This window comes from uncultured Rothia sp., from assembly GCF_963507905.1.
Taxonomy (GTDB): domain Bacteria; phylum Actinomycetota; class Actinomycetes; order Actinomycetales; family Micrococcaceae; genus Rothia.
The window spans coordinates 115343-173013 of the sequence record NZ_CAUOUU010000005.1 but is presented as its reverse complement, the minus strand read 5'-3'; the positions used below and the strand labels follow the sequence as shown (position 1 = coordinate 173013).

Here is a 57671-nt window from a genome sequence, read left to right as displayed (position 1 = left end):
CCTGGGACACCAAGCAGGCTGCTGACACCAACTACAAGCGCGTTCTGGACTACGCACTGCGCCCCGAGCACGTGAAGAACGTCCGCCTCGGTATTGCAGGCCACAACCTCTTCGACGTTGCTTTCGCACTGCTGCTGTCCGAGGACCGCGGCGTGAAGGATCGCGTCGAGTTCGAGATGCTGATTGGTATGGCTGAGCAGCAGGCAGAGATCATCCGCCGCCGCGTTGGCCACCTGCTGCTGTACGTGCCTGTCGTGAACCCCAAGGAATTCGACGTTGCTATCGCATACCTGATCCGTCGTCTCGAGGAGAATGCTTCCTCCGAGAACTTCATGTCCGGTATCTTCGACCTGGCAACCGACGAGTCCATCTTCAAGCGCGAAGAGGACCGCTTCATGCGTGCACTGAACTCCGTCACCGACGAGGTTCCCGCTTCCAAGCGCACCCAGAACCGTCTGACCGAGAACGAGGACAACGTCTTCGTGCCGGCCGGCCGCTTCGAGAACACCCCCGACACCGACCCCGCACTCTCCGGTAACCGCGAGTGGGGCCGCGCAATCCTCGAGCGTTCCAAGACCACCAAGCTGGGCATCGACACCCTCAAGGCTAACGAGCTGACCAGCGAGGCTGAGGCTGAGAAGCTGATCAAGGAAACTGAGGAAGCTGGTAAGGCATGGGGCAAGCTCTCCGGCCACGAGCGTGCAGAGATTCTGCGCAAGGTCGGTAAGGCTATCGCACTGCGCCGCGGTGACCTGCTGGAGGTTATGGCAGCTGAGGCTGGCAAGACCCTGGAGCAGGGCGACACCGAGGTCTCCGAGGCAATCGACTTCGCATACTACTACGCAATGCTGGCTGAGGACCTCGAGAAGATTGACGGCGCAAAGCCCAAGTCCGTTGACCTGACCCTGGTTGTTCCCCCGTGGAACTTCCCGACCGCTATCCCCGCCGGTGGTGTTCTGGCTGGTCTGGCTGCAGGTTCTGCTGTCATCTTCAAGCCCGCAACCATCACCGCTCGCACCGGTGCCCTGATCGCAGAGATCATGTGGGATGCAGGCGTTCCCAAGGAAGTTCTGAAGCTCGTCAAGGTTGTTGACCGCGCTGCAGGCAAGCTGCTCATCTCGCACCCCGAGGTTGACCGCCTGATCCTGACCGGTGGTTACGAGACCGCTGAGCTCTTCCGCTCCTGGCGTGATGACCTGCCCCTGTTCGGTGAGACCTCGGGTAAGAACTCCATCATCGTCACCCCGAACGCTGACATCGACCTCGCCGTCAAGGACGTCGTCTACTCGGCATTCGGCCACGCAGGTCAGAAGTGCTCCGCTGGCTCCACCGTCATCCTGGTTGGCTCCGTGGCACAGTCCGAGCGTTTCCGCCGTCAGCTGCTTGACTCCGTCAGCTCCCTGCACGTGGCACACCCGCAGGACATCGAGTCCGAGATGGGCCCCGTTGTTCAGAAGCCGGAAGAGAAGCTGCTGCGCGGTCTGACCACCCTCGGCCCGGGCGAGCGCTGGCTCGTTCAGCCCAAGGAGCTGGACGAGACCGGTCGCCTGTGGAGCCCCGGTGTTCGCGAAGGCGTCAAGCCCGGTTCCGAGTACCACATGACCGAGTACTTCGGCCCCATCCTGGGCATCATGACCGCTGACACCCTGGAAGAGGCAATCGAGCTGCAGAACGCACCCGATTACGGTCTGACCGCAGGTCTGCACTCGCTGGATGCTGACGAGCTCGAGCTGTGGCTCTCCAAGGTCCAGGCAGGTAACCTGTACGTCAACCGTGCAATTACCGGTGCAATCGTTCAGCGTCAGCCCTTCGGTGGTTGGAAGAAGTCCACCGTTGGCTCCGGTACCAAGGCTGGTGGCCCCAGCTACCTGATCGCTCTGTCCGATTGGGAGCCGGCACAGGCAACCGCAACCGCTGTCACCCAGTCCGTGACCGTCCGCGAGACCCTGGCTACCATCGAGAACTCCGAGCTGGGCAAGCGCGAGGACTTCGCATTCATCAAGCGCGGTGTCTCCTCTGACGCACACGCTTGGGACACCGAGTTCGGCTTCGGTCACGATCCCTCGAAGCTGGGCGTGGAGCGCAACATCCTGCGCTACGTACCCACCCAGGTTCTGGTTCGTGCAGACGAGTCCGCATCCGCAGCAGAGACCCTGCGCGTTGTGCTCGCCGGTCTGGCAGCTAACGCACCGGTTGCTCTGTCCGTCGGTAAGGACCTGCCGGTCGACGTCCGTGGCGTCCTCGAGAACAAGGGCATCAAGTACGAAGTCAAGTCGGACGCTCAGTTCCGCGAGTACCTGGCTTCGAACGCTAAGACCCCGGTTCGCGCACTGGCTGGTACCCCGCTGGAAGGCACCCGTATCCGCTACATCGGTAACGATGAGAAGTCCATCTACTCGGCACTGGGCGGTCGCCCGGACGTTGCAGTGTACTTCGCACCCGTCACCGAGGCTGGCCGTATCGAGATGCTGCCCTTCCTCCGCGAGCAGGCTGTTTCGATTACCGCACACCGTTTCGGTAACCCGAACCGCTTCTCCGAGCGCGTCATTTCTTCCCGCTAAGGCGCTGTGAGAGTTTAGCTCTCTAGCCTAAGGCTTAGGGCCCTGCACCATCATGGTGTGGGGCCCTGAGCCTTTTGGTGTGTCTGATGGTTGTCTGCTGGAGGTGAGTAATAGGGGCGCTTCTAGGGCCTTGGGAAGGGGAGATTGTTGAGCGGCTAGATAGGATAAGGAAAATATAGTGTCTTAGAAGTGGTACGGGGGTGTTTGGACGTGCCCCGCGTTACTTCTTATGTGATAATTGGTGTAGGACGTTCCGTCATCCCACATACGGAACGACACCGTGCGCGGGACGGTCCGCGCTACGCAAGAACACACTGAAAGGACACCGCTGCTATGAGCAACGTTCCCGCAGAACTCTCGTACACTTCTGAGCACGAGTGGGTTTCCGCTCTCACCGCCGAGGGCACCGTACGTGTTGGTATTACTGACCACGCTCAGGATGCACTGGGTGACGTCGTCTACGTCGACCTTCCCTCTGTCGGCGACTCTGTAGCTGCTGAGGATAGCTTCGGTGAGATTGAGTCCACCAAGTCTGTCTCTGATCTTTTCGCTCCCATTGCGGGCGAGATTGTTGCAGTGAACGAGGGCCTGGAGGATGACCCCGCACTGGTTAACTCCGATCCCTACGGCGAGGGCTGGATCATTGAGATTCGCCCCGAGAACGCTGATGATCTGGCGAACCTGCTGGATGCAGAGGCGTACAAGGCGGAGCTGGACAAGCTCTAAGTCGATAGACTCTAAGACCTTCTATAGGCCTCGGATAAGAGGTATGTAGTGGTGAGACGGCGAGACCGATTGGTCTCGCCGTTTTTCTTTTAAAATGCACACAAACGCAAATAGTTGGGCGTATTTAAGGTTCATCTTGAGGGTCTCTGAAGCTATCTGAGGGGCTTGAAAGATAGCTAAACCCCTAGTGGGAGCCTCTTTCAAGTTAAATGTGATGAAAACTTCAACTATCGCGAGAAGATAAAATTTTCCTCGTAAAGCAGTCCAATGTGAGATGCATGTGTTTGAAGTATTGGAATTTTGCTAAAATTGGTATTGTCTCTACTAGATAGTGTTTGATTGTGTGGCTATTTTTGGGTTCAAAAAGCCTCTGAAAAGGGCGAACTAAATAGCAAAATGCCTTGTGAGGCTATAAGATTGTCTCGAAGGTTTGCGGTTTATCATTTCGTGATAAACAACTAAACTTATCTATCACACTCTCAACACTAAGCAAAGATGTTCGGCACGAAGCGAGACCCCCGACCGGGGGAACGAGCCACTCACTCAAATTTCGGCTCGTATCGACATCGGCTGAACAAGTACCCGAAAGACATAGATGACCTCACGCATCGATGAAGACCTCACTAAGGCTGAGGTTCAACTAGAGGACGTGGAGAACGGCGACTCTGACCGTAACCCGCGTGACGTTAAGAGCCGGACCATCGGTCAGGTTCTTAGTCAGCTCGACCTGGAGTTCCCCGGAATTAGCGCATCCAAGATTCGCTTCCTGGAGGAGCGCGGCCTGGTGCACCCCAGTCGCACCGAAACCGGTTACCGCAAGTACTCCCAGACCGATATTGAGCGCCTGCGCTACATCCTCACTATGCAGCGCGATCACTACATGCCGCTCAAGGTAATCCGTCAGCATCTGGAGGATCTGGAAGCCGGTCGCGTGCTGAACTCCATGCCCGCCACCGTAAGTGAAGACGTCCTGGATACCGTCCTCGGACCGGACGAGCAGGAAGGCCGCACCTACACCCTCCGTGAGCTGGCAGAATATGCTAACACCACTCCCGACCTGATCCGTGAGCTGATTGACTTTGGACTGCTCGAAGACGGCTCGGATGTGGAGTACACCGATTACGACGTGCTGATCGCCCGCGTGAGCGCAGAGCTGACCCAGCACGGCATTCAGCCCCGTCACCTGCGCGCATTCAAGTCTGCGGCAGACCGTGAAATTTCCCTCGTGGAAATTGCGGTGGCTCCGCTGGCATCGCGCCGCGACGCAGCCTCCCAGGCTCAGGCGCAGGAACGAGCCGACAAGATCCGCAAGTTGTGCCTGCAGTTGCACGCAACCCTCGTCGAATCGGCAATGCCTACCTACGAGTAGGCGACGAAGACGCAGACTACCGGACAGTCTGCCGCTCGTAAACCCTGAGCGGTTCTACCGCTCTCCCCAAACGGGGATTTCCTATCGGGAAACACCGCTGACCACGGTGATTCCCTCTATAGTCCCTACTCGCACCAACGGGTAGCGGCCTCTAGACTTGGACGAAGCCGACGCTGGCACGCTCGGAATTTCTACCCCTTCGTCCAACACGAAGAGCTTTCTAACCAGGGGGCTCCCGGCCTGCCAAGGCTATTCACTCAACTCAGCTGTAAATGCGTACGGACTACCTATCCGTACGCATTTACTTTTTAAACTCCCGCCACGCAGCGGAGATGGGGGGGAAAGCGAATCGAATGGCGGGGGAGGGGCGCGCCTCATACGGTGTTAATGCAGGAGAATGAATCTGAAAAGATCATTCGCTCCGGTGGGTTCAATTTTAAGTAGAGCCCTCTATCAGTTAAAATAGATTGAACAACCGCGCCTATCGCGCATCGGTCGCACTATCGAGACGTGTTCCGCGAATCGTATTGTCGAACCAATGTGTAGCATTGAAAACCGCGCCGGAACCGCGCGAATCATAGACACAGATTCTAAGGCTCACCCCTAGAATCTCACCCCGACAACCGGGGCTACACCGGAACGATAACGACCGCATTTGATAGGGCGCGGTGAAGCACTTAAAAGGGTTTAACGAAAAGGAGGGACCGTGCTAGAGCAGCAGGTAGCCGAAAATGCAGGCGAGGCCGCAACCACGCACGCACCCCAGGGCTTTGACCAGCCCCTGGACGGCTTCGATACCCTCTTCCCCGTAGCACCGCCTCCGCGCGGTGAACAGGGCGTACTCTTCACCGACCCTGTCTCCGTGGTCGAGGAGAACCTCGGTTACCGTGGCGCCGTCGCCTGCAAGGCAGCCGGCATCACCTACCGTCAGCTCGACTACTGGGCACGTACCGACCTGGTTGTACCCACCGTGCGTGGCGCATCCGGCTCCGGCACCCAGCGCCTCTACAGCTTCCGCGACGTGCTCGTACTCAAGATCGTGAAGCGACTGCTGGACACCGGCGTTTCCCTGCAGCAGATTCGCACCTCCATTGAGCACCTGCGTACCCGCGGCATTGACGACCTCGCGAACATCACCCTGATGAGTGACGGCACCACCGTCTACGAGTGCACCTCCCCGAGCGAAGTTATTGACCTGGTTCAGGCGGGTCAGGGTGTCTTTGGTATCGCTATCGGTCGCGTCTGGCGTGAAATCGAAATGAACCTCAACGGTCAGCCCGGCGAAGAAATGCACGAAAACTTCGAGGGCGACGAACTCGCCGCCCGCCGTGCCCGCCGCGCACAGGCATAAAACATAAAACGTAGATCAGCCCGCGTTTACCACCTGTCAGGTGGCGAGCGCGGGCTGAAGCTTTAAGCCCGAGGGAATATTCAATGCCCACTTGAGAAAAAACTCAAGATACACCCCTGTCAGAGCCGGAAGAAAAGCGAAGATTCGCTAAAATAAAGGGGCATTACACCTCACTCATAAAAGGGACCTGCATGCCCCGCATCGTCAGTATCAGCAGCCTCAAAGGTGGCGTCGGCAAAACGTCCATCACTTTGGGGCTTGCCTCCGCGGCATTACACAGCGGACTCTCCACACTCGTTATTGACCTCGACCCCCACGGCGACGCCAGCACCGGCCTGGCAGTGGATGAAACCATCCCCGACGTCGCCTCCCTAATCGCCAGCTCCAATGAGCGCGCCTTCGCGGAGGAAGCCGGTAGCTCCTCTTGGAACGCGCTCGTCGGCAAACCCACCCTGCTGACCAATAACCCCGTGACCACCGGTAGCGTGAAGGTGGCGCGCGGTTCGGCTCGTTCCACCCTCGTGGACCGTCAGGAAGCGGCGCCGTTCATCCGCCGATTCAAGCGCATGGTGGAGGCGGCAGCGGACGCCTACGACGTCATCCTGATTGACTGCCCGCCGTTCCTCGGAACCCTGTCTTCGATGGGCTGGGCGGTGAGTGAGCGCATCCTCTCGGTCGCTGAACCCTCTCTCTTCTCCGTGGCGGGTACCGAACGAACCCTGCGCGCCATCGTGCGTTTTCAGCAGGAAAGCGGCATCAGCATTGACGGTGCGGGAGTAGTTATCAACAAGATGCGCCCCAACGACAGCGAACACCGCTACCGACGCGACGAAATGCGTTCCCTCTTCGGCGAGCTCGTGGCAGAACCAGTGCTCGCTGAAAGCCCTGTGCTACAGCGCGCCCAGGGTGCCGCGTACCCGATTCATTTTTGGCCCGACGAAGAGTCGGTTGATCCCGCCATTGACTTCACCCGCCTGCTGGCTGGGCTCATGGCCGATCTCTAAGCGCTGATTTCTAAGCGGCAGACATCTAGGCCTTACTAATCCGCGGGCTCGCATAGTTTCAACGCTTGAGTGCGTCTTCTCAAAGAACCGCTGTTTTTTCAGCGCTGTGCTCTCAGTGCTGTGTTCTTTGGGACGGCGCACTTTCGCGTATCAGCAGGTAAAGAGATGAGATAGCGGGAATAGCGTGCCGCCCGTACACGTTATAGTGGCAATAACAGGAATAAGCCCGTCATCGAGGGGCACGCTGGGAACGAGCCCAGCCTCAACACCATCAACGAGAGGACCACATGAGCATCGAGAACGTAGAACGCATTGACGGCGTAGCACAGTACGACCTCATCGTCATCGGCTCCGGATCCGGAAACACCCTCATCGGCCCCGAATGGGACGACAAGAAGGTCGCCCTCATCGACGGCGGTATCTTCGGCGGCACCTGCCTGAACGTTGGCTGCATCCCCACCAAGATGTACGTCTACCCGGCGACCATCGCGCAGAAGACCCGCGAGGTCAAGCACCTGGGCGTTGACGCACATGTAGACGCCGTGCACTGGGCGCAGATTCGTGACCGTATCTTTGCCTCCCGCATCGACCAGATCTCTGAAGGCGGCCGCGACTGGCGTGCCGCTCTGCCCAACGTCGATTTCTACGACCAGTATGCGCACTTCGTCGGCTCCCACACCGTCGAGCTGACCGACGGCACCCGCCTGCAGGGCCGCCAGATTGTCATTGCGGCAGGTTCGCGCGCCGTGCTGCCTCCCGTGCCCGGTATCGACTCCGCTAAGGTCTACACCAACGACAACGTCATGCGCATGGACGAGCTGCCCGCCCGCATGGTCGTCATCGGCGGCGGCGTGATTGCGGCAGAATTCTCCCATGTTTTCTCCGCATTCGGCACCGAAGTAACCCAGCTGAACCGCTCCTCCCGCCTGCTGCGCGGTGTGGACGAAGAGATCGTGGCGCGTTTTGAAGAAGCCGCAAGCAAGCAGTGGAACATTGTCAAGAACGCGTCCCTCTCCGAAATCCGTGAGAACGCCGACGGCAGCGTGACCGTCGTAGCTAAGCGCACCTCCGAGAATGGTGAAGAACTGCTCGAAATCCCGGCAGACGCAGTGCTCGTGGCGACCGGTCGCCGCCCCAACACCGACACCCTCAACGCGAAGAACTACTTCGACGTGCAGGACGGCGGCCAGCTCAGCGTCGATAAGTACCAGCGCGTGCTCTACAACGGCGCGCCCGCACCCGGCGTCTACGCCCTCGGTGACGTGTCCAGCCGCTACCAGCTCAAGCACGTGGCAAACCACGAGGCACGCGTTGTGCAGCACAACCTCAGCCACCCCGATGACCTGCGCGCCAGCGACCACCGCTACGTACCCGGCGCAGTCTTCAGCAACCCGCAGATCGCCATGGTCGGCATGACCGAAGAGCAGGCGCGCCAGGCGGCTGAGCGTGAAGGCTTTGAGATTACCGTCAAGGCACAGAACTTTGGCGACACCGCCTACGGCTGGGCAATGGAAGACAAGATCGGCCTGTGCAAGCTCATTGCCCGCAAGGACAACGGCGAGCTGCTCGGTGCGCACCTGGTTGGTGAAGAGTCCTCCGTGCTCATCCAGCCGTTGCTGCAGGCAATGAGCTTCGGCATGGATGCGCGCACCCTCGCACGCGGCCAGTACTGGATCCACCCGGCACTGACCGAAATCGTTGAGAACGCGCTGCTCGGCCTGGAATTCGACGAGCCCGCCAACTAACGACGGCTAGATAACGCCCGGAAGCTAAGGCTTCTAGCGAACAAACAGCGAAAAAACAGAGAGGAGGGGGTCGTACCACTTAGGTACGCCCCCTCCTCTTGTATATGGCCTCTCGTTGACGGTAGCCAGAGCCAGTTATGCGTTGTCGCCCTCAAACTTCTGAGGGCTCTGCTGCGCGGTCTTCTTTTCAGCCTGCGCGGGCTTCTCAATAGGCTTCTCGGCGGGAGCTCCTGCGGAAGAATCCTCGGCGGAAGAGTCCTTATCCTTCTCTTCATGAGGCTTCTGCATCATCTCGGCGGTCTGCTCACGCAGCTCCTCAAACTTCTCAGCCGCCTGCTCACGCAGCTCAGCAAGACGCTCTGCCTGATGATCCGCGTACTCGTGCAGACGCTCAGCAGCCTGCTCACGCAGTTCAGCGAACTTCTCAGACTGCTCCGCCGCGTACTCCTGCAGGCGAGCCAAAGAATCCGAGGTGCTATCGGAAACCTTGCCGTACATCTCATCCACGTAGGAGGAGAAGTCCTGCAGAATCTTCGCGCGGCGCAGCTTCTGTGAAGGAGTTAGATAGCCGTCCGCCTCGGTCAGGTCGCGGTTCATAATGCGGAACTCGCGAATACCCTCGGCGCGGGAAACCAGCTGGTTCGCCTCGTCCACGAGCTTCTGAATCGCGGCACGAACCGCCGGGTGAACAGCAGCCTCCGGGATGGAGAGCGAACGCGGCAGACCCAGGTGCTCCAACTGCTCGGGCAGGGTATCCGGATCCAGGGTCACCAGAGCCGCAATGAACGGCTTCTCATCGCCAATCAGCATCGCCTGAGAAACCAGGGGAGAGGTACGCAGATGAGTCTCCGCAATACCCGGAATCACGTTCTTACCGCCGGCGGTGACAATGATTTCCTTCTTGCGGCCCACAATCTTCAGGTAGCCGCGCTCATCGAAACGAGCCAGGTCACCGGTACGGAACCAACCGTCCTCGGTGAACGCCTGAGCGTCCTCTTCGGGGTTCTTGTAGTAGCTGCTAATCACGCCCACGCCACGAACCAGAAGCTCGCCGTCCTCAGCGATATAGCCTTCGGAACCGGGGATGAGCGGGCCAATCATGCCAATCTGGTACGGGTTGATGCGGCCAGCAGCAATCGGGGCGCAGGTCTCGGTCAGACCGTAACCCTCAACCACCTGCACACCTACCGCGTGGAAGAAGTGCGCCAGGCGCTCGCCGAGGGGGCCGCCGCCGGAAACCGCGTAACGCAGCTCGCCGCCCAGAGCCGCACGCAGCTTCGAGTAGACCAGCTTGTCGTACAGAGCGTACTGCGCCGCCAGCTTCAGCGGGACACGGCCCTTAACCTTCGCCTGCGACCAGCGCACCGCAATGTCGGTGGAACGCTCAAAGAGAGCCTTATTGAACTTACCGCCCTTAGCCGCCTTCGCCATGGCGCCCTCGTACACCTTCTCAAAGACGCGGGGCACCACCAGCAGCATGGTCGGCTTGAAGCTATCCAAGTCAGCAGCCAGGTTCTTAATATTGGGGGAGTGACCGATAACCAGGCCAGCATCCAGCGCCAGCACCTGAATCAGGCGCGCCAGAACGTGCGCAAGCGGCAAGAAAAGAATGGAGGAGTTGCGGGAGTTCGCAATCTCAGACTCTGCAAACTTGGTGTTCGCGCTCAGGTTCAGGAAGTGACCGTGAGTCAGTGCGCAACCCTTGGGGCGACCGGTCGTGCCGGAGGTGTACACAATGGTCGCGATGTCATCACAGCCTGCAGCGGAACGTACCTGCTCCAGCTGCTCATCGTTCACCTCGGACGCGCGAGCGCTGAGGGTATCAAGGTCGCCGTTCTCAATGACCCAGCGGTGCTTGAGCTGGCACGGCTCAGAAGTAGAAGCAGCGTATTCTTCCGCCTCAGCCACACGATTCAGGAGCTTCTCATCCTCGACGAAAATAGCGACAGCCTCAGAATGGGACAGCGCCCACGCCGCCTGGGCGGCAGCGTTCGTCTCATATACCGGCACGGAGACAGCACCGGCATACCAAATCGCGAAGTCAATGACAGTCCACTCAAAACGGGTGCGGCTCATAATACCCACACGGTCACCCGGGCGGATACCAGCGGCAATCATGCCCTTAGCCAGGTCGGTCACCATCTGGTGGAACTGCTGGGCGCGAACCGGCTGCCAGTTACCCGGAGACATCTGACGACGGTACAGCACCGGATTGGAGCTATCGGTACGGTGGCGCTCAACAATGCTTGTCAGGTTCAGTGAGGGGTCGACAATAACCTCAGCGGGAGTGGAGAAGACTTTCATAATGCGCCTTTCAAATCAGGGCGTGAGCCCGTGGCGAATCAGGTGCCGCGGGGTGCCCTCGATGGCCCGAGGAGCCGTAATATCTATCTGCTGTTCTACTCGCCACGGCGGGTGATGCTTGCGCCAGTTGCAGCGAGCGGAGCCGCAGAATTAGTGGTTTAGGGATGCGACAAAATCTTGGATGGTGGAGAGCAGATACTCTGCGTCATAGTCCAGGGTTGCCACATGGTAGCTGCGGGTCAGCCACCTAAATTTTACAGGAACTGAACAATGTTCGAGAAAATATTTGTGGGAGCTATCCGACACAGTATGATCGCCCAGTGAACGCAAATACAGGACCGGCGACTTCAACTGCGGAATCAGGGCACGAGTCTCAGCACCCAAAAGATGCAGCTGATGCACCGCCGCCGTCGGAACCAGCGAATAAGCACCCTCATTCACACCCGGAACCGCAATATCGGAACCAATCGCCTTGAGCACCGGCAGAACCTTCGAGACCCTGCCGGCGTGGCGCATCATCGGGTTCACATCCACCATATAGGGGTTAATTAGCACCGTGCCCGCCACCGGCAGACGAGCCGACAGATGAGTCGCCACCGTGCCACCCATCGACATACCAATGACCACCACCTGCAGCCCCTGATCAACCAGGCGACGGTACCCCTGCTCAGCAGAAGCCAGCCACTGCTGGTACGTGCTATCACGCAAATCCTGCCAACGGGTTGCGTGACCAGTCAGCACAGGCATCTCCACCGCATAGCCGAGCTCCATAAAACGCTGAGCCAACGGGCGCATACTGTGCGGCGAACCCGTAAAACCGTGCACCAACAAAATACCCACAGAATGCTGCGCAGGGTCAGGGCTAAAGGAAACGGGGGAGTGATCGAACGTCTCCTGGTCGCCCTCGAGGCGACGCGCCAGGGAGTCCTTAACATTTTGGGTTGCTAGAAGCCTGCGCTCGCGAGCCTTGCGGCGCATCCGCTTGAGCGGCTCCAACGAGTTATCAAAAATGCTCATGGTCCTCCTTCGCCAACCTGCGAGAATATGAACGCAGGTGCAGGCTCTATAGCGTACCCCGGTGGGGCGCCACAGATACAGCGCCGATGCCGGTATATCGCCTCCAGCGCACCCGAATACACCGGTGCGCAGAAAAATCGTTCTCTTTTCTTTAATTATCACGCGTTCTCTCGCGCCTCTCCAGACACGCTAGAATTGAGCCGGGAACATTCAGAGAGGAGACCCCAATGTCTAACACCGCCCTCTATTCAACGCTCAAGGTTCTTGGCTCACCCCTGCTGCAGGGACTGTACCACCACGACGTGGTTGGCCTGGAGAACCTGCCCGAGGGACCCTACATCGTCGCCAGCAACCACCTGGCGTTCTGCGACTCCATTTTTATTCCTCTCGCCATGCCGCGCACCGTGAACTTCCTCGCCAAGAGCGACTACTTCACCACCCCCGGCGTGAAGGGCCGCGCCATGGCGGCGTTCTTCCGAGGCGTTGGCCAGCTTCCCATGGACCGCTCCGGCGGCCAGAAGAGCCAGGAATCCCTCAACGCCGGTGCGCAGGTCCTCAAGGACGGCGGCGTGATTGGCATCTACCCCGAAGGCACCCGTAGCCCCGACGGACGCGGCTACCGTCCCAAGGTCGGTGTCGCCCGCCTCGCAGTTGAAGCAGGCGTGCCCGTAGTGCCCGTCGGACAGATCGGTACCGACCTGATTCAGCCCTCCGGCTCAAACCGTATCCGTCTGCGCCACGACGGCAAACCCATCCAGGTGCGTACCATTATCGGCAAGCCCCTCACCTTCGAGGAATACACCGACGGCTCAGACCTGAGCCACCGCGTTCAACGTGAAATCGCCGACCGTATTGGCACCGAGATCCGTGCCCTCAGCGGCCAGGAATACGTGGACGTGTACGCCGACCGCGTCAAGAAGCTCATGGCTGATAAAAACATGAGCGCGGATGAGGCAGTCGCACAGCTACAGAACTAACTAAACGTTGCCCAAGCGGGTATGCGACTACGCCAAGGGCGGGATAAGGGGTGATACCCCGAGTCTCGCCCTTTCGCGTCCCCTCCGCGCAGTTAATCTTCCATGCCCGAATCATTGATTTTGAATAGCTCTATCTAAACATATGAGATGTACCTGACTAGACGGCTAGGCGTTGAAGGGGGCAAGAGTACAATTAGTCTATTCGCCCCTAAGAATCACGTGAACGCATGCCACATACGGCCTACCGAGCACCTGAAGCAGGGGTGAACCAGAAAACGCACAAGACCATCCCAATGGAGTGAAGATGAGCAATCAAAACCTCAGCACCTCGCAGGCCCCCGACCACGGCCTGGACACCTGGCGTCAGCTGCACATTGACCAGCAGCCTACCTGGAGCGAGCACGAAGATTTTGAGAGCACCATCGCCGAGCTGAACTCGGTACCGCCGCTCGTTTTCGCCGGTGAGGTCGACGCCATGCGCCAGGCACTCGGTGAGGTTGCTGAAGGCCGCGCATTCCTCCTGCAGGGCGGCGACTGTGCAGAAACCTTCGCGGGTGCAACCGCCGACAAGATCTCCGGCCGCGTCAAGACCATCCTGCAGATGTCTGCAGTGCTCACCTACGGCGCCTCCATGCCCGTGGTGAAGATGGGTCGCATGGCGGGTCAGTTCTCCAAGCCGCGCTCCGCAGACATGGAAACCCGCGGCGACGTCACCCTGCCCTCCTTCCGCGGCGAGACCGTCAACGGTTTCGACTTCACCCCCGAAGCCCGCGTACACGACCCCAAGCGCATGCTGCAGGGCTACCACACCAGTGCCTCCACCCTGAACCTGATCCGTGCCTTCACCAAGGGCGGCTTCGCAGACCTGCGCGCCGTGCACCAGTGGAACCGCGGCTTCACCTCCAACCCCGCGCATGAGCGCTACGAGAAGACCGCCAACGAAATCGGCCGCGCCCTCAAGTTCATGGAAGCATGCGGCGTGAACTTCGAAGCCCTCAAGACCACCGACATGTACGTCGGCCACGAGGCACTCGTGCTGGACTACGAGCGTGCCCTCACCCGCATCGACTCGCGCACCCACCTGCCCTACGACACCTCCGCACACTTCCTGTGGATTGGCGAGCGCACCCGCGGCATCGACGATGCACACGTAGACTTCCTCTCCAAGGTCCGCAACCCCATCGGCGTGAAGCTGGGCCCGACCACCACCGCTGAGGATGCACTCGCACTGATCGACAAGCTCGACCCGAACCGCGAACCCGGCCGCCTGACCTTCATCACCCGCATGGGCGCCAAGAACATTCGCGAGAAGCTGCCCGCAATCGTTGAGGGCGTGCAGGCCGAAGGCGCGAAGGTTGTGTGGGTCACCGACCCGATGCACGGCAACACTATCTCCGTGCCCTCCGGCTACAAGACCCGCCGCTTCGACGACGTGCTCGACGAAGTTCGCGGCTTCTTCGAGGTTCACGAGGCTCTGGGCTCGTTCCCCGGCGGTATCCACGTGGAGATGACCGGCGACGACGTGACCGAATGCCTGGGCGGCTCCGACGCTATCGACGAGGCAGCACTGGCTGACCGTTACGAGTCCCTGTGCGACCCGCGCCTGAACCACTCGCAGTCCCTGGAAATTGCGTTCCTGGTCTCCGAGTACCTCAAGAACCGCGCATAAAACGTTGATGCGCCTCACCGTACTAGTCAGCGGGTACTAGCCAGTGGTACTAGTCGGCGGGGAATAGCAAAAATAATGCCCGGGTCTTCACTTATTGTGAGTGAAGACCCGGGCATCGCGTTTAACCTGCGCGCGGTATGTAGAACAAAGACAAGCTTTAGAAGGTCAGGAACGCCTCAATATTGCGCCACCATTGTGACTGCACCAGTGAGGTCGCAAGCCACCAACCGGTAAAACTCGAACCCATACCCAGCAGAATCAGCACCAGCGCCCAACCGCCCACCGCCATACCGGAAGGCGGAGTCCTAAACTGCTTGGCGGGTAGGCGAGGATCCTTCTGCAAAGACTGCTCGGAATCCTGAGAAGAAGCGGTCTCCTCAGCCTCTGAAGCCTCAGAAGCGCTCGCCGCCCCCTTAGCCTTTGAACGGCGCGAACCCGAGGGGCTCAACGAACGCTCGGCATGGATCGGGGCGTACTCGCCGTGAGCCGAGATGAACTCCTGCTCCGTCTGCGGGCCAATGCCAACGGACTGAGTCAGCGGGCTCTTCGCACCCGCACGGCGGTCAAGGAAAGAACCCAAACCGCGTTTAGCGGGCTTTTTCTTCTCCGGCTCGCCCTCAGAATCCTCGTCGTAGGGAGCGGAACTGACCAGCGGCGGAATGCCCTGGCGGTTCAGCACGGAGTCCTCAGCATCCACGTCGGCAAGGTGCACACCCTGACCAGCCGCCGACGCATCGTACACGAGGCTGTCGGGGGAGTACACATCGTAGACCAGCAGATCGCGGGCATCGCTAAAAGCACTAATCGGGGTGTTACGCACCATCTGCGCGGCACCGCTACGCTCCGCAATATCGGCAACAGCCTCCCAGAGGGGAAGCTCCGGCTCCGGGCACGAGGGGGCACGCCAGGCGCGCTCGGACTCACCCAGCGACTCAGAAATCTCCAGCAGAGCCGTAAACAGCTCGGTCGCATCCTCCGGGCGGGCATGAGGCTGCTTGCGGGTACACCACGAAATCAGCCCCGCAATATCGCGGTCCGCACCCGGTGCCACATCGGTCAGCGCGGGCATCTCGATGTTGGCATTGTGGTAGAGCACCTGCTGGTCATTCTCCAGACCCACAAAGGGCAGACGACCTGAAAGCATGCGGTACATCATTACGCCGAGCGCAAAAATATCAGCCTGCGCGCCAACCTTCACCTTCGGGTCCAGGACCTCCGGCGCAACGTAGGCAGGGGTACCCATGGGGGCGCCCGCATCCACCTGATCATCACGGCGAGAAAGACCGAAGTCCGTGAGCTTCACCTGACCGTTAGCGTCCAGCAGAATATTGCCCGGCTTAATATCGCCGTGCAGATAGCGGTTCGCGTGCACCTCCGAGAGCGCCTCCACCACCGGAATGAGGATATCCAGAGCCTCACCCAGGGACAGGGCATTACGCACACGCAACAGCTGACTCAGGGTGCAGCCGTGCACATACTCCAAGACGATGTACATGACCATCTTGCCCGAAAAATATTCGGTACCCGACGAAATCACGCCCACCGTATGCCCGCCGCCACCCACCTGGCGCATCGAACGCTCTTCACGGTGGAACTTCTGGCGGTTCGCCGCATCCTCAGCCAGAGCGGGGGAGAGGACCTTGAGCGCGACTGGGTTATTCGACCACAGGTCCAGCGCATAATAGACCTCACTCATGCCGCCGCGGCCAATGAGCGAACCCACCTGGTAATGACCCTCAATAATGGCGCCACTGAGCCACTGCGAAGAACCGATAGCGGTATCAGAGGCAGCGGGACGAGTGGCGGGAGGAACAGAAGTATTAGAAGAAGAACGAGGGGTCACGGGAGAAATCCGGCGTGGGCTGGGAGTATTCATACGTCTCAACATTTTAGCCCGCCCACCTGGGGAGAAGCGATGCCAAAGGGAGCCGAACAGGTGAACACTCAGCGAATTCTTAAGAAACGCCGAAGGCTCCGAACCCAATTCACGAACCGCGGGCAACGCTCAAAAAGGAAAGGTGTGCAGGAGAGCCCCCGTGCCAGATGCGGGTCAAAAGTGGTAAATACGTGTCAGCTCTGGCACTCTTAAAAGGTGACTAACGAAAATATTGCTCAGACCTTCGCCCTCGTCGGCGATTGGGTAACCATCCCCGAAATTGCGCAGGCCCTCGACCTGAAGGTGACCCGCGTACACAACCTGATTTCTGACGGTACGCTCATCGCACTGCGCGACCCGGAAACCAACGTGCGCAAGGTACCCGCACTGTTCCTGAACGGTTCGCGAGTTCTCGAATCCCTCAAGGGCACCCTCGTTGTCCTGAAGGACTCCGGCTTCAGCGATGAAGAAGCCATCGTGTGGCTGTACACCAACGACGAGTCCCTGCCCGGCCGTCCCATCGACGCACTGATCGACGGTCGTAAGACTGAAATCCGTCGCCGTGCGCAGGCACTGGCTTGGTAATACTAGCTTGGTAACGCCGGGTTGGTAGCACCTGCTAGGTGGCACTTACTTGGTGACACCGATCCGGCACTATAGCTCAATACGTTGAGGTGGCATACTCCGGTATGTCGCCTCAACGTGTTTAACGTTCTAACTAGGGTGAACCTCTACGCCTTGCGGCGCAGCGCATCTATGCCTTGCGGCGCAGTGCATCTATGCCTTGCGGCGCAGCGCACGGCCCACAATATCGGTCAGCGCCGCATGCACCGGCTCGTCCAGGTTCATCGCCTCCAGCGCCTCAAACACAGCCTGTGACTTCTGCTCGATTAGCTGCTCATGCTTGGCGAAAGCACCCGAAGAAACCATCAGCTCGCGGATGCGCTCCACCTGCTCATCGCTCAGCTCGGGCTCGCCCAAGCTATTGTGCAGAAGCGCCGCATCCTTTTCGTCGAGGGCGGCGGAGGTGAGCGCCACCAGCACGGTACGCTTACCCTCACGCAGGTCATCGCCAGCGGGCTTGCCGGTCACCTCGGGCTGACCGAAGACGCCCAGCTCGTCATCACGCAGCTGGAAGCCCTCACCCAGCGGCAGGCCGAACGCACGGTAACCGACAAGTACCGGGTGCTGCTCGCTCACGGCACCGGCGCCGTTCTCCAGCGCGGTAGCCTGCAGAGCCAGAGCACCACCAATCGTGAAGGGGTGCTCGCACGAGTACTTGGCGGACTTGAAACGAATCACGTTCAGGGCACGCTGCAGAGCCGCCTGAGCGTCCTCGGTCTCGAGAACCTCGGAGTAGACGTCCAGGTACTGGCCCGCCAGAACCTCGGTGCGCATCCGGTCAAAAATAGTGCGCGCCGGGGCGCCATAAATCGCTCCCTCACCCAGGGACGCGAAAACCTCCGCAGACCACGCCAGGGTCAGATCTCCCGCAAGAATACCGCCGGTCAGACCGTAGTTGAAAGCATCACCGCGCCAGCTATTCTGCTCGTGCGCCGCCTCGAAACGCTTGTGCACGGAGGGTGCGCCGCGGCGGGTATCGGAGCGGTCGATAATGTCGTCGTGAATCAGCGCGGAGGTCTGGAACAGCTCCACCGCCATGCCCGCCTTCACAATGGACCAGGATGCGCGGTTCTCGGTGACGGGTGCGCCGCCCGCACCTCGCCAACCCCAGTAGCTCAGCAGGGCACGCAGACGCTTGCCGCCGGTGGAGAGGGACTCAATAGCCTCCAGCAGGGGCAGAGTTTCGGCAGAAATGCCCTCGAGCAGCTCGCGCTGGCGGGCAAAAAACTCAGCCATGAGAGTGTCAAAAGCGTGCAGGTAGGCTCGCTGCTCTTCGGCAATACGTTCAGCGAGGTGCGCAGAAGCCGCCGGGATGTTCGGGGCTGCTACGGTGAGGCTCTCGGTCGCCTGGGGAGTGGGTGCTCCGGAGGGAGAAGGGGGAGTCATACTATCCTCGCTGATGGTCGCTGTGTACGGTCCTGATGGGGTGCGGTGTGCACTTCTTCTAGCTTAGTGGAGAAACGCCCAAGAGAACGCATTTGCGAACACGTTTACGATATATTGCCTCTATTTTTCGTAGAAATGTGCTATATTTTCGGTAGGTGGGCGTAGAGGCTATGAGAGGAGGGGACATGGGGCAGATGCGAACCGGCAAGAATAGCGGCGCTAGGAACGGCGGCGCTAGGAACGGCCGCGTCATTATGCACCTGGACATGGACGCCTTCTTCGTCAACGTCGAACTTCTCGAAAACCCCGCTCTGCGTGGCGAGCCCATTATCGTGGCGCCCCTGGGTCCCCGCTCAGTTGTTTGCTCCGCCTCCTACGAGGCGCGCGCTCACGGAGTGCGCTCCGGCATGCCGCTCAGCCGCGCCCGGAACCTCAGTCCCAATGCCACCGTCCTGCCGCTGCGCGGCGACTACCGGCACTACTCCCGTGCCGTCATGGCAATCCTGAACGATCTGAGCCCCTACGTTGAGCAGGTCAGCGTGGATGAAGCCTTTGTGGACCTAACCGGTGCCTACTTGCACGGCCAAGACCCCGTCGCCCTGGCGCAGTGCGCTCGTGACCGCATCGCGCAGGAACTCTCCCTGCCCTCCTCCGCGGGGGTTGCGCCCAATAAACTACTTGCCAAAATGGCGTCCACCGGTAGTAAACCGAACGGGCTGTGGGTCATCCCGCCCGAGCGCGTTCAAGAATTCCTTGACCCGAGAAAAGTCTCCGACCTGTGGGGAGTGGGCGCGAAAAGTACCGAGCAGCTCTCCCGATACGGTATTCACACCATCGCCCAGATGAGGTCCATGAGCCTGGACTGGCTCAAAGAACGCTTCGGCACCGCCCAGGGCGAGCACCTCTGGGCCATGGCGCGCGGCATTGACGAGCGCCCCGTGATCACCGAACGCGAAGAGAAAAGCATGGGTGGCGAGCACACCTTCGAGACGGATACGACCGATGCTCGGGAGGTTAGCGCTGCTATTCGGGAGCTGAGCCTCAAGCTGGGAAAACGCCTGCGCACCGCCGGTAAACTCGCCGGAGGGCTCAGTCTCAAAATCCGCTACAGCACCTTCGAAACGCACACCCGCGCTATTGCCCTGAACGTGCCCGTAGACTCCGGCATGCAGATTGCTTCCTTAGCGTTGGAAGCCCTGCGCGCAGACGGAATCTTGGTAGGGCAGGATGCACCCCGCGCCCTGCGACTCATCGGAGTGCGCGCCGAAAAGCTCGCCCGCGCAGAAGACGGGGTGCAACAAACCCTCTTCGACTCCATCGAGAGCGGGGCAAACTCACGCTCCACACAAACCAGCTCCGCAAAAATCACCTCCGCACAAACCGTCTCCGCACAACGACGCGGCGGGGGAGCGGGTAATAGTCCGCAGAACGGTACTCGCACAGGGTTTGGTATTCGCCCGGGCTCTGGTACTCAATTAGGGTCTGGCGCTCGCCTCGTGAAAAGCGGCAGATGGTCCGAGGTGGAGCACGTCATGGACGCCATTCACCGCAAGTACTCGCAGGAAAGCCTCAAACCAGCCTCCGGAGTTACCGCGCCCGAGAAGAATATCGAAGAAAAGAGCCACAATAAGGAATAGCTGAGGGGCAACAACTGGGGAGTCGATACAGCCTGGGCCATAGCATGGTCAGCGGCTATATCGCAGCCGGTTACTCGTAAAGTGCGGGCGAAGAACACCTCCGCAGAAGGCGGGAGAAAGACATAAAGAGCTTCTGACCGAAAAAGAATGCGCCAACCCCACCCGGCGCGGTACGATGGGAAATATACGGCCGGTAAGAAGCGCTCACCGCACCAGCTGATACAGTAGCTAACCCGGTCCTAACCCGGTTGATACCGACGTCATCTTGAGCAAAGACACCTCAAAGGAGAAAACGATGGCACTGTCCGAGCGTGAACAGAAGGTTCTGGACCAGCTCGAAGAACTCATGAGCAATGAGGATCCGCACTTTGCATCCTCCATGTCTTCAACCGGCAATACTGCGCCGGTCTTTAGCGCTCGCCACTTGGCTCTCGGTATTCTCTTCGTTCTTATTGGCCTGGGCATCATTATTGGTGCGGTCGCATCTAACATGATTTGGCTGGGTGTATTCGGCTTCCTCTTTGCGGCCGGTGGCGTGTACTTCGCAACCACCAGCAAGAAGACCCCGGTAGATTCCTTCCTCGGCGGTAAGGCAGAAGGCGCAGCCCGTGTGCGTCAGCGCGAGCAGAAGGAACGCTCTTCCTTCATGAACCGCCTGGAGGACCGCTGGGACGAGCGTAATAACGGTCAGCTCTAAAGCTCAGGTCTAAAGCGTTCAGTTCTAAAGTATTCAGGGTGCAGAAGCTTCGCGGCTCAGCTCATAGGGCTGACCCCCGATGCGAGAATCTCAAAACTCAAGACTGATCAAGCGGAGGTAAGAATTCTCTTACCTCCGCTTTTTCTATGCCCAAAGAACTAGTGACTATGCCCGAACTGGTGAGAGATGGAAGTATGAGGGGCAGGCGGGCGGAGCACGCCAAACCCCGAAACTAACCCCCCTGAAACTAGCCCCGTCATTGAGTCGGGGCATGGCAAGCCTGATGAGGGTGGAGCGCTGAGTACGCACGCCCGAAGCTGTGTAGAAGCTGTGCGTCAGCGTTAAAAATGCAGAAGAGAGCATAAAAACACTAAAAGATACTCTGCCGGGTGGGGTAGGTGGTGGAAAGTGGGGTAAAGTGGAGAGGAAAGCTGAAAGTCAGTCCTATCGCCGTGCCCTCAAACACTCGGCGGAGGCGCCGGCCCGGCACACCCCGCCACCGGCACCTCCAAGGATTGTGGAGCAACCCCGCTCCCGCAGACTTTAGCGCAACGGCACACATCGGGGAGGTGAAGTGAATGTTCCTAGGTACCTACTCACCACGAATGGACGCCAAAGGACGCATCATCCTTCCCGCCAAATTCCGTGAGGAACTCTCAGCAGGCCTCGTTCTGACCCGCGGTCAAGAACGATGCCTGTACGTTTTCCCCGCCGCAGAATTTGAACGCATCCACGAACGGATGCGTACCGCACCCCTGCCGGGACGAGCCGCCCGAGACTTCCTGCGAGTTTTCCTCTCAGGAGCCTCCGACGAACTGCCCGACAAGCAGGGACGCATCACCATCCCGCCGATACTGCGCCAATACGCAGGACTGACCGACAACCTCGTCGTCATCGGATCCGGAACCCGCGCAGAAATCTGGGATGCCGCAGCCTGGGAAGAATACCTCGCCCGCACCGAAGCTGAATTCGCTGCCCTCGACGAGGACCCGTTCAGCCCGTTGCTCTAACCGGCATCCCGCCGACGCGATGGCTACCGCCCGGCATCTCTAGCACCCGCACCACTCTTCCGTAAGCCTTCCCGCAGGACAAACTCTCACAGGAGCACCCATGAGCGTAGAACATGCCCCCGAAACCGGTACGACTGCCTCCGGCGCTGCCGCCAAGGTGACCGGCGCATCCATTGAGAACCTCTCCCAGCGTGAAGCCAGTGAACGCCACGTGCCCGTCATGCTGGACCGCTGCGTTAACCTGCTGGCACCGGGCATTGAGCGCGCCGTCGAGGAGCGAGGCACCGCCTACGTGATTGACGGCACCCTCGGTATGGGCGGCCACTCCGAGGCGCTGCTTGAACGCTTCGAAAACCTTGTTCTGATCGGTATCGACCGTGACCTGCAGGCTCACGCCATCGCCGGTGAGCGCCTGGCGCGCTTCGGCGAGCGCTTCGTGCCCGTCCACGCCGTCTACGACGAAATTGACCGCGCCATGGAAACCGCCGGTGTGCAGGGCATCGACGGCATCCTGATGGACCTGGGCGTCTCCTCCATGCAGCTGGACGAACGCACCCGCGGCTTCGCCTACTCCTACGACGCGCCCCTGGACATGCGCATGAACTCCGAAGACGAGCTCACCGCCCGCATTGTTGTCAACGAATACAGCGAAGACCAGCTGCGCCGCATTATCCGCAACTGGGGCGAAGAGAAGTTCGCATCGCGTATCGCCCGCGCCATCTGCACCGCCCGCGCCAACGCACCCCTGGAAACCACCGGTGAGCTCGTGCGCATTATCCAGAAGGCGGTGCCCGTCGCCGCGCAGCGCACCGGCGGCCACCCGGCCAAGCGCACCTTCCAGGCGTTGCGCATCGAAGTGAACCACGAACTGGAAGCCCTCGAACGCGCCGTACCGGCAGCCCTGGAGGCGCTCAACCTCGGCGGCCGATTCGTCGCCATGAGCTACCACAGCCTCGAAGACAAAATCGTCAAAAGGGCACTGACCGCAGAGGCAACCTCCAAGGCGCCCAAGGGCTTCCCGGTAGAGCTTGAAGAGCACAAGCCCACCGTCAAAATCATTACCCGCGGCGCCGAACCGCCTACCGACGAGGAAATCGAACAGAACTCCCGCGCCGCCAGCGCCAAGCTACGCGCCGCCGAGAAGATCCGCATCCCCGCCAAGTAGAAGACAGAAAGCGAAGAAGAGTGAGCACCCAGCACGCATCCCAGCGCCCCACCCGCACCCAGGGCGCCCCGCGGAGTCGACGCGCCGGTTCCTCGCGCCCTGCCGCCGGCACCCCCGGCGCCGTTGGCTCTACCCGCGCATCCTCTACTGGCTCTACTGGCGGCTCTACCGGGGCGAGCCGCGCCTCCACCCGAGCCCACTCCGGCCGCACCCGCACCGCGCGTCTGGAGCCGGTCACCGCCTCTCAGCCGGTGGTCCGCCCCGCCAGCACCGCTGCTTCGCACGGCGGTAAGCGCACCTCGACGAACGCGAGCCGTGTGCCCTCGAGCGTTCGTGCGGCAGCCCGCACCGAAGAAGCACGCGAAACGAAGCCCAAGCAGCGTAACCCTCTGTCCACTGTGCGCCGCCGAGCCCGTAAGCTCAGCCCGCCCACCATGCTCGCTGTTTTTGCGGCAATTCCGCTGACCCTGATTTTTATTCTGCTGCTCAACGTGCTGATCGTGACCCGCCAGTACGACATGGTGGATTTGCGTGCGCAGGAGCAGCGCCTCGTGCAGGAGAACCAGGCGCTGCAGCAGGAGATTGGTTTCAAGGAAGCCCCGCAGGATTTGGCGATACGCGCCAGCACCCTGGGCATGTTTGTGAGCTCTTCGCAGGCAACCCTGAATCTGCAGTCCTCCACGATTGAGGGCACCCCCACCCCGGCTGCAAGCCCCACCGGTGCTGAGGGAAACAAACAGGAGAACCTGATTTCGCCTCCGGCGGCCGGCTCGAACGAAAGCTACGCCAAGAGCATTGTGGAGGCTGACAAGTCTGTTCAGCAGCGACACAGCCAGGCGAGTGGTGCGGCTAAGGCATCTGCAAGCGCCTCGGCAAGCCCCGCCCAGCAGGCTAACCCGGCACCGGCGAATAGCGCACCTGCTAGCCCCGCCGCATCTGCCGCACCGAGTGCCGCTCAGCAACCCAGCCCTGCCGCTAGCCCCGCGGCAAGCCAGGCTGCACGATAAACACCCTTGACCACAGGATGCACAGCATCACCGATAGACTAGACCAGCGAAAGGACCACCGCATGAGCTCCGACGCGCGTAAGAACGCGAACGAATCGGCATCCGGTCAGCCGGATCTGACCCGCCGTGGCTTTGTCGCAGGCGCCGCTGCCACCTGCGCTCTGGGCGTCATCGGTGCGAACCTGTTTATCCGCCAGGGCTTTGATCCCGGTGCGGTGGCGAACGCGTCCCGTCAGAAGCGTCTGCGCTCGCAGGTGCTGCCTGCTGTGCGCGGTCAGATTCTCGATATCAACGGCAACGTCATGGCGCGTACTGTGCAGCGTTATAACCTGACTGCTGACCAGAGCGCCGTGGCGACCTTCAAACGCTACAACGAGGATCGCACCCAGAAGGTTGAGGTCACCCCCAACCAGCTGGTGTACGAGATGGTCGATATTCTCAAGACCGTTGACCCGGGCATTACCGACGAGTTCATCAAGTCCAAGCTGGACGGCACCTCAAAGTACTCGGTGATCAAAGCAAATATCACCCCGGAAATTTTCAATAAGATTGATGCCCTGGGTGCGCCCTTCATCTACGGTGAGGCGTTCTCTCAGCGCCTGTACCCCAACGGTAGTGTGGGCGGTTCCGTGGTCGGTAAGTACAACATTGTTGAAGAGGCAGACGGCAACGGTACGGGCGGTACGGTGTCCCGTAACTACTCCGTGGGCATTGAGCGTGTCTTTGAGAAGGAGCTTGCCGGTACCCCCGGTGAGCGCACCTACGAGATTAGCGCTGATGGCGTGCGTATCCCCGTAGCGAAGGAAGAGCAGCGCCTGGCGGTGGACGGTAAGAATATTCGCCTAACCATTAACCGTGATGTGCAGTATTTTGCGCAGCAGGTGGTACGTGCTCGCGCCGAGGAGCTGAAGGCTGAATGGTGTACCGCCATTGTTATGGATGTGCGTGACGGCTCCATTTTGGCTCTCGCTGATTCCTCCACGATGGACCCGGGGGCGGCAACTATTGAGGATGCGGCGGACATGACTCCGCGCGCTATTTCGCAGAACGTGGAGCCCGGTTCGACCGAGAAGATGCTGACTTCTTCGGCACTGATTGAGCAGGGCCTGACGACTCCGACTAGCGTGTATGATGTGCCCGCGACCCTCACGATTGACGGCCAGACTTTCAAGGATGCGTTTGAGCACGGGGCGCAGCGGCGTACTTTCTCGGGCATTATTCATGACTCGATGAACACCGGTACGGTGCTGGTCGGTCAGAAGCTCAGCAAGGAAGAGCGCTACAACTGGTTGAAGAAGTACGGCGTCGGCGAGTTTACCGGCATTGAGCTGACCGGTGAGGAGCAGGGCCTGATTGCTGATTGGCGTGATTGGGACGGCCGTCAGCAGTACACGGTGTTGTTCGGTCAGGGTGTTGCGCAGACTCCTTTGCAGACCGCCATGATTTTCCAGGCGCTGGGCAATAAGGGTGTTCGTCTGAAGCCGCGCATTGTGGACGCGATCATTGACGCGGACGGTACCGAACATAAGCGTGCCGTGGAGCCTGGTGAACGCATGGTCAGCGAGCAGACTGCCGCCTCCTGCCTGACTCTCATGGAGAATGTGGTGGAGCAGGGCCACGCCCGTCCGGCGAAGGTGACTGGCTACCGTGTGGGCGGTAAGACCGGTACTGCGGAAACCCCGAGTGAGAAGGGCGGCTATGACGGCAACACGACGTCCTTTATTGGTGTGGCGCCGATTGAGAACCCGCAGTTCTTGGTGGCGGTGACCATGCAGCGTCCTGAGGGTACGGTGGGTACGAACGGTACGACGGCTGAGTTCTCCAAGATTATGGAGAAGACTCTGCACACCTATAATGTGCCTCGTTCTACCGGTGAACCGGAGTTGATTCCGCTTTTTGCTGAGGACAGCCCCAATAAGACGAGCTAAAGGCGAGCGGGGGAGAGGCGCCCGGTAGCTGATTCGTGATGAAGAAGCGCCGGTACTGAACACCTGTCGAAGCCTAAAGACCGTAGAATATTGAATGACCCTGTGTGCCTTGAGCGCATTGACCATACAGAGCTCACCGCTTCTGATAGCGGGGAGGAAAGAAGGACGATGGATACCGCATCTCACGCACCCGGCCAGAACCTGCTGGGCGGCGACGCTCAGACTCTGCGCCCGAATTCTGTGCGCCCGGTGAGTTTGGCGCACCTTCGCGAATATCTGCAGGGCTTGGGTGCTCAGGTGAGTTCCCAGCCGGCTAGCGGCGTTCAGGGCTCTGAGTCCGGTGAATCTGTTGAGGTTACCGGTATCAGCATGGACTCCCGAGGCGTGCGCCCGCAGGACCTGTACGTGGCTCTGCCCGGTGCGAAGGTGCACGGCGCGCAGTTTGCTGAGGCCGCGTTGAAGCTGGGCGCTTCCGCTATTTTGACGGATGCTGCCGGTGCGCAGTTGCTGGGTGAGGCGCCGGTGCCGCTCCTGGTGACTGAGAACCTGCGCGAGTACGTTGGTCCGTTGGCTGCGCTGATTTATGGTTCGGTTTCGTTCCCCGCCACCCACCGTTACGCGGTGACCGGTACGAACGGTAAGACCACCTCCACCTACATGCTGGAGTCGGTGTTCCGCACCGGCCTGGGTGTGAAGACCGGTCTGATTGGCACTATTCAGATTCTGATTGATGGTGTGTCGGTTCCTTCGAAGATGACCACCCCGGAGTCTCCTCACGTGCATTCTCTGCTGACGATTATGGGTCAGCATAAGGTACGTTGCGCGGCGATGGAGGTGTCTTCGCACGCGATTGATTACCACCGTGTGGACGGCGTGAAGTATGCGGTTGCTGGCTTCACGAACCTGACCCAGGACCACCTGGATCTGCACGGCACTATGGAGCACTACTTCGACTCGAAGGCTCAGCTGTTTACCCCCGAGCGCGCCGAGCTGGCTGTGATTACTGCTGATGACGAGTGGGGCGAGAAGATGTTCTCCGCCGCTTGCGAGCAGATGGGTGCGCAGCAGGTGCACCGTCTGGTGACTGCGCGCGGTGCCGGCCTGGCTGAGGTGCCCGCAGAGTTTGGTGCCCGCGACTGGGCTGTGGTGAAGGTTCAGCGTGAGGGCCTGGGCCATCGCTTCCATGTGGCTAATGGTGCCGGTGAGAGCATTGAATGCTACACCGGTCTGCCCGCTGACTTTAACGTTTCGAATGCTGCGCTGGCGGCTCTCATGGCATACCTGGATACTGACTCCGCTGAGCGTGAGCGTCTGCTGCCCGAGCTGGCGTCCGGTTCGGCTCTGACTCCGGTGGTGCCGGGTCGTATGCAGCTGATTTCTTTGGCTCCGCACGCGATTGTGGACTTTGCACACAACCCGGACGGTCTGACCCGCGCCCTGGAGGCAATGGACCGCCCCGGCGACGGCAAGGTCATGATTGTTTTCGGCGCGACCGGTGAGCGTGACCAGCTCAAGCGCCCGATTATGGGTGCGATTGCGGCACAGCACGCGGATATTGTGGTCGTGACTGATGACGATCCGCACGGTGAGGCGCCCGAGCCGATTCGTGCCGCCGTTGAGGAGGGCGCGCAGAAGGCTGAGAACCGCCGAGCCACCCAGATTCTGAATATTGCTCCGCGTGCCGCCGCTATTGAGGCGGCAATTGCCCTGGCGAGCGAGCACGATGCCATCCTGATTGCTGGCCGCGGCCACGAAACCGAACAGGATGTTGACGGCGTGGATATCGCCCTGGATGACCGCGTTGAAACCGCCCGTGCCCTGCGTGCGCACGGTTTCGAGATTCTGCCTGATTACCAGCGCATGCTCGACGAAAGTGACTCTAAGACCGCTGAAGGTATGGTGAAGAATGATTAAGCTCAGCGCCGCCCAGATTATTGAGGCAACCGGCGGCACCGCTATCGGCCTGGACGGTCGTGAGGAGCAGGTGTTCGCAGACTTCGCCACCACCGACTCCCGCGAGGTGCAGACCGGTACCCTGTTCGTGGCGAAGCCCGGCATGGTCACTGACGGCCACAGGTTCATTCCCATGGCGTTTGAGAAGGGCGCGACTCTGGCACTGGTCGAGCGTGAGGTACTCGACGAGCAGGGTGTGCCGTACCCGAGCATCCAGGTGCCCGATGTGGTGCTGGCGATGGGCGATTTGGCGCGCTACTCCATTGAGCAGATGCGTGCTCAGGGTGAGCTGACCGTTATCGGTATTACCGGTTCTGCCGGTAAGACCACCACCAAGGACCTTCTTGCCGCCATTTTCACCCCGGAGGGCCCGACCGTTGCCCCGGTCGGCTCCTACAACAGTGAGGTGGGCGTGCCCCTGACCGTTTTCCGCGCGGATGAGTCCACCCGCTACCTGGTTATTGAGATGGGTGCGGACCACGTGGGTAACATCGAGTACCTGGCGAATATTGCGCACCCCGACCACGGTGCGATTCTGAAGGTTGGTACCGCGCACGCTGGCGAGTTCGGCGGCGTGGACAATATTGAGCGCACTAAGGGTGAGCTGGCTGAGGGCGTTCAGCCGACCGGTTCCCTGGCGCTGAACGCTGATGATGAGCGCGTGCTGCGCATGGCGTCGCGTTCGGTTGCTCCCATTACCTACTTTGGCGTGGGCGAGAAGACCGACGCGAACGGTCAGCCGTACGAACGCTACGTTGCGGCGCTGAACCTGCGCACCACCGACGCCGGCTGCCCCGAATTCACTCTGCGCCTGCCTGACGGTAGCGAGTACGAGATTTCCTCGCAGCTGATCGGTGAGCACCATGTGTACAACCTGCTGGCTGCGGCGACGATCGCCTACAACAGCGGTATTTCGGGTGAGAAGATTGCTCGCGCGCTCAACAAGACGGCGGCTGCTTCGAAGTGGCGTATGGCCCGCACCGACCGTGCCGACGGCGTGACCGTCATTAACGACGCCTACAACGCGAACCCCGAGTCGATGGCTGCGGCACTGCGCACTCTGGCGCAGCTGGGCCGCACCGTTGACCCGGCGACCGGTCAGCCGCACCGCACCTGGGCTGTTCTGGGCGCCATGCTGGAGCTCGGTGACGCCTCCGTGGAGGAGCACGACCGCATCGGCCGCCTCGTGGTGCGCATGAACATTTCCAAGCTGATTGCTGTGGGTGACGAGACAAAGCCCACCTACAACGCGGCTCACCTGGAAGGCTCCTGGGGTAATGAGGCGACCTGGGTGAAGACCCCGGAAGAGGCAGAGCAGATTCTGCGCGCTGAGGTTCGCCCCGGCGACATTGTGCTCTTCAAGTCCTCGAACGGCGCGAAGCTGGGCATTCTGGGCGACCAGGTTGCTTTCGCCGAGTACACCTTTGGCGCTGAGGAAGAGCAGGCACCGACCTGGCTTTCTGCCGGTGACTTTGTTGAAACCACCGATTTGAGCGACCACCTTGCCGCTCACCTGGACGGTGCCGCTAACGGCGACCGCACCTCGACCGAACAGACCACGAACGAAGGGTAGCGCTTTATGATTACCGTGCTGATTGCTGGAATCTTCGGATTCCTCATCTCCCTCACCGCGCTGCCGGTGTTCATCAAGAAGATGAAGTCCCTCAAGCTTGGCCAGCTCATCCGTGAGGAAGGCCCGGCAGCCCACCAGCATAAGGCGGGCACCCCCACCATGGCGGGTCTGATTTTCATCCCCGCGGCGATTCTCGCCTACTTCTTGACCCTGGCGGTGAGCGCCCTGCTCTTTGGTACCGCGCCGGTACCGACCGCGACCGCGTGGCTGACCATCGCCTTCACCCTGGGTATGCTCGGTGTGGGCGCGGCGGACGACATCATGAAGTTCCGCAATAAAGGCAACGAGGGTCTGACCGAGAAGCAGAAGACTATCGGTCTGCTGGCTGTGACCCTGCCCTTCGCGTACTTGGCGTTCCAATTCCCGAACGAGTCGGGTGCTCGCCCGGCGTCGACCGCTATCTCTTTCGTACGTGACCTGCCCATCGACCTGTTCGCGGCGGGTGCGGTCTTCGGCAGCATCCTGATGGTTGCGTGGATTACCATCATTTCCCTGTCCGGTACGAACGCTGTGAACTTTACCGATGGTCTGGACGGCCTGGCTGGCGGCATCATGATGACCATCTTCTCCGGCTACCTGACCATCAGCATCTGGCAGTACGTGCACGCCTGCTCTGCTGGCGCTGGCACCGCCTGCTACGATGTGCGCGACCCCGGTTCGCTGGCGCTGATTGCCGCATCCCTGGTGGGTTCGCTGGCTGGCTTCCTCTGGTGGAACGTGTCGAAGGCACAGATCTTCATGGGCGACTCCGGCTCCCTGGCACTCGGCGGCGCAATGGTTGCTTTCGCGCTGTTCACCCGCACCGAGCTTCTTCTGCTGGTCATCGCTCTGATCCCCGTGCTGGAAGTGTTCTCTGTGATCGTGCAGAAGTTCGTGTTCAAGACCAGCCGTAAGCGTTCGGTCGCAGCGGGGGAGAAGCCCCTGCACGCGCACCGTTACTTCCGTATGACCCCCTTCCACCACCACATGGAGAAGGTCGGCGTCAACGGCAAATACTCAATTGATAAGAAGGGTCTTGCCCCCGGTACCGTCAGCAGTGGCGAAGTGAACTCCGTGTTCCGCCTCTGGGTTGTTAACGCCCTCTGCGTGCTCGTTGCCCTGGCGCTGTTCTTCGGTGACTGGTTCTCGCAGACGTCTGGAGTGATTCACTAATGTCAACTAATGAACAGCCGGATGCTGCTCGCATTGAAGCGAACGCCGCCGCTATTGCGGTGAACCCGGTGTATGAGAATGAGCGCCTCGCGGAGCTGACTCACTGGGGTGCCCCCTGGGCTAACCTGCGCGTGGTTGTGGTGGGCATGGGTACCAGCGGCGATGCCGTGACCGATGTGCTCGCCCAGCTGGGTGCACATATCGTTGTCATCGATGGGGCTGACACCCCGGAGAAGCGTGAGCGCATCGAGATTTACAAGAACGCCTACGGTAATGTTGAGGGCCTGTTCGGTCCCGAGCACATGCGTGCACTGCCCCTGGTGGATGGTCAGGAACCCGAGCTTGTGGTGACCTCCCCGGGCGTGCGTCCCGACCACCCGGTCATGCTGGACGCTTATGAGCGTCGCATCCAGATTTGGGGCGATGTGGAGCTGGCGTGGCGCCTGAATGAGCGCAGCGACCGCCTGACCCCCAAGTGGCTGTGCCTGACCGGTACGAACGGTAAGACCACCACCGTGGGTATGGTTGATTCCATCCTGAAGGCTGCCGGTAAGAAGTCTATTCAGGTGGGTAACGTGGGCATGCCCATCGTGTACGCCATTGCCGATGACGAGCCCTATGAGTTCTTCGCGGTGGAGCTGTCCAGCTTCCAGCTGCACTGGACCTACTCGATGTCCCCGTACGCTTCGGTGGTTCTGAACATCGCTGAGGATCACGTGGACTGGCACGGCTCGTTCGACGGCTACAAGGCTGATAAGGCTCGCGTGTACGAGCACACTCAGGTTGCTTGCATCTTCAACACCGACCACGTGGACACCCTGCGCATGGTCGAGAACGCGGACGTTATTGAGGGCGCTCGCGCGATTGGTTTTAGCTCCACTGAGATGCCTGCCGTGTCTATGCTCGGCCTGGCTGAGGACATCATGGTGGACCGCGCATTCTTGAAGAACCGTTACAACGAGGCGTACGAGCTGGCGGTTCTGGAGGATTTGGCTCCGGCACCCGGTAAGATGCCCGCGAAGCATACCGTGGAGAACGCTCTGGCGGCTGCGGCGCTGTGCCGTGCGGCTGATATTGACCCGAAGGCTGTGGGCGCTGGCCTGCGTTCCTTCAAAACTGGTGCACACCGCAACCAGCTGGTGGGCTACGCGAACGACATCATGTGGGTGAACGATTCGAAGGCTACGAATCCTCACGCCGCGAATGCGTCGATGAGCGGTTACCCCTCGCTGGTGTGGATTGCCGGTGGCCTGTCGAAGGGCGTTGAGTACGATGAGCTGATTGTTGCTCACGCTCAGCGCCTGAAGGCTGTGCTGATTATCGGTACTGATACTGCGGCGTTGAAGTCGGCGTTGGCTAACCACGCTCCGGAGGTTCCGACCTACAATATGACCGCCGCTGTGGCTGATCCTTCGGACGGCATTGCCGTGATGAACGCGGCCGTTGCGAAGGCTACTGAGCTGGCGCATCCGGGTGATACCGTGCTGATGGCTCCCGCGTCTGCGTCGATGGACCAGTTCAAGAATTATGCGGTGCGCGGTGATGCGTTTGCGAACGCTGTTGCCGCCCAGCTGGCAGACTCTTAGGACGTTGCCTGCAGGGGGGCGTCTCGGGTGACCGGGGTGCTTTCTGCGGGTTCTTCTCGGGGGTGGGATGGTAATGGTGTCCCACCCCTGAACCTTTTTCGTGTAGTCGCCACGACGAATCCGTGGCAATTGAGGCCTATAGGAGGGCATGTGAGTACCAGCGCATCTTCGGAGCGTTCGGCTTCTTCGGCGCGTTCGACCGCGAGTGGTCGTTGGGCGTCTTTGCGAGCCGGTTGGGAGGATTTCTCTGCGCCGTTCCGTGCTCGTGCCGATAGGCTGTACCGTCGTGGTTTGAAGGCTGACCTGTGGGATGTGCCGGTGATGCTGCTGGTCACCACCTTGGGTCTGGCTATTTTTGGCTGCATTATGGTGCTGTCGGCCTCGAGCGTCACCATGATTTCTCAGGGCCAGTCGCCGTTCTCGCAGGTTTCGTCTCAGGTCATGTTCTTGGTTCTTGGCGTGATTGCGATGGTGGGTATTACGCGTATCCCGGTGGGGGTTTACCACAAGAAGTTTGTGGTGAACGCGATGCTGATTGCCGCGTTGGTCATGCAGCTTGCCGTGGTGGTCGTTGGCGTTGAGGTGAACGGTAACCGTAACTGGTTGAAGATTGGTCCTGTGCAGATTCAGCCGTCGGAGTTTTCGAAGCTGGCGATTATTATGTGGCTGGCGTGGGTGTACAGCCGTCACGGCGATATTTCTCGCAGTATTTGGCGTACTCTGTTCCCCTCGATTTATGGTGTGGGTGCCCTGGTGTTGCTGATTATGCTCGGCGGCGATATGGGTACCGCCATGGTGTACGGCTTCATCTTTGTGGGCATGATGTGGCTGGCGGGTGCTTCTCGCAGCTCGCTGCTGAAGATTGGCGGCGCGTTTGCGGCGCTGGCGCTGGTGGGTGTTCTCAGTAGCGCGAACCGTGTGGCTCGTATTTTCGGTGTTTGGGGTTCGTGCACGAACGCTAACTGTGACCAGGCGAATTCTGGTGAGGTGGCGCTGACGACCGGCGGCTTCTTGGGTGTTGGTCTGGGCCAGTCGCGTCAGAAGTACAACTACTTGGCTGAGGCGCATAACGACTATATTTTTGCCATTATTGGTGAGGAGCTGGGCCTGCTGGGTACGCTGGCGGTTCTGCTGCTGTATGCGGGCCTGGTGTATTGTGCGGTGCGTATTATGCTGCGCACTACTGACCCGCTGGTGCGTTTGGCTACGGGCGGCATCATGATTTGGTTGAGCTCTCAGGCGATTATCAATATGGGCATGGTGTCCCGTATTTTGCCGGTGATTGGTGTGCCTCTGCCGTTTGTCTCCTATGGTGGTTCGTCGCTGTTGTCTTCGTTGTTTGCGGCGGGTTTGTTGTTGGCGTTTGCGCGGCAGACTCCGTTGCATGGCGCGACAGCACCGTCAAATATTGAGACTCAGAGCGTGCGTGAGGTTCGTCGTGCGAATGCTGATTGGCAGCGTCGTACGCCGTTGCAGATTGTGCTGAATCAGGAGGAGGCTGCTCGTGCGGCTGCTGGTGGCCACCTGCTGAAGGAACATAATCCTTTGAAGGTTGTTTTTGGTCCGGAGAGTACGTTGCGCCGCTGGTTGGGTTTTGCGCCGGATCAGCAACGTGAGTTGGCTCGTGTGGCTCGGGAGGAGCAGAAGGAGCAGGAGCGTCAGGCCCGGGAGCAGCAGAAGGAGCAGGCTCGTCTGGCTCGTGAGGAAGCTACCCGTGTGAAGGCGGAGCAGAAGGCCGCAACGCAGAAGCAGAAGGCTGAAGCCCAGAAGCAGAAGGCCTCGCAGAAGCCTGCACCGACGAAGGCAGCTCCGAAGAAGGCTTCCGCTCAGCCTCGTACCGGTCAGCAGGCTCGTGTTGCTCAGAAGAGTACTACCTCTACCCGAGCTACACAGGGTAAGCCGGCCGAGGCTCGCACCGCTCAGAAGACGGCTGCTGCGAAGCCTGTAGGCCAGAAGCCTGCTGCACAGAAGCCCGCCGCACAGAAGCAAGCGGCGTCGAAGCAGACTGTACAGCAGAGCCCCGCCCAGCCTCGTACCGCTCAGCAGCCTGCTGCGCAGAAGCGAGTGCAGCAGCTTCGTGGTGCCCAGCCCCGTAGCGCCCACCCCCGTAGTGCGCAGCACCGTCCGTCGGGTTCGCTGCCTGCGGGTCTGCAGCCGCTGCATCCTGAGGATCGTCTGCGTCGTGCCCAGCGACAGGGTAATCCTCAGCAGGGTAATCCTCGCCAGGGTGCTCAGCGTCAGGGTACGCAGCGTCAGGTAGCGCCGCGACAGGGTGCCCAGGCAAAGGGCGCTCAGCAGGCGCAGCGTCCGGCTCAGGGCGCGGCTCGGAACTCCACTCCGCGCAACACCCGCAAGCAGGGCTAAACCCCGCGGAACCCGCTCCGTGAAGCCTGCGCTTCGGGGGCTGAGGTTCGGGGGAGTGGGTTGCGGCTTGCGCCTCCGCCCGTGATGAATATGCGCTGAATATGAGATAACGCCCTCGCTATTGAGTCCTAGCTCAATGGCGGGGGCGCTCTTTTGAACAGATGCGATAGCGTAAAATGATGCTGTACCGATGTGTTGGGAGAAAGACCTATGACGAAGAAGGCGCCCTCTATAGTCTTCGCCGGTGGTGGCACCGCCGGTCATATTAATCCGATGCTCGCGATTGCGCGTGCGGTTCGTGATCTTGAACCGAACGCTAAGATTCTGATGCTGGGCACTGCGGACAAGATGGAAGCCGAGCTGGTTCCGGCAGCTGGTTTCGATATTGAGTTCATTCCTCGTGCGGCGTTCCCTCGTAGCATTAACCGTGCCGCCTTGGCTTTCCCCGCTAAGTTCTTTGGTGGCCTGTCGAAGACCCGCCGCATCCTCAAGGAAGTAGATGCAGATGTGGTCGTTGGCGTGGGCGGCTACGTGTGCCCGCCGGCGTATTTGTCGGCGTTGATGGCTAAGATTCCCGTGGTGATTCATGAGGCGAACGCGAAGCCCGGTTTGGCGAACCGCCTGGGTGGCACGTTCGCTAAGTTCACCGGTGTGGCGTTCCCTAATACTCCGTTCCCGCGCGCGACCCTGGTGGGTATGCCGATGAAGGATGAAATTGCATACCTGAACCGTGAGGCGCACCGTTCGAAGGCTCGCCGTAACCTGGGTCTGGACCCGCAGAAGCCGACCGTGATTGTGACCGGTGGTTCGTTGGGCGCGCAGAGCCTGAACAATGCGGTGGCGGCGTGCCGTGACCACTTTGCGGAGTGGGACTTCCAGATTCTGCATATTACCGGTAAGGGTAAGGCTGTTCTGGATGAGAATGGTGAGCTGTTGAGCGCGCCGAATTACCGTCAGATTGAGTTTAGCAACGGCATGCAGGATGTGTACGCTGCCGCTGATCTTCTGCTGGTGCGTTCGGGTGCGGCGACCGTCAGTGAGGTTGCTGCGGTGGGTGTTCCCGCGATTTTTGTGCCGCTTCCCATTGGTAATGGCGAGCAGGCTCTGAATGCTCGTTCTCTGGTGGAGGCGTCTGCGGCTCTGCTGGTGAAGGATGCAGAGGTCACCGGTGAGTGGTTTGCCCGTGAGATTCCGGCTCTTATGGCGAACCCGGAGGAGCTGGAGCGTATGGGCGCTGCGGCGTATGAACTTGGTATCCGTGACGCGGCGCGCGTTATGGCTGAAGCAGTATTGAAGGCAGCTGAGAAGTAATGACTGAATTGATGAATCTTGAGATGGTGTTGCCGGCACCGCTGAACCCGCCGTTCCCTGAGCGTGCGAAGATGAGCGAGCTGGGTCGTGTGCACTTCATTGGTATTGGTGGCGCGGGTATGAGCGCTATTGCCGCTCTGATGCTGCAGGCTGGTGTGACGGTGAGCGGTTCTGACCGTGCCGAGTCGGCTGCTGTTGAGTCTTTGCGTGCTGCGGGTGCTCGTGTGGGTGTTCCTCAGCAGGCTGAGAACATTGTGGACGTTGATACCGTGGTAATTTCTACCGCGATTCGTGAGGATAACCCGGAGCTTGCTGCCGCTCGCGCGCAGGGTCTGCGTGTACTGCATCGTTCTGAGGCGCTTGCCGCTGTGATGGGTGAGTCTCAGGTGGTTGCTGTTGCCGGTACTCACGGTAAGAGCACGACCAGCTCCATGATTTCTGTGATGTTTGATCAGCTGGGTGCGGAGCCTTCCTTTGCGGTGGGTACTGTGATTGCTGGTCGCGGCACCAACGCTCACCTGGGTGCTCAGGGCCCGGAGTCGATTTTTGTGGCTGAGGCTGATGAATCGGACGGCTCGTTTGTGCGTTACCGCCCGGCTATTGCTGTGGTGACAAATGTTGAGCCGGACCACCTGGACTTCTACGAGACGGACGAGCGTGTCTTTGAGGCGTTCAACCGTTTTGTGGGCTCGCTGGCACCTAACGGTGTTGTGGTGACCTGCGCTGATGATGAGGGCGCGGCGACTTTGGCGGCTCGTTCTCGTGCGGCGGGTGTGCCCGTGGTGACCTACGGTGAGTCTGAGGATGCTGACCTGCGCATTAGCGAGATTACCAGCGCTGGTTCTTCCTCATCGTCGCACCTGTCCTGGTCTTTTGAGTGCCGCGGAGTGCGTTATGAGGGTGAGCAGGATCTTGCTCTGAAGGTGCCCGGTATCCATAACCAGCTGAACGCTTCGGCTGCTTTTATCTCGGCGCTCATTTCTGGTTACGAGGCTGCCGATATTGTTCGTGCGCTGGCTGAGTTTGTGGGCGCTGACCGCCGCTTCACCCTGCGCGGTGAGGTTGCTGGCGTGAAGGTCTTCGATGATTATGCGCACCACCCGACCGAGGTGTTCCGTGCCCTGGAGACCGGCCGTACCGTGGCTGATGGCCATAACCTGTACGTGATTTTCCAGCCGCACCTGTTCTCTCGTACTCGTGAGTTCGCGAAGGAGTTTGCGGAGGCTCTGTCGATGGCTGACCGCGCTCATGTGCTGGATATTTACCCGGCTCGTGAGCTGCCGATTGAGGGCGTGACCAGTGAGCTGATTACCGGTGCTGGTTTCTCTGAGGTTCGTTACGCTACCGCTGAGGGCGCGATTGAGGATATTGTGGCCTGCGCTCAGGCCGGCGATATTGTGATGACTGTTGGTGCTGGTGACGTGACCGCTTTGGGTGCGCGTCTGCTGGAGTCCCTGCAGGTCCGTCACGGTGGCGAGTCGAAGAAGTCGGAGGCTTAGGCTGTGCCGATGAGTTCTGGTCTCTCTTCGGAGGGGCATTCCTCCTCGCGCGCGCCGAAGGCCCCGCGTTCGCGTGCTCGTCTGCGTGCCCAGCAGGCACCTGAGAATGTGCAGACTGAGGCGGTACAGGCTAAGTCCGTGCAGGCTCAGGTAGCTCAGCCTCAGGCGGCAAAGACCGTAGAGGCTGCCGAATCTGTAAAACCTGCAGCATCCGCTCAGCCTGCCTCTTCTGGGGTATCTGCCGGCTCTGCCGCTACTCAGCCTTCGAGCTCTGTGCGGCACATGCCGCGTAAGCCTGTGGTGCATAAGGCTTCCGCTCAGCACGGTACTGATTCTTCAGCTTCCAAGAGCGCTGCGGCGGTTCATTCTTCGGCGCAGTCTTTGAAGGATTCGGTGCGTTCGGCGCTGATGACCGGTCGTACCGTGTCTGAGGTTGAGCACGCTCCCGAGCTGTTTGATGTTGAGGCGTTTGAGGATTCTTCGTCTAAGACTGCATCTTCTAAGACTGCATCTGCTCAGGTCGCGTCCTCGCAGTCGGAGAAGAGCGTAGGCAAGGATAGCGATAAGGGGTCTGACAAGAAGTCAGTGCCCACCGCTGGCAAGGCGTCTGCCGATTCTGCTGAATCTCGCGAAGAGTCTGCCGCTCCGAAGGCTGAAGAAAACGCCGACAAGAGCGCCGATAAGGCGGGGGAGAAGGCTGCTGAAGAGCCTCGACCCGCGAGCCGTTTTGGTCGTTGGCGTGCTGAGCGTGAGCAGCAGCGTGCCGCGGAGATTGAGAAAGAGCGCGAGCGTGCGAGCCGTCAGGCTCAGCGTGAGCGTCTGCGTCAGGATCCGGGCCTGGACGGTCTGCGTGCTGAGGAGCGCCCCCGTAAGGAGCGTGCGCCTCTGACTCGTGCCCGTAAGCTGCTGTACACTGCCTCGGCGCTGGCTATTATTGCGGTGCTGTACGTGGTGCTGGTCTTCTTCTCGCCCCTGCTGGCGACTGAAAAGATTACGGTGCGCGGCGCATCCCTGCTGGAAACCAGTCAGGTGGAGCAGAAGCTGGAGCCTCTGCGCGGTGTTCCGCTCACTCGCATTGACGAGAAGAAGGTGCGTGAGCTGATTGGGCAGGATAATGTGATTCGTAGTGTGCAGGTGGAGAGCCGCCCGCCGCATGAGCTGGTGGTGACTCTGAAGGAGCGTACCGCGGTTGCGGTTGTGAAGCAGGGCGATACGTACCATACTGTTGATAGTGATGGTGTGAGCCTGCTGGAGTCGGCGACTCAGCCCGATACGTCGGTGCCGCTGGTGCGTTTCAGCGGTGATGACCCGAAGACTTCGGCTGAGTTTCGCACTATTTCTACCGCGCTTTCGGCGATGCCCTCTGAGCTTCTAGCTCAGGTTAAGGAAGCCGGCGCCACCTCAACCTCAAGTATCACTCTAACCTTGAGGGATAATACTACGGTGCAGTGGGGAACCGCTGAAGAGAGCGAGTTGAAGGCTAAGGTCCTTCTCTCCCTGCGCCAGGCTATTGCCAAGCGTGCTCAGGAGGAGAATTCTTCCGAGGCACAGACGCAGAAGGTGACCGTCTATGACGTGTCTGCCCCGCGCGTACCGGTGACCCGTTAGGGGAACCAATCAGGCGCTTTATCCTCCCTTTTTGTGTGAAATACACAAAAAGAGGGGGTAATTGCGCTGTGTGACTAGGAACCGACAAAAACAGTTTGGTATCCTAGCAGATAAAGTCATTCTTTAGAGGAAACCTTCAGGCTTAGATTAAGCTGCGGGTCTTCCGAAGCTGGAACACGGAACAATCGAGGAATACATGGACGCTGGAACTCCCCAGAACTACTTGGCAGTCATCAAGGTCGTTGGTATCGGCGGCGGTGGCGTCAACGCAGTCAACCGCATGATTGAGGTTGGTCTGCGCGGCGTTGAGTTCATTGCTATCAACACTGACGCTCAGGCTCTGCTGATGTCCGATGCAGACGTTAAGCTGGACGTTGGTCGTGAGCTGACCCGCGGTCTTGGCGCGGGCGCAAACCCCGAGGTTGGCCGTCAGGCAGCCGAGGATCACGCGCAGGAAATTGAGGAAGTCCTCAAGGGCGCAGACATGGTCTTCGTGACCGCAGGTGAGGGCGGTGGCACCGGTACCGGTGGCGCACCCGTCGTGGCACGTATTGCCCGCTCCCTCGGCGCTCTGACCATTGGTGTGGTGACCCGCCCCTTCACCTTCGAAGGCCGCCGCCGCTCCAACCAGGCTGAGACCGGTATCGCCGCTCTGCGCGATGAGGTTGATACCCTGATCGTTATTCCGAACGACCGACTGCTGTCGATTTCGGATCGCAACGTCTCCATGCTGGACGCATTCAAGTCCGCTGACCAGGTTCTGCTCTCCGGTGTGCAGGGCATTACCGACCTGATCACCACCCCCGGCCTGATCAACCTTGACTTCGCTGACGTTAAGTCCGTCATGCAGGGTGCAGGTTCGGCTCTGATGGGTATCGGCTCGGCATCCGGTGAGGACCGCGCAGTGAAGGCAGCTGAGCTGGCTATTGCATCGCCGCTGCTGGAAGCATCCATCGACGGTGCACACGGCGTTCTGCTGTCCATTCAGGGTGGCTCTGACCTGGGTCTGTTCGAGATCAACGAGGCTGCACGCCTGGTTCAGGAAGTTGCTCACCCCGACGCAAACATCATCTTCGGTGCGGTTATTGACGACGCACTGGGCGATGAGGCTCGCGTGACCGTGATCGCTGCTGGCTTCGACGCAGTGAACCCGGAGACCAACTCCAACGCTTCCACCGCTGCAGTTACCCAGGCTCAGCGCACCCAGGCATCCTTCGGCGGTTCCACCGCTGCTCCGGCTGCTAACGGCTACGGCTACAACGCACCCGCTGCTGCTCCGGCTTCCACCGGCGCTGCTGGCTTCGACGTTGACCTTCCCCCGGTTGTGGAGGAAGCTCCGGCTCGCCGCGACACCCTGGACGTCCCTGACTTCCTGAAGTAGTCTGCCCGGCTGTGAACGCCTAAGCGTTGCACGGCTGAGAGTCTTATGAAGCTATAGGGGAGCTGAGAAACACGCACATTGTGCTGTTCTCGGCTCCCCTTTGCTATACCCGCCGTTATACCCGCTGACGTCTGATAAGGAATAGAAGATGAGCGATAATCCCACAACTTCGCTACTTGCCTCTGCCGATACCCTCACCCTGGGCCCCTGGCGTGTGCGGGTGGGCTTCACCTCCCGCGCGGCGGGCAACCTGGGCCTGCACGTGGACGATGAGCTCGGCGGCGGTAGGGATGCCTCCATGGTGCGCACCCTCAATCACCGTGCTGCCCTGGAGGAGGCGCTGGGCACTGATCCGTTCTTCTACCTGAACCAGGTGCACGGTGTGCAGATTGCTTACCCGGAAGATTACGCGGTGGAATCCTACGCGCCCGGCGCCCTGCAGGAGCGTACGGTTGAGCGTGCCCGTGCGGTGCTGGAGAATTCCCCGGTCGCCGATGCCGCTATCAGCTGTGAGGGCGTGCCCCTGGCGATTATGGTGGCGGACTGCATCCCCGTGGTGCTGGTGGGTGAGCGGGGCGCGAACTGGCAACCGATTCTGGCGGTGGCTCACGCGGGTCGCCGCGGCCTGCTCGACGGCGTACTCCAGCAGACCGTGACTCGGATGCGTCAGCTCGGCGCGGAGAAAATTACGGCGTGGCTGGGTCCGAGCATTTGCGGTAGCTGCTACGAGGTGCCCGAGGCGATGCGCACCGAGTCCACCGAACTGATTCCGCAGGTGCATTCGGTGACCAGCCAGCAGACCCCCGGCCTGGATCTGCCCGCCGGTGCCCGCGCCGTACTGGAAGAGGCAGGCGTGCAGGTGAACATGGACTGTGCGCAGTGCACGTTTGAGGAGCCGACGGTGTATTCGCATCGCGGGTTTACGAACCGCGGTGAGAAGCCGGGCCGTATTGCGGGTCTGGTGTGGATTGAGAAGGCGGCGGAGCCTGCCGCGTAGAGGCGCTGAAGGAGAGAAAAGATGCCTGAAATGAATGTAGAAGAACAGAACCTGCACTACGCTCCCGAACGCGCCGAGCAGCTGCTGCAGAACTACCGCCGCGTGCTTGAGCGTATCCGCGCCGCGGAGCAGGATCACAGCGCCGTGCGTACCGAGGCGAGCGCCCCGGTGCAGCTGGTGACGGTCACGAAGTTCTTCCCCGCCTCCGACGCGGCGGCACTACTGGACGGGGGAGTGACCCTCTTCGGTGAGAACCGCGACCAGGAGGCGAGCGCGAAGGCTCGTGAGCTTGCCGCCTACTGCGCCCAGCGTGAGGTGCAGCCCCCGCACTGGGCGTTTATCGGTCAGCTGCAGACGAATAAGGCGAAGTCTGTGGTCAAGTACGCCTCCAGCGTGCATTCGGTGGACCGCCCCTCCCTGGCGGACGCGCTGGCGAAGGCGTACGCGAACCAGCTGGCACGCTTCGAGGCGGGGGAGGCACCCGCACCCGCGGCGGCGCAGCAGGGCGCGCTGACCTGCCTGGTGCAGGTGTCCCTAGCGGAGGTCGCGACCGCTGGCCACGCTGCCGAGGGCGCACGCGGTGGTACGAGCGCCTCCGAGCTGCTGGAGCTGGTGGAGCGCATCGAGAACCACGAGCATCTGCGCTGCGGTGGCGTGATGGCGGTGGCGCCGCTGGGCATGGACCCGGATGAGGCCTTTGAGAAGCTCTACGGGCTGGCGTCGCTGGTGCGTGAGCAGGTTCCGCACGCGACCGAGATTTCCGCCGGCATGAGCGGGGATTTGGAGGCGGCGGTGCGTTGGGGCTCGACCTGTGTGCGCGTGGGTAGCGACATCATGGGTAAGCGCCTGGCGGCATAATCATCGGTGCCCTTGACCGCCTGCGCGGGGTGGGCGCTGGTAATATATACATGCCGGTGCATGGCGTACCGTTACGCACACACCTTCTGATGACGCACTACGGCAGAACCTGTACACCACCAACGTGAAAGAACAGCGAGAGAATCATGGCGAAACAAAGCCGTCTGGCGGGTTTCCTCGGCCTGGAACGATACCAGGACGCTGAGAGGACGCCGGAAGAATCCCCGCAGGCTGTGCAGGCTGACTCCCGCAAGGAGGCAAGCGCCTCCGCAGGGCAGGCTGCTACAGCGCAGAAGACCGACAGCTCTCACAGGCTCTCAGCACTGCCCGGCTCGGCACAGTACAGCGTTGCCGAGTCGCAGAGCGAAACCTACCATCTGCAGGACGAACCCGCCTATACTGAACAGGAAGAGTACCTGCAGGCTGATAGCTACGATGACGGTACAGAAACCGAGTATCTGGACGCAGAAGAATCTGCCGACGGACGAGCAACCGTAGATGCAGCGGCATACGCCACCGCTCATACACCTGAAACCACAGCTGATCTGGCGGACACCGAGCAGACTTGGGACGATGCCAGCGCAGACAATTGGGAGGACACCCCGGTGCCGAATACCGAATACACCGAGCAGTACGCCGAGACGTACTCCAACGACGGCTACTACGACCAGGGCTACGAGCCCGAAGAAACCAACGGATACACCTACGGTTACGAGGAAGAAGAGGACGAATTGCGTCGCATCACCACTATCCACCCCCGCTCCTACAATGACGCAAAGATCATTGGTGAGGCATTCCGCGAGAACATCCCCGTGATTATGAACGTGGAAGAAATGCCTGACGCAGACGCAAAGCGCCTGGTGGACTTCGCATCTGGTCTGGCATTCGCGCTGGAGGGCCGCATTGAGCGCGTCACCGCTAAGGTGTTCCTGCTGACCCCCTCCAACCTGGAGGTTCTGGGCGTGGCTAACTCTGAGGTTCCCGCCGGCTTTGAGACCGACGGCGAATTCCCCTTCGACCAGGGCTAAGGACTGATAGATGGGTTATATTTTCGCCCTCATTACGATCGTTGTCTACGTTCTCTACATTGCGATGCTACTGCGCATGCTCTTTGACTGGGTGCGCATGTTCGCACCGGAGTGGCGCCCCAAGGGCATTGTGTTGCTCTTCGCCAGCGGTGTGTACGCGGTGACTGACTGGCCGATGAACCAGCTGCGCCGCCTGATCCCGCCGGTTCGTGTGGGTAACGTTGCGCTGGACACCGGCTTCCTGATTCTGATTGTTGTGTTGTCGCTGCTGCTGAGCATCATGATGCGGTTGACCGCGGCCTTCTCGTAGGCGACTGCCTCGCTCAGAGGCGACAGCTTGGGAATAAGAGACGATAGATAAGAAACGACAGACCCCCGCCTGACTGACCCGTTCACGGGTTGATGCAGAGCGGGGGTTTTCTGCGCCTGTCTTCTCGAAAACCACCTCGAAATGCACCGCAGGGCAGAAAACCTAAGGGCGATAGCGGGGACTAGGGCAGATATTAGACGTGGTGAATCCCACCCTTGCGCCGAGCGAATATTTTACTGTTCAACCGATGTAAAAACCGGTGCAGAACCCAAAGAATAGTAAAATTGGTGCCAACGACTGCATTGCGGTATAGCCATGCCCTGAACCGTCGGGACCCTGAATTATCGGGGTCACGAGCTATCTGGCTGGTGAATCCGCGGCACCCAACTTCACCACCAAACCCCGTAGGGATACCTAGAGGAGAAGCCCATGGCAATCACCCCTGAAGACCTGATCACTAAGAGCTTCAAGATCGTGACCGAAGAGTCCGGTTACGACCGCAACGAGGTCGACGACTTCCTGGACGAGCTCGTTGTCGAACTGCGCGCACTCTACTCCGAGCGTGATGCCCTGGAGCGTCAGGTTGAGCAGCTCTCTGCAAACGCACCCGATTCCCCCGCAGCGGCTGTAGCACCCGCACAGTCCTCCGCGGCATCGGCTGCACCTCAGGATGCGGCGGCACTGCTCGCCATGGCACAGAAGGTTCACGACGACTACGTGGCACAGGGCGAGAAGGCTAAGGCTGAACTGCTCGAAGAGGCAGAGAGGAAGGCAGACGCTATGGTGAGCGAAGCTCAGCAGCAGCGCGAAGAGGTTCTCTCTCGCCTCACCGATGAGAAGGAAGAGCTGGAGATCGCTGTTGAGGCTCTGCGCGGCTTCGAGAGCCGCTACCGCTCCAAGCTGCTACAGCACCTGGACGCACAGGTTCAGGAGCTGAAGAACCTCAAGTCCATCGAGGCTTCCGCATAAATCAGCGTGCCAGAATAAAAGCTAACGACGCTTTGAGGCGTATGCCGCCCGGCTTCTTTCTCTTCACCGCTATTCACCGGGGAAGATCGAGAGAACCGGGCGGTATTCTCATGCCCGCCCGGTATGACCTGAGAACCCCCAAGAACCCCCCAGAACCCAGCGTGCGAAGCGGGGGAGGGCGCCGGCGGAATCACCACCGAATACTCGATGCACTACCCCGATTTGCTAAGCTAGAGGGGCACTATCGAACGCGAGCGGACCCTGCCTCCGTATCGTAGGCGCAGCAACCGGCACAGACTAGAGGAGAGCTATGACCAACACCCCCAAGACTGCTGAATCCTCAGTCGCACAGGCAACCGATAACGCCGCCGAGAAAACTGCTGGACGCCGCGTGCGCATCCTCTCTGGCCGTTCCGCGGGTATTCTCGCGCTCGTGCTCGCCGCCGTCGTGTTCGCTATTGATCAGGGCACCAAATACCTGGTCGTTACCCAGATGCAGTTGGGGGAGCGCATCACCGTCATTGACGGGCTTCTGTGGTGGTACTCGATCCGTAACTCCGGCGCCGCATTCAGCATGGGCGAGAACGTCACCTGGGTCTTCACACTTGTGATGGTCGTTGCCGCCGCCGTGGTGCTCTACCTGCTGCGCCGCACCCGTGCGCTGTCCTGGGCCCTCGCGCTGGGCGGTCTGCTCGGCGGTATCTGCGGCAACCTTTTCGACCGTCTCTTCCGTGAGCCCGGCTTCGGTTCCGGCCACGTGGTCGATTTTATTTCCGTGCCGAACTTCGCGATTTTCAATATTGCAGACTCCGCAATCTGCGTGTGCATGGCGTTCATCGTGCTGCTGAACTTCAAGGGTCTGAACCTCAACGGCACCCGCGTGCAGGCGCCCGCTGACGAAACCCCGGCAGATGGCGCCCCGGCTGGCGACAAGAACACCAAGTAGCCGCCCTGACGGATTACCCCTATAGACTTTCGCACACAGACACCCCTTTACACACATACAGCCCAGACAACAGCAAACACCACCCGAAGGAGAGCCGCATGAGCGAAACCACCAACGCCGCCGAAGAATCGGCACGCATCCGCGCCGAATTCACCGTTGAAGGCGCGCTTGCCGGTATGCGCCTGGACGCCGCGCTCGCCGGTGCCCTCGACGCGCCGCGCACTCGCACCTCCGGGTGGATTCGTGACGGCCACGTGAGCGTGACCAACAACGGCAAGACCGTGAAAATCGGCAAATCCTACAAGCTGTCCGCAGGGGACGAGGTCGTCGTGGATGCCCCCGCACCGCGCGATCTGGCGGACATCCGCCCCGAGAAGGTGGACGGCTTCCGCATCGTGCACCTGGACGAGGACATCGTTGTGGTGGATAAGCCCGCAGGCGTGGCGGCACATCCCTCGCCGGGCTGGCACGGCCCCACCGTCATCTCCGCGCTCATGGGCGAGGGCATTTCGGTTGCTACCTCCGGTGCGGCAGAACGCCAGGGCATCGTGCACCGCCTGGACGTGGGCACCAGCGGCCTGATGGTCGTAGCCCGCAGCGAACGCGCCTACACCGAACTCAAGCGAGCCTTCAAGGAACGCACCGTGGACAAGGTCTACCACACCCTCGTGCAAGGCCTGCCCGACCCGCTGCGCGGCACCATTGATGCACCCATCGGCCGCCACCCCGGCAACGAATGGAAGTTCGCCGTGGTCGAAGACGGACGCAACTCCATCACCCACTACGATGTGCTCGAAGCCTTCGGCCCCGCATCGCTGGTGGAGGTGCACCTGGAAACCGGACGCACCCACCAGATTCGTGTGCACTTCTCCGCGCTGCGCCACCCCTGCTGCGGCGACCTGACCTACGGTGCTGACCCGCGCTTTAGCGCCGAACTGGGTCTGACCCGCCAGTGGCTGCACGCGCACCGCCTGGGCTTCGACCACCCCGGCACCGGCGAGCGCGTGACCTTCACCAGCGAGTACCCGCTCGACCTGTCCTACGCGCTGACCGCTCTGCGCGAGGGTAAGGTTCAGCTCGGCTAGACACAGCTCGGCTAGCTATAGCCGCCCGCGGGCCGCCGCACACAGCATCACATTCACCGCCCATCCTCCAGCCCACACCTCCAGGAGATTCCCGTGGCAACCAAAGAATTTACGCACCTGCACGTGCACACCGAGTACTCCATGCTCGACGGTGCCGCGCGCCTGGGTGACCTGTTCACCCACGCTAAAGAACTCGGCATGAAGTCCATGGCGACCAGTGACCACGGCTTCCTCTTTGGTGCCTTCGACTTCTGGAAGCAGGCTAAAGCGCACGACATCAAGCCCATCATTGGCGTGGAGGCGTACCTGACCCCCGGCACGCACCGCACCGACCGTTCGCGTGTGCGCTGGGGCGACGGCTCCCGCGACGACGTCTCCGGCGGTGGCGCGTACACCCACATGACCATGTGGGCTGAAACCACCGAGGGCATGCACAACCTGTTCCGTGCCTCCTCGATTGCGTCGCTGGAAGGTCAGCTGTACAAGCCGCGTATGGACCGTGAGGTGCTGCAGACCTACTCGAAGGGCCTGATTGCCACCACCGGCTGCCCCTCCGGTGAGGTTCAGACGCGCCTGCGCTTGGGCCAGTTCGATGAGGCAGTCAAGGCGGCCAGCGAATTCCGCGATATTTTTGGCAAGGACAACTTCTACTGCGAGGTCATGGATCACGGCCTGGACATTGAACGCAACGTCCAGGAGGATCTGCACCGCCTCGCCAAGAAGCTGAACCTGCCCTTCGTCGCAACCAATGACCTGCACTACACCCGCCAGGAAGACCACACCGCCCACGCGGCGCTGCTGTGCGTGCAGTCCGGCTCGACCCTCACCGACCCCAAACGCTTCAAATTCGACGCGGATAACTTCTACCTGCGCTCGGCAGAAGAAATGTACGCCCTGTTCGGCGACATTCCCGGCGCGTGTGAGAACACCCTCGAAATCGCTGAACGCTGCAACGTGGAGTTCAACACCAAGGCGAACTACATGCCGAACTTCCCCGTGCCCGAGGGCGAAAACGAGGAATCCTGGTTCGTGAAGGAGGTAGAGAAAGGCCTGCACTACCGCTTCCCGCAGGGCGTTCCCGACACCGTGCGCAAGCAGGCAGAGTACGAGGTGGGGGTTATTACCTCCATGGGCTTCCCCGGCTACTTCCTCGTGGTCGCCGACTTCATCAACTGGGCGAAGCGCAACGGTATTCGCGTGGGCCCCGGCCGTGGCTCCGGTGCAGGCTCCATGGTCGCGTACGCGATGCGTATTACCGACCTGAACCCGCTCGACCACGACCTGATCTTTGAGCGATTCCTCAACCCCGACCGCGTCTCCATGCCCGACTTCGATGTGGACTTTGACGATCGTCGCCGCGGCGAAGTCATCGACTACGTGACCGAAAAGTACGGTGAAGAGAAGGTCGCACAGATCGTCACCTTCGGCACCATTAAGGCGAAGCAGGCGCTCAAGGATGCCTCCCGCGTGATGGACCAGCCGTACTCGGTCGGTGAGCGCCTCACCAAGGCGATGCCGCCGGACGTCATGGGTAAGAACATCGCCCTGGCGAACGTGTACAACGAAGAGGATAAGCGTTACGCCGAGGCGGCAGATTTGCGCGCCCTCATTGAAGACCCGGTCGATAAAATCTACGGCCAGGTGTTTGAAACCGCGAAGGGCCTGGAGGGTCTGAAGCGTCAGTGGGGTGTGCACGCTGCGGGCGTGATTATGTCCAGCAAGGACCTCATCGACGTAATCCCCGTGATGCGCCGCGAGGCCGATGGCCAGGTCATCACCCAGTTCGATTACCCCACCTGTGAGGGCTTGGGCCTGATCAAGATGGACTTCTTGGGTCTGCGTAACCTCACCATCATCTCTGATGCGGTGGAGAACATTAAGACTAACCGAGGCATTGACCTGGACCTTGAATCTCTCTCGCTGGATGACCCTGAATCGTACCGTCTGCTGGCGCGCGGCGACACCCTCGGCGTGTTCCAGCTCGATGGCGGCCCGATGCGCTCGCTACTCAAGCTCATGGAGCCCGAGGAGTTCGAGCATATTTCGGCAGTGTTGGCGCTGTACCGTCCGGGCCCGATGGGTGCGAACTCGCACACCAACTACGCTCTGCGTAAGAACGGTAAGCAGGAGATCGAGCCGATTCACCCCGAGCTGGAAGAGCCGCTGAAGGACATTCTGGACACCACCTACGGCCTGATTGTGTATCAGGAGCAGGTGATGGCGATTGCTCAGAAGGTCGCGAACTACACTCTGGGTGAGGCAGACCTTCTGCGCCGTGCGATGGGTAAGAAGAAGAAGGCGGAGCTGGATAAGCAGTACGCTACCTTCCATGACGGCATGATTTCTAACGGCTACTCTGAGGGCGCTGTTAAGGCGCTCTGGGATATTCTGCTGCCGTTCTCTGACTACGCGTTCAACAAGGCGCACACGGCCGCGTACGGTCTGGTGTCCTACTGGACGGCGTACCTGAAGGCGCACTACCCGCAGGAGTACATGGCTGCGCTGCTGACCAGCGTGGGCGATAACAAGGACAAGCTCGCGCTGTACCTGAACGAGTGCCGCGCCATGGGCATTACCGTGCTCGCACCGGATGTGAACGAGTCCACCCTGACCTTCGCCCCTGTCGGTGACGATATCCGCTTCGGTATGGGCGCAATCCGTAACGTGGGCGCGAACGTGGTCGAAGGCATGATTGCCGCCCGCGAGGAGAAGGGCCGCTACGAGTCCTTCAACGACTTCCTGAAGAAGGTACCGCTGCAGGTGTGCAATAAGCGCACCATCGAATCGCTCATTAAGGCGGGCGCTTTCGACGACCTGGGCCACACGCGCCGTTCGCTGTCCCTCATTCACGAGGCGGCAGTGGACGCGGCCGTGGCGGTCAAGCGTAAGGAAGCGGCGGGTCAGTTCGACCTCTTCGGCTCCCTCGGCATGGATGACGCCCTGGGCGATGAACTGACCGTGACCATTCCTGATGTTCCTGAATGGGACCGCCGCGAGAAGCTGAACTTTGAGCGTGACATGCTGGGCCTGTACGTTTCGGACCACCCGCTGCGCGGCCTGGAGCGTGCCCTCTCGGACGCGGCAAGCCATTCGGTGCACGACATCATCGGTGAAGACTCGCACGTGCGCGACGGCGAAACCGTCACCATTGCGGGTATGCTCACCGGCGTTTCGCGCCGTATCGCCAAGTCCAGCGGTAACCAGTACGCCTCCGTGGAGCTGGAAGACCCCTCGGGCGCAACCATTACGGTCATGTTCTTCTCCCGCGCCTACGAGACGATGGGCGCCGCCCTGGCGGACGACCTCATCTGCTCGATTCGTGGCCGCGTGCAGCGCCGCGACGACGGCAGCGTGAACATGAGCGCGCAGGAACTGCAGATCCTGGAAATCAGCGATGACGGCCGCGCCGCCCCCATCACCATCGTGGTACCCGAGTACCTGGTGACTGAGGCGAACCTGAAGGAGCTGAAGGAGACCCTACGCGACCACAAGGGCACCGCGGATGTGCGCATGCTCGTGCGTACCCGCGATAAGGAGCAGCTGGTGCTGCTGGACCCGAGCGTGCGCGTGGAACCGAACCCGAGCCTCTTCGGTGAAATCAAGACGATTTTCGGCCCGAGCTGCATTCGACGCTAATAACGCACGCTAATAACGCACGCTAACAACGCCCCGTGAGGGGAATGACAGGGTGGATTCTGCATAGCAGAGTCCACCCTGAGCGTATATTCACTCACAACATACGGCGTCTGCGCTGTATATCACGGTAGAATAGGTATAAATATTCTTGAGCGCTGTATACACGGGCGCTAGCGCCCAGCCAAGGAGAAACGAATGTACTGCCCCTATTGCAAGCACACCGACTCGCGCGTGGTGGATTCCCGCACCACCGATGACGGCGCCGCAATTCGCCGCCGCCGCCAGTGCACCTCCTGCGCTCGCCGCTTCACGACCGTTGAAACCACCACCATTTCGGTGATTAAACGTTCCGGCGTGACCGAGCCCTTTGACCGTTCGAAGATTGCCGCCGGCGTGCGTAAGGCATGCCAGGGCCGCCCCGTGGGTGAGGACGATTTGGCGAAGCTCGCCCAGGAAGTTGAGGAGCTGATTCGTGCCCGCGGTCTGGCGGAGATTAACGCGCACGAGGTGGGCCTGACCATCCTGGAGCCGCTGTCGAAGCTGGACGCGGTCGCCTACCTGCGTTTTGCGAGCGTGTACCAGGCCTTTGAGAACCTTGAAGACTTTGAGGAGGCGATTGCGCGTCTGCGTGAGGACCGCATCGCCCAGTAGCTAACTACAACCGGTAGCCGCTATAGACGAGCGGCGGCATGCAGAAGGGACCGCCTTTCCGGATTATTCGGAAAGGCGGTCCCTTTCAGTTGCTTTTAGGCTTTATGCTTCGCCGCGGCGCTGACGCGGCCGCGGGTAAAGCGGGAAGCAGCTCTTACGCTTCGCCGCGGCGCTGACGCTCGGGCAGCATGCCGCCAGCCCACAGTGCCGCACCGACGATACCCGCGTTGTTACGCAGGGCAGCCATGACCATGGGGGTGCGAATCTGATCTTCAAAGTAGGGCATGAACTTCTCCGGGTTCTTGGAGATGCCGCCGCCGATGATGAACAGGTCGGGGGAGAAGAGCATCTGGACGTGCTCGAAGTAGCGGTACAGGCGCTTGCCGTACTTCTTCCAGGACAGCTCGTGCACCTCGCGGGCACGAGCGGAAGCCTGAGACTCGGCGTTGTGGCCGTCAAGCTCCAGGTGACCCAGCTCGGTGTTCGGGATCAGCTTACCGTCGTTGATGAGGGCGGAGCCGATGCCGGTGCCCAGGGTGATGACAGCGATCAGGCCGTCACGGTTACGGCCCTGACCGTAGGTTGCCTCAGCCAGGCCGGCTGCGTCAGCGTCGTTGAGGCCGTAGACGGTGCGGCCGCCCAGCGCCTCGCTCATGACCTGCTCCAGGTCGGTGTTAATCCAGGAGTCGTCCACGTTCGCTGCGGAGAAGACCATGCCGTTCTTCACCACTGCGGGGAAGTCGATGCCGACAGCGGACTCGGGGTCCGGTGCCAGGTCGCGGCCCTGCAGCTCATCAACTACGCGGCGTACAACCTCAGCCACAGCGGCGGGGGTTGCGGGCTTGGGGGTGTCGATGCGGAAGCGGTCGGACACGAGGTTACCGGTGCGCAGGTCAACGATGCCGCCCTTAATGCCGGTGCCTCCAATGTCCACACCAATCTGCAGGTCCTTGGGGGTGGGTGCGGGCAGCTCGGTGATGACGCCGGGTTCTGCGTAATCGCTCATGGTTTTCTCTCTTTCGCCCCGCCTACTGCCGTGTAACTGGGGGAGCGGGCGGGTTTGTTAGTGGGTGAACTGATATAAAAGTGAGGTGCTGGGCTCGTACCTGCAAGGGTAGGAAACCCAGAGGTCTGCGCTTTAGGGCAGGGTGAGGATGTCCGCGCCGTCAGCGGTCACCACGAGGGTGTGCTCGAACTGTGCGGTGCGCTTACGGTCGCGGGTGACAACGGTCCAGTCATCGTCCCACAGGTCCCATTCGATGGTGCCGAGGGTCAGCATGGGCTCGATGGTGAAAATCATGCCCTCACGGATCTCGGTGTCGTAGGCGGGCGCCGCATCGTAGTGGGGGATGATGAGGCCCGAGTGGAACTCACGACCCACACCGTGACCGGTGTAGTCACGAACCACACCGTAACCGAAACGTGCCGCATACTTCTCAATGACGCGACCAATCACGTTGATCTGGCGGCCCGGCTTCACAGCCTTAATCGCACGGTTCAGGGACTCCTCGGTGCGCTCAACCAGCAGGCGGGACTCTTCGTCCACGTTGCCGATGAGCAGGGTCTTGTTGGTGTCGCCGTGCATGCCGTCCAGGTATGCGGTGACGTCCAGGTTGAGGATGTCGCCGTCCTCCAGCACGGTGGAGTCCGGGATACCGTGGCAGATGACCTCGTTCAGGGAGGTGCACACGGACTTGGGGTAGCCGCGGTAATCCACGGTGGAGGGGTACGCGCCGTGGTCGCAAATGTACTCGTGGACCAGCACGTCAATCTCGTCGGTGGTGGTGCCGGGCACGCAAATCTTGGATGCTTCAACGATGGCGCCTGCCGCGACCTTGCCGGCTGCGCGAACCCGCTCAACTTCCTCGGGGGTGTACATGTTCGAGTCGTTACCCTCGTTGGCGGTGGGCTTACCCACGTACTCGGGGCGAACAATGTGCGAGGGGACCGGGCGCATGGGAGTGACGCGTCCGGGGGTCAGACAACCGACGGGTGCGCGACCGGGCTCTGCGGGAAGATTATGCGAAGTATTCGTTTTGGTTGAAGACATAGTTTCATCTTACCGGGCGCGGGCGGGTTGTGTCCCTTGCGGGAGCGCTAAAAAGCGGCGGATACATAAGCCGTACCTTTTTCCCAGATTGTGAATAAAATTTCATGCACGCGAGCGGTAAAAGTGTGCGGGGTGGAAGGCAGGGACAGAAGACCGGGAGGGGAGGAGGACCGTGAGAAGCCCCGCCTGCCACATTGCCACGAACCCCTGCGCGTGAGAAGCTAGAAACACCAACCCCTCACCATCGAAGGAGAACCCATGAGTGAGAAGAAAAACCGCCTGAGCGAAGCCATCGAATCGGCGGTCGAAAAGACCCTGAACTCGGCGACCGAAGCCACCAGCCCGCATCCCGATGAGTACTGGTACAACCTCAAAACCGGCGAGGTTGAGCACGGCCAGCAGAGCGCCGTCACCTCCCTGTGGGGCCCCTTCAAAACCTACGAGGAGGCGGCACACGCCATGGAGCGCGCCCGCGAACGCAACGAAGCCTGGGACAAGGACAGCAACTGGAGCTAAAGATTCAATGCTCCCGGCGTTGTTTAAGGCTACCGACGCCACAAAAATTTGAGATACAGAAGACCCCCGCACCCGGAAGCACCGGGTACGGGGGTCTTTCTTCATCAAGCTTTTTTCTCAGGCTTTCTGCATAAGCCTTTTCTCAGCCTAAAGCCTACTCAAAGGTGTGCTCAGCCGCCGGGAACTCACCCGAACGAACCTGCTCACGATAAGCACGCGCAGCGTCCTCCATGACCTGGCCAACCTGCGCAAACTGCTTCACAAAACGCGGCACGCGACCGGAACGAACACCCATCATGTCCTGCCACACCAGCACCTGACCGGTCGTCACATTCGAGGCACCAATACCGATAGTCGGCACAGCACCGATTGCCTCATCCACCAGCTGCGCGGCCTGGGTGGTTACCATCTCCATGAGCACGCAGAACGCGCCAGCCTCAGCCAGTGCCACCGCATCCTCACGAACACGCTCAGACGCATCGCCGCGGCCCTGCACACGGAAACCGCCCAGGGCATGCTCCGCCTGCGGGGTGAAACCAACATGCGCCACCACCGGAATACCGGTACGCACCAGGGCACGAACCCACTCGGTCATCGAAGCATCCGCCTCAATCTTGACCGCGTGCGCGCCGCCCTCCTTCATCAGACGAACAGCGCTCGCCACCGCCTGCTGCGGGGACTGCTCATACGAACCAAACGGCAAATCGGCAACCACCATGGCGCGGGAAGCACCGCGAGAAACCGCCGCAACCAGCGGAATCATCTCATCCAGGGTAATGGTCAGGGTCGACTCGTAACCGAGCACCACATTCGCCGCGGAATCGCCCACCAACAGCATATCGATGCCCGCGCGATCAAAAATCTGCGCGGTCAAGGCGTCATAGCAGGTCAGCATGGAGAATTTCTGCCCGGTCGCCTTAGCCTGCGCCAGGTGAACGGTACGCACCTTCTTGACGGTGTCCAGGTCAAAAGCCTTCGATGCGTTAGCAGAAGCGGGAGCAGCCGCGGAGGTAGCGGCAGGCTGTGCCGCGTAGGGCGAAGAGATCTCGGAAGAACGCTCAGTAGTCATGCTGACTATTCTAACCCTGCACGGTACCAACCTGGCGTATCGCTCACCCGACCCTAGTTCCAGATGAGGTTAATGTAGTAGGTCGGGAACGACGCAGCGGCGTTCTTATTCATCAGCTCCGGAATGGCGGACGAAGCATCCTCAAACTCACGCGGCAAATCGCGCTGAATGAGCGCCTGCTGCACCAGCGCATCCCAGTAGAGCTGGATGATTGAGTAGGTGCAGACTTCCTTCACGACGTCCTCCGCGTAGGACTCCCACGCTGTCTTCGCCGCATCATCAGAGCCGAAGAAACCCTCATAACCCTGAGACAGGCCCGTATCGCAGGCGCTCACCGCGTTCTTCGCGTACTGCAGCCAATAGCTACGGCTCAGCTCATCGGTGGTGTTGAACGTAAACGCCTCATAGTCTGCCTTCAGCAGGGCGTACGACGCCTGAATAGAACCGGCAAGCGGGGCGTGCGAAGAGAAGACAATAACGTCCAGAAGAGCAGCGATGTACTCCATCTGCACCTTCTCGTACGCGATACCGGAGGGCTGAGCCGGGCCGGAATGCATCTGCACCAGGGCCTCCACCGCGTTCATAAAACGCTCAATGTCGGCGGTCGCCTTCACCATCAGATTCAGCAGACGCTGAACACACTGATAATCCTCAGCGATCTGCGAGAACAAACCATAGGGCAGGATGCCGCGCTCAGAAGCCGCCGCCGCCAGAATCTGGCTCGTCAACCGCTGGCTTTCTGCCTCAGCCTTCGCCACAGTCGCCTGCAGGGCACCGCAATACGCCAGGGCGCGGCCATCCACCAGCTGAGGCTGTTGCTGATGCAAGGGCAGAAGACGCTCATGAATCTGACGGAAAATCGCGCTCTGCGCCAGAGCCTTCTTGCCCAGCTCCTCAGTCTTCAACAGCACGGTATCCGCCGAGAAATCACGTGGAACAAAACGGCGCGCATCCTTAGCAGTAAACGGCGAATAGGGGCGACCCATCACCGGCTGCAACAGTGACATTGTGGTAAACAGCGAAAAACGAGCCGCAACCGGGTACAGCGAATCCGGGTAGTTCGGCGCATCCGGTGCGTTGACACGCTCCGTGCACAGAGTCAACCAGGTCTGCTCCACCGCGCGATCAGACGTTATGCCAACACCCATACCCAGGATGCTCTCACCGAACGCCTCCGAAGGAAGCTTGCCGGGGTTCATGGCACGCGCCTGCATGAGCGCCACAGCCAGCTCCACCGTATAGTTCGTGCGGCGCTTCTTGCCCGCCTCGTCAAGGTTCTGGAATGGACGCACACCCGCAATCTTCTGACCGCGCGCCAGCGTATGCAGCTCCTTGCTCATCGCGAACTGCTGCGGGTTACGCTGCATCATCTTCGACACCTCGTAGGCGCTCTTACGGTTCAGCTTCTCACGGCGCTGAGCACCCTCAGCGGAGAGAGAATCATACTTGCCGCGCGTTGCGTGCACATACCAGGCACGAATCAGCTGCAGCGGCAGGAAGAAGAACGCGAACTTCCACGACCACGTGAAGAGCAGAATCGGAATGACCGCAATCGACCCCACACGACCCGTATAACCGAGCCAAAGAAGCTCCACAAACGCACCCACCACAGCAAAGAGCGCCACGGTGCGAGTCCTAAACGCCACGCGGGAGGGGCGGTCCAGCAGGTAGGTCGCGCCGCCCGACTTGTTGTTCCTCATGACCAGCGGACCAAACGCCGCAATCGCCATAATGCACGCCAGGTAGACAATACAGAAAACAACCGGCGCCGCAATAAGCAGCAGCCACTCTAAACCGGTAGGATCAGCGGCAACAATGCTGGTCGCCAACGGAAGCTGCGCCAGCGGAAACTGCACAGTCGAGAGAAGAATGGAATGTAGCATACCCCCATTATTGCAAGGCGACCCCGAACACGCCCCGCGAACCGTCATATGCCGGACTATCTGAGCACAAATAGATAGGCACAGATAGACAGACACAGATAGGGATGCGCAGGTAGGGAGTAACCACCCGACCGTAGCGAAAGCGGGGGAGCGGTCACCCTCCCTCCCCCCCCGGAGCCGCCCAGAATCTGAGCTACCGCGGCGCACAATCGAGAGCACACAAGCGAGAATTTACACAAACGAAACCTCCCACCCGCCCGCCACACAGCAGAACCCGATAGGCTAGATAACAACAGGACACACGCCGGGGCAAGGAGGCGCCAGCACCGCTGGCACGCCGCCCGCCGCAACCCCCCCCCTGGAATCCCCTGGAATCCCCTGGAATCCCCTGGAATCTTCTAGAACCCATGGGACATGCAGGGTCTTCCGCAGCAGGGCCTTTCGCAACAGGGTCTTCCGCGCCTCGGCAGCAAATTTAGCGCGCCTCCGCCACCCACAGACGGGTACCACGCGGATGCGCGCCCGCACCGAGAGGGCAACTCATGGACCGCCAACAGGAATTCGTACTGCGCACCATCGAAGAGCGCGACATCCGCTTCATCCGCCTCTGGTTCACCGACGTGGTCGGCACCCTCAAATCCGTTGCGCTCGCACCGGCTGAAGTAGAAAGCGCCTTCGATGAGGGCTTGGGCTTTGACGGCTCCTCGATTGAGGGTTTCTCCCGCATCTACGAATCCGACATGCTGCTGCAGCCGGACCCCTCCACCTTCCAGATTCTGCCCTGGCGCGGCGAGGAAGACTACACCTCCCGCATGTTCTGTGACGTGCTCACCCCCGACGGCGAGATCAGCGCCTCCGACACCCGCGGTGTGCTCAAGCGCGTGCTCAACAAGGCTGCGGAGATGGGCTTCACCTGCTACACCTCGCCCGAAATTGAGTTCTACCTGCTCGAATCCTCCAAGCTCGGCGCTGACGGATTCCCCGTGCCCGTGGACCACGAATCCTACTTCGACCACACCCCCGGCGGCATCGTGCAGGACTTCCGCCGCAAGGCAGTGACCATGCTCGAAGAGGTCGGTATCTCCGTCGAATTCAGCCATCACGAAACCGGCCCCGGCCAGAACGAAATCGAC

The 57671-nt window shown here is 60.5% G+C and carries 42 protein-coding genes and 1 pseudogene (2 of these 43 running past the window's edge); 35 read left to right on the top strand and 8 right to left on the bottom strand.

The window, feature by feature from the left end:
• The 6 genes from RQ593_RS05135 to RQ593_RS05110 all read left to right on the top strand — a co-directional run.
• Positions 1–2561, top strand: the 3' portion of a protein-coding gene (locus RQ593_RS05135; protein WP_311449988.1) for a bifunctional proline dehydrogenase/L-glutamate gamma-semialdehyde dehydrogenase. 931 nt of this gene lie to the left of the window's left edge; 2561 of the gene's 3492 nt are visible here — the last part of the coding sequence; the start codon falls outside the window, past its left edge; the stop codon is at positions 2559–2561.
• Positions 2562–2894: 333 nt separating this feature from the next.
• Entirely contained in the window at positions 2895–3287 is a 393-nt protein-coding gene (gcvH, locus tag RQ593_RS05130; protein WP_049337538.1) for a glycine cleavage system protein GcvH, read from the top strand.
• Between the two features lie 595 nt (positions 3288–3882).
• Entirely contained in the window at positions 3883–4656 is a 774-nt protein-coding gene (locus RQ593_RS05125; RefSeq protein ID WP_070634459.1) for a MerR family transcriptional regulator, read from the top strand.
• 706 nt (positions 4657–5362) lie between these two features.
• Positions 5363–6007 carry a MerR family transcriptional regulator gene (locus RQ593_RS05120; protein ID WP_005507725.1) on the top strand — a complete coding sequence of 215 codons (645 nt, stop codon included), beginning with the start codon at positions 5363–5365 and terminating at the stop codon, positions 6005–6007.
• 191 nt (positions 6008–6198) lie between these two features.
• The gene (locus tag RQ593_RS05115) at positions 6199–7011 is read left to right on the top strand and encodes a ParA family protein (protein ID WP_060823688.1); all 813 of its coding nucleotides are present in this window, start codon (positions 6199–6201) and stop codon (positions 7009–7011) included.
• 287 nt (positions 7012–7298) lie between these two features.
• On the top strand, positions 7299–8756 hold the full coding sequence (locus RQ593_RS05110; RefSeq protein WP_311449987.1) for a mycothione reductase: 1458 nt from the start codon (positions 7299–7301) through the stop codon (positions 8754–8756).
• Positions 8757–8891: 135 nt separating this feature from the next.
• Here the strand turns inward: RQ593_RS05110 and RQ593_RS05105 are convergent, their stop codons facing one another.
• Together RQ593_RS05105 and RQ593_RS05100 are read right to left on the bottom strand one after the other, a co-directional pair.
• On the bottom strand, positions 8892–11060 hold the full coding sequence (locus RQ593_RS05105) for an AMP-binding protein (RefSeq protein ID WP_311449986.1): 2169 nt from the start codon (positions 11058–11060) through the stop codon (positions 8892–8894).
• Positions 11061–11210: 150 nt separating this feature from the next.
• A complete protein-coding gene (locus tag RQ593_RS05100) occupies positions 11211–12077 on the bottom strand; it encodes an alpha/beta fold hydrolase (protein ID WP_311449985.1) in 867 nt (288 codons plus the stop codon).
• Between the two features lie 227 nt (positions 12078–12304).
• Between RQ593_RS05100 and RQ593_RS05095 the strand changes: the two genes are divergently transcribed.
• Together RQ593_RS05095 and RQ593_RS05090 are read left to right on the top strand one after the other, a co-directional pair.
• Positions 12305–13054: a lysophospholipid acyltransferase family protein gene (locus RQ593_RS05095; protein WP_311449984.1), complete on the top strand. Its 750-nt coding sequence runs from the start codon at positions 12305–12307 to the stop codon at positions 13052–13054.
• A 304-nt stretch (positions 13055–13358) separates the two neighbouring features.
• Positions 13359–14723 (top strand): class II 3-deoxy-7-phosphoheptulonate synthase, encoded by a 1365-nt coding sequence (locus RQ593_RS05090; RefSeq protein ID WP_311449983.1) that lies wholly within the window; start codon positions 13359–13361, stop codon positions 14721–14723.
• 157 nt (positions 14724–14880) lie between these two features.
• Here RQ593_RS05090 and RQ593_RS05085 read toward each other — a convergent pair whose 3' ends face one another.
• On the bottom strand, positions 14881–16566 hold the full coding sequence (locus RQ593_RS05085; RefSeq protein WP_311449982.1) for a serine/threonine-protein kinase: 1686 nt from the start codon (positions 16564–16566) through the stop codon (positions 14881–14883).
• A gap of 249 nt (positions 16567–16815) precedes the next feature.
• On the opposite strand from RQ593_RS05085, the gene RQ593_RS05080 reads away from it, so the two are divergent.
• Entirely contained in the window at positions 16816–17184 is a 369-nt protein-coding gene (locus tag RQ593_RS05080) for an Rv2175c family DNA-binding protein (RefSeq protein WP_060823681.1), read from the top strand.
• Positions 17185–17376: 192 nt separating this feature from the next.
• On the opposite strand, the gene RQ593_RS05075 is transcribed toward RQ593_RS05080, so the two are convergent.
• Positions 17377–18609: a polyprenyl synthetase family protein gene (locus RQ593_RS05075; RefSeq protein ID WP_311449981.1), complete on the bottom strand. Its 1233-nt coding sequence runs from the start codon at positions 18607–18609 to the stop codon at positions 17377–17379.
• Between the two features lie 185 nt (positions 18610–18794).
• Here RQ593_RS05075 and dinB point away from each other — a divergent pair, with 185 nt between their 5' ends.
• The 24 genes and pseudogenes from dinB to nrdR all read left to right on the top strand — a co-directional run bounded on the left by dinB (position 18795) and on the right by nrdR (position 51020).
• Positions 18795–20246, top strand: coding sequence for a DNA polymerase IV (dinB, locus tag RQ593_RS05070; RefSeq protein WP_311449980.1), 1452 nt, complete (start codon positions 18795–18797; stop codon positions 20244–20246).
• A 295-nt stretch (positions 20247–20541) separates the two neighbouring features.
• Positions 20542–20943 carry a DUF3040 domain-containing protein gene (locus tag RQ593_RS05065; RefSeq protein WP_049337555.1) on the top strand — a complete coding sequence of 134 codons (402 nt, stop codon included), beginning with the start codon at positions 20542–20544 and terminating at the stop codon, positions 20941–20943.
• 578 nt (positions 20944–21521) lie between these two features.
• Positions 21522–21953, top strand: coding sequence for a division/cell wall cluster transcriptional repressor MraZ (gene mraZ, locus RQ593_RS05060; RefSeq protein ID WP_005506565.1), 432 nt, complete (start codon positions 21522–21524; stop codon positions 21951–21953).
• A gap of 100 nt (positions 21954–22053) precedes the next feature.
• The gene (rsmH, locus tag RQ593_RS05055; protein ID WP_311449979.1) at positions 22054–23118 is read left to right on the top strand and encodes a 16S rRNA (cytosine(1402)-N(4))-methyltransferase RsmH; all 1065 of its coding nucleotides are present in this window, start codon (positions 22054–22056) and stop codon (positions 23116–23118) included.
• Positions 23119–23138: 20 nt separating this feature from the next.
• Positions 23139–24125, top strand: a complete 987-nt coding sequence (locus RQ593_RS05050; protein WP_311449978.1) for an amino acid ABC transporter ATPase — start codon at positions 23139–23141, stop codon at positions 24123–24125.
• A 62-nt stretch (positions 24126–24187) separates the two neighbouring features.
• Entirely contained in the window at positions 24188–26053 is a 1866-nt protein-coding gene (locus RQ593_RS05045) for a penicillin-binding protein 2 (RefSeq protein ID WP_311446744.1), read from the top strand.
• A gap of 168 nt (positions 26054–26221) precedes the next feature.
• Positions 26222–27967 (top strand): UDP-N-acetylmuramoyl-L-alanyl-D-glutamate--2,6-diaminopimelate ligase, encoded by a 1746-nt coding sequence (locus RQ593_RS05040; RefSeq protein WP_311449977.1) that lies wholly within the window; start codon positions 26222–26224, stop codon positions 27965–27967.
• Positions 27960–29579 carry a UDP-N-acetylmuramoyl-tripeptide--D-alanyl-D-alanine ligase gene (murF, locus tag RQ593_RS05035; RefSeq protein WP_311449976.1) on the top strand — a complete coding sequence of 540 codons (1620 nt, stop codon included), beginning with the start codon at positions 27960–27962 and terminating at the stop codon, positions 29577–29579. The genes RQ593_RS05040 and murF overlap by 8 nt, the downstream gene beginning before the upstream one ends.
• Positions 29580–29585: 6 nt before the next feature.
• Positions 29586–30791 carry a phospho-N-acetylmuramoyl-pentapeptide-transferase gene (mraY, locus tag RQ593_RS05030; RefSeq protein WP_060823672.1) on the top strand — a complete coding sequence of 402 codons (1206 nt, stop codon included), beginning with the start codon at positions 29586–29588 and terminating at the stop codon, positions 30789–30791.
• Positions 30791–32377, top strand: a complete 1587-nt coding sequence (gene murD, locus RQ593_RS05025) for a UDP-N-acetylmuramoyl-L-alanine--D-glutamate ligase (RefSeq protein ID WP_311449975.1) — start codon at positions 30791–30793, stop codon at positions 32375–32377. Before mraY ends, murD begins: the two co-directional genes overlap by 1 nt.
• A 150-nt stretch (positions 32378–32527) precedes the next feature.
• The gene (locus RQ593_RS05020) at positions 32528–34741 is read left to right on the top strand and encodes an FtsW/RodA/SpoVE family cell cycle protein (protein ID WP_311449974.1); all 2214 of its coding nucleotides are present in this window, start codon (positions 32528–32530) and stop codon (positions 34739–34741) included.
• A 210-nt stretch (positions 34742–34951) separates the two neighbouring features.
• The gene (gene murG, locus RQ593_RS05015; RefSeq protein ID WP_311449973.1) at positions 34952–36052 is read left to right on the top strand and encodes an undecaprenyldiphospho-muramoylpentapeptide beta-N-acetylglucosaminyltransferase; all 1101 of its coding nucleotides are present in this window, start codon (positions 34952–34954) and stop codon (positions 36050–36052) included.
• The gene (gene murC, locus RQ593_RS05010; protein ID WP_311449972.1) at positions 36052–37551 is read left to right on the top strand and encodes a UDP-N-acetylmuramate--L-alanine ligase; all 1500 of its coding nucleotides are present in this window, start codon (positions 36052–36054) and stop codon (positions 37549–37551) included. The genes murG and murC overlap by 1 nt, the downstream gene beginning before the upstream one ends.
• A 9-nt stretch (positions 37552–37560) precedes the next feature.
• Positions 37561–39159, top strand: a complete 1599-nt coding sequence (locus RQ593_RS05005) for a cell division protein FtsQ/DivIB (RefSeq protein WP_311449971.1) — start codon at positions 37561–37563, stop codon at positions 39157–39159.
• Positions 39160–39355: 196 nt separating this feature from the next.
• Complete coding sequence (gene ftsZ / locus RQ593_RS05000; RefSeq protein ID WP_303979189.1) at positions 39356–40540, top strand: cell division protein FtsZ; 1185 nt, start codon at positions 39356–39358, stop codon at positions 40538–40540.
• A 148-nt stretch (positions 40541–40688) separates the two neighbouring features.
• The gene (locus RQ593_RS04995; protein WP_311449970.1) at positions 40689–41537 is read left to right on the top strand and encodes a polyphenol oxidase family protein; all 849 of its coding nucleotides are present in this window, start codon (positions 40689–40691) and stop codon (positions 41535–41537) included.
• 21 nt (positions 41538–41558) lie between these two features.
• Complete coding sequence (locus tag RQ593_RS04990; RefSeq protein WP_311449969.1) at positions 41559–42395, top strand: YggS family pyridoxal phosphate-dependent enzyme; 837 nt, start codon at positions 41559–41561, stop codon at positions 42393–42395.
• A gap of 716 nt (positions 42396–43111) precedes the next feature.
• Positions 43112–43423: pseudogene (locus RQ593_RS04985) on the top strand (cell division protein SepF); the annotation flags it as partial.
• 10 nt (positions 43424–43433) lie between these two features.
• Complete coding sequence (locus tag RQ593_RS04980; RefSeq protein ID WP_294643073.1) at positions 43434–43733, top strand: YggT family protein; 300 nt, start codon at positions 43434–43436, stop codon at positions 43731–43733.
• Positions 43734–44162: 429 nt separating this feature from the next.
• Positions 44163–44702 (top strand): DivIVA domain-containing protein, encoded by a 540-nt coding sequence (locus RQ593_RS04975; protein WP_049345219.1) that lies wholly within the window; start codon positions 44163–44165, stop codon positions 44700–44702.
• Between the two features lie 310 nt (positions 44703–45012).
• A complete protein-coding gene (lspA, locus tag RQ593_RS04970; RefSeq protein ID WP_311449968.1) occupies positions 45013–45648 on the top strand; it encodes a signal peptidase II in 636 nt (211 codons plus the stop codon).
• 98 nt (positions 45649–45746) lie between these two features.
• Positions 45747–46733, top strand: a complete 987-nt coding sequence (locus RQ593_RS04965; RefSeq protein ID WP_311449967.1) for an RluA family pseudouridine synthase — start codon at positions 45747–45749, stop codon at positions 46731–46733.
• A gap of 93 nt (positions 46734–46826) precedes the next feature.
• Positions 46827–50369 (top strand): DNA polymerase III subunit alpha, encoded by a 3543-nt coding sequence (dnaE, locus tag RQ593_RS04960; protein WP_311449966.1) that lies wholly within the window; start codon positions 46827–46829, stop codon positions 50367–50369.
• Positions 50370–50564: 195 nt separating this feature from the next.
• Entirely contained in the window at positions 50565–51020 is a 456-nt protein-coding gene (nrdR, locus tag RQ593_RS04955; protein WP_005506525.1) for a transcriptional regulator NrdR, read from the top strand.
• Positions 51021–51174: 154 nt separating this feature from the next.
• Here nrdR and ppgK read toward each other — a convergent pair whose 3' ends face one another.
• Together ppgK and map are read right to left on the bottom strand one after the other, a co-directional pair.
• Complete coding sequence (gene ppgK, locus RQ593_RS04950; RefSeq protein ID WP_311449965.1) at positions 51175–52026, bottom strand: polyphosphate--glucose phosphotransferase; 852 nt, start codon at positions 52024–52026, stop codon at positions 51175–51177.
• Positions 52027–52158: 132 nt separating this feature from the next.
• The gene (gene map / locus RQ593_RS04945; protein WP_304193225.1) at positions 52159–53070 is read right to left on the bottom strand and encodes a type I methionyl aminopeptidase; all 912 of its coding nucleotides are present in this window, start codon (positions 53068–53070) and stop codon (positions 52159–52161) included.
• Between the two features lie 258 nt (positions 53071–53328).
• Here map and RQ593_RS04940 point away from each other — a divergent pair, with 258 nt between their 5' ends.
• The gene (locus tag RQ593_RS04940) at positions 53329–53586 is read left to right on the top strand and encodes a hypothetical protein (RefSeq protein ID WP_397545897.1); all 258 of its coding nucleotides are present in this window, start codon (positions 53329–53331) and stop codon (positions 53584–53586) included.
• A 154-nt stretch (positions 53587–53740) separates the two neighbouring features.
• Here the strand turns inward: RQ593_RS04940 and panB are convergent, their stop codons facing one another.
• Both panB and RQ593_RS04930 read right to left on the bottom strand, forming a co-directional pair.
• Entirely contained in the window at positions 53741–54655 is a 915-nt protein-coding gene (gene panB / locus RQ593_RS04935; RefSeq protein ID WP_311449964.1) for a 3-methyl-2-oxobutanoate hydroxymethyltransferase, read from the bottom strand.
• Positions 54656–54708: 53 nt separating this feature from the next.
• The gene (locus tag RQ593_RS04930; RefSeq protein ID WP_311449963.1) at positions 54709–56538 is read right to left on the bottom strand and encodes a geranylgeranyl pyrophosphate synthase; all 1830 of its coding nucleotides are present in this window, start codon (positions 56536–56538) and stop codon (positions 54709–54711) included.
• A 542-nt stretch (positions 56539–57080) separates the two neighbouring features.
• Between RQ593_RS04930 and glnA the strand changes: the two genes are divergently transcribed.
• A protein-coding gene (gene glnA, locus RQ593_RS04925) for a type I glutamate--ammonia ligase (RefSeq protein ID WP_049354867.1) crosses the window boundary here: on the top strand, positions 57081–57671 show its 5' end (the start). Its footprint extends 750 nt past the window's final position; the window shows 591 of its 1341 coding nt (coding positions 1–591); its start codon is at positions 57081–57083; its stop codon lies off the right edge, out of view.

Bases quoted from the DNA above. Each gene is read 5' to 3' on its own strand.
- RQ593_RS05125 (WP_070634459.1), top strand. From the start codon at position 3,883: ATGACCTCACGCATCGATGAAGACCTCACTAAGGCTGAGGTTCAACTA.
- panB (WP_311449964.1), bottom strand. From the start codon at position 54,655: ATGACTACTGAGCGTTCTTCCGAGATCTCTTCGCCCTACGCGGCACAG.
- murF (WP_311449976.1), top strand. From the start codon at position 27,960: ATGATTAAGCTCAGCGCCGCCCAGATTATTGAGGCAACCGGCGGCACC.
- RQ593_RS04940 (WP_397545897.1), top strand. From the start codon at position 53,329: ATGAGTGAGAAGAAAAACCGCCTGAGCGAAGCCATCGAATCGGCGGTC.
- RQ593_RS05045 (WP_311446744.1), top strand. From the start codon at position 24,188: ATGAGCTCCGACGCGCGTAAGAACGCGAACGAATCGGCATCCGGTCAG.
- RQ593_RS05100 (WP_311449985.1), bottom strand. From the start codon at position 12,077: ATGAGCATTTTTGATAACTCGTTGGAGCCGCTCAAGCGGATGCGCCGC.
- map (WP_304193225.1), bottom strand. From the start codon at position 53,070: ATGTCTTCAACCAAAACGAATACTTCGCATAATCTTCCCGCAGAGCCC.
- RQ593_RS04995 (WP_311449970.1), top strand. From the start codon at position 40,689: ATGAGCGATAATCCCACAACTTCGCTACTTGCCTCTGCCGATACCCTC.
- RQ593_RS05040 (WP_311449977.1), top strand. From the start codon at position 26,222: ATGGATACCGCATCTCACGCACCCGGCCAGAACCTGCTGGGCGGCGAC.
- dinB (WP_311449980.1), top strand. From the start codon at position 18,795: ATGGGGCAGATGCGAACCGGCAAGAATAGCGGCGCTAGGAACGGCGGC.
- ftsZ (WP_303979189.1), top strand. From the start codon at position 39,356: ATGGACGCTGGAACTCCCCAGAACTACTTGGCAGTCATCAAGGTCGTT.
- RQ593_RS05005 (WP_311449971.1), top strand. From the start codon at position 37,561: ATGAGTTCTGGTCTCTCTTCGGAGGGGCATTCCTCCTCGCGCGCGCCG.
- rsmH (WP_311449979.1), top strand. From the start codon at position 22,054: ATGAGCGTAGAACATGCCCCCGAAACCGGTACGACTGCCTCCGGCGCT.
- RQ593_RS04980 (WP_294643073.1), top strand. From the start codon at position 43,434: ATGGGTTATATTTTCGCCCTCATTACGATCGTTGTCTACGTTCTCTAC.
- RQ593_RS05110 (WP_311449987.1), top strand. From the start codon at position 7,299: ATGAGCATCGAGAACGTAGAACGCATTGACGGCGTAGCACAGTACGAC.
- RQ593_RS05065 (WP_049337555.1), top strand. From the start codon at position 20,542: ATGGCACTGTCCGAGCGTGAACAGAAGGTTCTGGACCAGCTCGAAGAA.
- RQ593_RS05105 (WP_311449986.1), bottom strand. From the start codon at position 11,060: ATGAAAGTCTTCTCCACTCCCGCTGAGGTTATTGTCGACCCCTCACTG.
- RQ593_RS05090 (WP_311449983.1), top strand. From the start codon at position 13,359: ATGAGCAATCAAAACCTCAGCACCTCGCAGGCCCCCGACCACGGCCTG.
- RQ593_RS04930 (WP_311449963.1), bottom strand. From the start codon at position 56,538: ATGCTACATTCCATTCTTCTCTCGACTGTGCAGTTTCCGCTGGCGCAG.
- RQ593_RS05095 (WP_311449984.1), top strand. From the start codon at position 12,305: ATGTCTAACACCGCCCTCTATTCAACGCTCAAGGTTCTTGGCTCACCC.
- lspA (WP_311449968.1), top strand. From the start codon at position 45,013: ATGACCAACACCCCCAAGACTGCTGAATCCTCAGTCGCACAGGCAACC.
- murD (WP_311449975.1), top strand. From the start codon at position 30,791: ATGTCAACTAATGAACAGCCGGATGCTGCTCGCATTGAAGCGAACGCC.
- mraZ (WP_005506565.1), top strand. From the start codon at position 21,522: ATGTTCCTAGGTACCTACTCACCACGAATGGACGCCAAAGGACGCATC.
- RQ593_RS05075 (WP_311449981.1), bottom strand. From the start codon at position 18,609: ATGACTCCCCCTTCTCCCTCCGGAGCACCCACTCCCCAGGCGACCGAG.
- mraY (WP_060823672.1), top strand. From the start codon at position 29,586: ATGATTACCGTGCTGATTGCTGGAATCTTCGGATTCCTCATCTCCCTC.
- RQ593_RS05115 (WP_060823688.1), top strand. From the start codon at position 6,199: ATGCCCCGCATCGTCAGTATCAGCAGCCTCAAAGGTGGCGTCGGCAAA.
- RQ593_RS04975 (WP_049345219.1), top strand. From the start codon at position 44,163: ATGGCAATCACCCCTGAAGACCTGATCACTAAGAGCTTCAAGATCGTG.
- ppgK (WP_311449965.1), bottom strand. From the start codon at position 52,026: ATGAGCGATTACGCAGAACCCGGCGTCATCACCGAGCTGCCCGCACCC.
- nrdR (WP_005506525.1), top strand. From the start codon at position 50,565: ATGTACTGCCCCTATTGCAAGCACACCGACTCGCGCGTGGTGGATTCC.
- murC (WP_311449972.1), top strand. From the start codon at position 36,052: ATGACTGAATTGATGAATCTTGAGATGGTGTTGCCGGCACCGCTGAAC.
- RQ593_RS04990 (WP_311449969.1), top strand. From the start codon at position 41,559: ATGCCTGAAATGAATGTAGAAGAACAGAACCTGCACTACGCTCCCGAA.
- murG (WP_311449973.1), top strand. From the start codon at position 34,952: ATGACGAAGAAGGCGCCCTCTATAGTCTTCGCCGGTGGTGGCACCGCC.
- RQ593_RS04965 (WP_311449967.1), top strand. From the start codon at position 45,747: ATGAGCGAAACCACCAACGCCGCCGAAGAATCGGCACGCATCCGCGCC.
- gcvH (WP_049337538.1), top strand. From the start codon at position 2,895: ATGAGCAACGTTCCCGCAGAACTCTCGTACACTTCTGAGCACGAGTGG.